General features: G+C 60.9%; 51 protein-coding genes, 1 pseudogene and 1 riboswitch (2 of these 53 running past the window's edge). Of the genes and pseudogenes, 19 read left to right on the top strand and 33 right to left on the bottom strand.

Annotated elements, in window-relative coordinates; translation table 11 throughout:
* The 5 genes from ACEN84_RS08085 to ACEN84_RS08105 form a co-directional block, all read left to right on the top strand.
* Positions 1-56, top strand: partial view of an MDR family MFS transporter gene (locus ACEN84_RS08085; protein WP_413710519.1) — the end only. 1,480 nt of this gene lie to the left of the window's left edge; only the last 56 of its 1,536 coding nucleotides appear in the window; its start codon lies beyond the left edge, outside the window; its stop codon occupies positions 54-56.
* Positions 57-112: 56 nt separating this feature from the next.
* Positions 113-225: riboswitch (TPP riboswitch) on the top strand.
* Positions 226-277: 52 nt separating this feature from the next.
* Positions 278-1,300 (top strand): thiamine ABC transporter substrate binding subunit, encoded by a 1,023-nt coding sequence (gene thiB / locus ACEN84_RS08090; RefSeq protein ID WP_413710520.1) that lies wholly within the window; start codon positions 278-280, stop codon positions 1,298-1,300.
* The gene (gene thiP / locus ACEN84_RS08095; RefSeq protein WP_413711276.1) at positions 1,300-2,934 is read left to right on the top strand and encodes a thiamine/thiamine pyrophosphate ABC transporter permease ThiP; all 1,635 of its coding nucleotides are present in this window, start codon (positions 1,300-1,302) and stop codon (positions 2,932-2,934) included. Before thiB ends, thiP begins: the two co-directional genes overlap by 1 nt.
* Positions 2,921-3,631, top strand: coding sequence for an ATP-binding cassette domain-containing protein (locus ACEN84_RS08100; protein ID WP_413710521.1), 711 nt, complete (start codon positions 2,921-2,923; stop codon positions 3,629-3,631). The genes thiP and ACEN84_RS08100 overlap by 14 nt, the downstream gene beginning before the upstream one ends.
* Before the next feature lie 252 nt (positions 3,632-3,883).
* Entirely contained in the window at positions 3,884-5,428 is a 1,545-nt protein-coding gene (locus tag ACEN84_RS08105) for a M48 family metalloprotease (RefSeq protein ID WP_112718257.1), read from the top strand.
* A 50-nt stretch (positions 5,429-5,478) separates the two neighbouring features.
* Here ACEN84_RS08105 and ACEN84_RS08110 read toward each other — a convergent pair whose 3' ends face one another.
* The 5 genes from ACEN84_RS08110 to ACEN84_RS08130 form a co-directional block, all read right to left on the bottom strand.
* A complete protein-coding gene (locus tag ACEN84_RS08110) occupies positions 5,479-6,342 on the bottom strand; it encodes an RNA polymerase factor sigma-32 (RefSeq protein WP_413710522.1) in 864 nt (287 codons plus the stop codon).
* A gap of 373 nt (positions 6,343-6,715) precedes the next feature.
* Entirely contained in the window at positions 6,716-7,288 is a 573-nt protein-coding gene (locus tag ACEN84_RS08115; protein ID WP_112718253.1) for a CarD family transcriptional regulator, read from the bottom strand.
* Between the two features lie 397 nt (positions 7,289-7,685).
* Positions 7,686-8,024 (bottom strand): ferredoxin FdxA, encoded by a 339-nt coding sequence (gene fdxA / locus ACEN84_RS08120; protein WP_112718251.1) that lies wholly within the window; start codon positions 8,022-8,024, stop codon positions 7,686-7,688.
* A 193-nt stretch (positions 8,025-8,217) separates the two neighbouring features.
* Complete coding sequence (locus tag ACEN84_RS08125) at positions 8,218-8,622, bottom strand: RNA-binding S4 domain-containing protein (protein WP_112718249.1); 405 nt, start codon at positions 8,620-8,622, stop codon at positions 8,218-8,220.
* A 3-nt stretch (positions 8,623-8,625) separates the two neighbouring features.
* Positions 8,626-11,709, bottom strand: coding sequence for a helicase-related protein (locus tag ACEN84_RS08130; protein WP_413710523.1), 3,084 nt, complete (start codon positions 11,707-11,709; stop codon positions 8,626-8,628).
* A 732-nt stretch (positions 11,710-12,441) separates the two neighbouring features.
* Between ACEN84_RS08130 and ACEN84_RS08135 the strand changes: the two genes are divergently transcribed.
* The 4 genes from ACEN84_RS08135 to ACEN84_RS08150 all read left to right on the top strand — a co-directional run bounded on the left by ACEN84_RS08135 (position 12,442) and on the right by ACEN84_RS08150 (position 13,426).
* The gene (locus ACEN84_RS08135) at positions 12,442-12,597 is read left to right on the top strand and encodes a DUF3309 family protein (protein ID WP_112718243.1); all 156 of its coding nucleotides are present in this window, start codon (positions 12,442-12,444) and stop codon (positions 12,595-12,597) included.
* A gap of 28 nt (positions 12,598-12,625) precedes the next feature.
* Entirely contained in the window at positions 12,626-12,913 is a 288-nt protein-coding gene (locus tag ACEN84_RS08140) for a YMGG-like glycine zipper-containing protein (RefSeq protein WP_130283108.1), read from the top strand.
* A 168-nt stretch (positions 12,914-13,081) separates the two neighbouring features.
* On the top strand, positions 13,082-13,225 hold the full coding sequence (locus ACEN84_RS08145; RefSeq protein ID WP_413710524.1) for a hypothetical protein: 144 nt from the start codon (positions 13,082-13,084) through the stop codon (positions 13,223-13,225).
* 69 nt (positions 13,226-13,294) lie between these two features.
* Positions 13,295-13,426, top strand: coding sequence for a hypothetical protein (locus ACEN84_RS08150; RefSeq protein WP_413710525.1), 132 nt, complete (start codon positions 13,295-13,297; stop codon positions 13,424-13,426).
* Positions 13,427-13,429: 3 nt separating this feature from the next.
* On the opposite strand, the gene ACEN84_RS08155 is transcribed toward ACEN84_RS08150, so the two are convergent.
* Positions 13,430-14,155 (bottom strand): beta-ketoacyl-ACP reductase, encoded by a 726-nt coding sequence (locus tag ACEN84_RS08155; protein WP_112718239.1) that lies wholly within the window; start codon positions 14,153-14,155, stop codon positions 13,430-13,432.
* 62 nt (positions 14,156-14,217) lie between these two features.
* Entirely contained in the window at positions 14,218-15,399 is a 1,182-nt protein-coding gene (locus ACEN84_RS08160; protein ID WP_130283106.1) for an acetyl-CoA C-acetyltransferase, read from the bottom strand.
* Positions 15,400-15,639: 240 nt separating this feature from the next.
* Here ACEN84_RS08160 and phaR point away from each other — a divergent pair, with 240 nt between their 5' ends.
* Positions 15,640-16,212: a polyhydroxyalkanoate synthesis repressor PhaR gene (phaR, locus tag ACEN84_RS08165; protein WP_112718235.1), complete on the top strand. Its 573-nt coding sequence runs from the start codon at positions 15,640-15,642 to the stop codon at positions 16,210-16,212.
* A 24-nt stretch (positions 16,213-16,236) separates the two neighbouring features.
* Here phaR and ACEN84_RS08170 read toward each other — a convergent pair whose 3' ends face one another.
* From ACEN84_RS08170 to mtgA, 4 genes and pseudogenes are all read right to left on the bottom strand, one after another.
* Positions 16,237-16,644: a hypothetical protein gene (locus ACEN84_RS08170; protein WP_112718233.1), complete on the bottom strand. Its 408-nt coding sequence runs from the start codon at positions 16,642-16,644 to the stop codon at positions 16,237-16,239.
* 146 nt (positions 16,645-16,790) lie between these two features.
* Positions 16,791-16,976 (bottom strand): 50S ribosomal protein L32, encoded by a 186-nt coding sequence (gene rpmF, locus ACEN84_RS08175; RefSeq protein WP_003543812.1) that lies wholly within the window; start codon positions 16,974-16,976, stop codon positions 16,791-16,793.
* 155 nt (positions 16,977-17,131) lie between these two features.
* Positions 17,132-17,778 (bottom strand): annotated as a pseudogene (locus ACEN84_RS08180) (glutathione S-transferase family protein).
* 75 nt (positions 17,779-17,853) lie between these two features.
* On the bottom strand, positions 17,854-18,600 hold the full coding sequence (gene mtgA, locus ACEN84_RS08185) for a monofunctional biosynthetic peptidoglycan transglycosylase (protein ID WP_413710526.1): 747 nt from the start codon (positions 18,598-18,600) through the stop codon (positions 17,854-17,856).
* A gap of 133 nt (positions 18,601-18,733) precedes the next feature.
* Between mtgA and ACEN84_RS08190 the strand changes: the two genes are divergently transcribed.
* On the top strand, positions 18,734-19,648 hold the full coding sequence (locus tag ACEN84_RS08190; RefSeq protein ID WP_413710527.1) for a polyprenyl synthetase family protein: 915 nt from the start codon (positions 18,734-18,736) through the stop codon (positions 19,646-19,648).
* Between the two features lie 31 nt (positions 19,649-19,679).
* On the opposite strand, the gene ACEN84_RS08195 is transcribed toward ACEN84_RS08190, so the two are convergent.
* Entirely contained in the window at positions 19,680-20,102 is a 423-nt protein-coding gene (locus ACEN84_RS08195) for a DoxX family protein (protein WP_413710528.1), read from the bottom strand.
* Positions 20,103-20,112: 10 nt separating this feature from the next.
* Positions 20,113-20,601 carry a cupin domain-containing protein gene (locus tag ACEN84_RS08200; RefSeq protein WP_413710529.1) on the bottom strand — a complete coding sequence of 163 codons (489 nt, stop codon included), beginning with the start codon at positions 20,599-20,601 and terminating at the stop codon, positions 20,113-20,115.
* Positions 20,602-20,672: 71 nt separating this feature from the next.
* Between ACEN84_RS08200 and ACEN84_RS08205 the strand changes: the two genes are divergently transcribed.
* Both ACEN84_RS08205 and ACEN84_RS08210 read left to right on the top strand, forming a co-directional pair.
* On the top strand, positions 20,673-21,287 hold the full coding sequence (locus tag ACEN84_RS08205; protein WP_413710530.1) for a TetR/AcrR family transcriptional regulator: 615 nt from the start codon (positions 20,673-20,675) through the stop codon (positions 21,285-21,287).
* 53 nt (positions 21,288-21,340) lie between these two features.
* The gene (locus ACEN84_RS08210; RefSeq protein ID WP_112718223.1) at positions 21,341-21,979 is read left to right on the top strand and encodes a LysE family translocator; all 639 of its coding nucleotides are present in this window, start codon (positions 21,341-21,343) and stop codon (positions 21,977-21,979) included.
* Positions 21,980-21,982: 3 nt separating this feature from the next.
* Here the strand turns inward: ACEN84_RS08210 and ispG are convergent, their stop codons facing one another.
* The 3 genes from ispG to ACEN84_RS08225 form a co-directional block, all read right to left on the bottom strand.
* Entirely contained in the window at positions 21,983-23,233 is a 1,251-nt protein-coding gene (ispG, locus tag ACEN84_RS08215; protein WP_413710531.1) for a flavodoxin-dependent (E)-4-hydroxy-3-methylbut-2-enyl-diphosphate synthase, read from the bottom strand.
* Positions 23,234-23,330: 97 nt separating this feature from the next.
* Positions 23,331-24,524 carry an MFS transporter gene (locus ACEN84_RS08220; protein WP_413710532.1) on the bottom strand — a complete coding sequence of 398 codons (1,194 nt, stop codon included), beginning with the start codon at positions 24,522-24,524 and terminating at the stop codon, positions 23,331-23,333.
* Between the two features lie 50 nt (positions 24,525-24,574).
* Entirely contained in the window at positions 24,575-25,354 is a 780-nt protein-coding gene (locus ACEN84_RS08225; protein WP_413710533.1) for a DeoR/GlpR family DNA-binding transcription regulator, read from the bottom strand.
* A gap of 242 nt (positions 25,355-25,596) precedes the next feature.
* Here ACEN84_RS08225 and ACEN84_RS08230 point away from each other — a divergent pair, with 242 nt between their 5' ends.
* From ACEN84_RS08230 to ACEN84_RS08240, 3 genes are all read left to right on the top strand, one after another.
* The gene (locus ACEN84_RS08230; protein WP_112718217.1) at positions 25,597-26,367 is read left to right on the top strand and encodes an amino acid ABC transporter substrate-binding protein; all 771 of its coding nucleotides are present in this window, start codon (positions 25,597-25,599) and stop codon (positions 26,365-26,367) included.
* A 210-nt stretch (positions 26,368-26,577) separates the two neighbouring features.
* The gene (locus ACEN84_RS08235) at positions 26,578-27,258 is read left to right on the top strand and encodes an amino acid ABC transporter permease (protein ID WP_130283086.1); all 681 of its coding nucleotides are present in this window, start codon (positions 26,578-26,580) and stop codon (positions 27,256-27,258) included.
* The gene (locus tag ACEN84_RS08240) at positions 27,255-28,016 is read left to right on the top strand and encodes an amino acid ABC transporter ATP-binding protein (protein ID WP_413710534.1); all 762 of its coding nucleotides are present in this window, start codon (positions 27,255-27,257) and stop codon (positions 28,014-28,016) included. The genes ACEN84_RS08235 and ACEN84_RS08240 overlap by 4 nt, the downstream gene beginning before the upstream one ends.
* Positions 28,017-28,070: 54 nt before the next feature.
* On the opposite strand, the gene pyc is transcribed toward ACEN84_RS08240, so the two are convergent.
* A complete protein-coding gene (pyc, locus tag ACEN84_RS08245) occupies positions 28,071-31,535 on the bottom strand; it encodes a pyruvate carboxylase (RefSeq protein ID WP_413710535.1) in 3,465 nt (1,154 codons plus the stop codon).
* 117 nt (positions 31,536-31,652) lie between these two features.
* Positions 31,653-32,393 (bottom strand): LuxR family transcriptional regulator, encoded by a 741-nt coding sequence (locus tag ACEN84_RS08250; protein WP_112718209.1) that lies wholly within the window; start codon positions 32,391-32,393, stop codon positions 31,653-31,655.
* Between the two features lie 315 nt (positions 32,394-32,708).
* On the opposite strand from ACEN84_RS08250, the gene ACEN84_RS08255 reads away from it, so the two are divergent.
* Positions 32,709-34,472: a glucan ABC transporter ATP-binding protein/ permease gene (locus ACEN84_RS08255; RefSeq protein WP_130283081.1), complete on the top strand. Its 1,764-nt coding sequence runs from the start codon at positions 32,709-32,711 to the stop codon at positions 34,470-34,472.
* A gap of 300 nt (positions 34,473-34,772) precedes the next feature.
* Complete coding sequence (locus tag ACEN84_RS08260) at positions 34,773-35,126, top strand: VOC family protein (protein WP_413710536.1); 354 nt, start codon at positions 34,773-34,775, stop codon at positions 35,124-35,126.
* Positions 35,127-35,176: 50 nt separating this feature from the next.
* On the opposite strand, the gene ACEN84_RS08265 is transcribed toward ACEN84_RS08260, so the two are convergent.
* The 15 genes from ACEN84_RS08265 to ACEN84_RS08335 form a co-directional block, all read right to left on the bottom strand.
* On the bottom strand, positions 35,177-36,385 hold the full coding sequence (locus ACEN84_RS08265; protein ID WP_413710537.1) for an OpgC family protein: 1,209 nt from the start codon (positions 36,383-36,385) through the stop codon (positions 35,177-35,179).
* Positions 36,386-36,484: 99 nt separating this feature from the next.
* Positions 36,485-45,007, bottom strand: a complete 8,523-nt coding sequence (locus tag ACEN84_RS08270) for a GH36-type glycosyl hydrolase domain-containing protein (RefSeq protein WP_413710538.1) — start codon at positions 45,005-45,007, stop codon at positions 36,485-36,487.
* 331 nt (positions 45,008-45,338) lie between these two features.
* On the bottom strand, positions 45,339-45,500 hold the full coding sequence (locus ACEN84_RS08275) for a DUF1328 domain-containing protein (protein ID WP_413710539.1): 162 nt from the start codon (positions 45,498-45,500) through the stop codon (positions 45,339-45,341).
* Positions 45,501-45,663: 163 nt separating this feature from the next.
* Positions 45,664-46,173 (bottom strand): Dps family protein, encoded by a 510-nt coding sequence (locus tag ACEN84_RS08280; protein ID WP_413710540.1) that lies wholly within the window; start codon positions 46,171-46,173, stop codon positions 45,664-45,666.
* Between the two features lie 199 nt (positions 46,174-46,372).
* Positions 46,373-46,537 (bottom strand): hypothetical protein, encoded by a 165-nt coding sequence (locus ACEN84_RS08285; protein ID WP_199627972.1) that lies wholly within the window; start codon positions 46,535-46,537, stop codon positions 46,373-46,375.
* A gap of 138 nt (positions 46,538-46,675) precedes the next feature.
* The gene (locus ACEN84_RS08290) at positions 46,676-46,867 is read right to left on the bottom strand and encodes a hypothetical protein (RefSeq protein WP_413710541.1); all 192 of its coding nucleotides are present in this window, start codon (positions 46,865-46,867) and stop codon (positions 46,676-46,678) included.
* Positions 46,868-47,027: 160 nt separating this feature from the next.
* Positions 47,028-47,777 (bottom strand): ABC transporter ATP-binding protein, encoded by a 750-nt coding sequence (locus ACEN84_RS08295; RefSeq protein WP_413710542.1) that lies wholly within the window; start codon positions 47,775-47,777, stop codon positions 47,028-47,030.
* Positions 47,774-48,607 carry an ABC transporter ATP-binding protein gene (locus ACEN84_RS08300; RefSeq protein WP_413710543.1) on the bottom strand — a complete coding sequence of 278 codons (834 nt, stop codon included), beginning with the start codon at positions 48,605-48,607 and terminating at the stop codon, positions 47,774-47,776. The genes ACEN84_RS08295 and ACEN84_RS08300 overlap by 4 nt, the downstream gene beginning before the upstream one ends.
* Positions 48,604-49,539 (bottom strand): ABC transporter permease, encoded by a 936-nt coding sequence (locus tag ACEN84_RS08305; RefSeq protein WP_413710544.1) that lies wholly within the window; start codon positions 49,537-49,539, stop codon positions 48,604-48,606. Before ACEN84_RS08305 ends, ACEN84_RS08300 begins: the two co-directional genes overlap by 4 nt.
* Positions 49,536-50,603, bottom strand: a complete 1,068-nt coding sequence (locus tag ACEN84_RS08310) for an ABC transporter permease (RefSeq protein WP_413710545.1) — start codon at positions 50,601-50,603, stop codon at positions 49,536-49,538. Before ACEN84_RS08310 ends, ACEN84_RS08305 begins: the two co-directional genes overlap by 4 nt.
* An 18-nt stretch (positions 50,604-50,621) precedes the next feature.
* Positions 50,622-52,265, bottom strand: a complete 1,644-nt coding sequence (locus tag ACEN84_RS08315; RefSeq protein WP_112718185.1) for an ABC transporter substrate-binding protein — start codon at positions 52,263-52,265, stop codon at positions 50,622-50,624.
* A gap of 48 nt (positions 52,266-52,313) precedes the next feature.
* Positions 52,314-53,372, bottom strand: a complete 1,059-nt coding sequence (locus ACEN84_RS08320) for a dipeptidase (RefSeq protein ID WP_413710546.1) — start codon at positions 53,370-53,372, stop codon at positions 52,314-52,316.
* A 156-nt stretch (positions 53,373-53,528) separates the two neighbouring features.
* Positions 53,529-54,554, bottom strand: coding sequence for an ABC transporter permease (locus ACEN84_RS08325; protein ID WP_112718181.1), 1,026 nt, complete (start codon positions 54,552-54,554; stop codon positions 53,529-53,531).
* 36 nt (positions 54,555-54,590) lie between these two features.
* Complete coding sequence (locus tag ACEN84_RS08330; RefSeq protein ID WP_112718481.1) at positions 54,591-56,132, bottom strand: sugar ABC transporter ATP-binding protein; 1,542 nt, start codon at positions 56,130-56,132, stop codon at positions 54,591-54,593.
* A 67-nt stretch (positions 56,133-56,199) separates the two neighbouring features.
* A complete protein-coding gene (locus ACEN84_RS08335; RefSeq protein ID WP_112718179.1) occupies positions 56,200-57,129 on the bottom strand; it encodes a sugar ABC transporter substrate-binding protein in 930 nt (309 codons plus the stop codon).
* Between the two features lie 323 nt (positions 57,130-57,452).
* Between ACEN84_RS08335 and ACEN84_RS08340 the strand changes: the two genes are divergently transcribed.
* Positions 57,453-57,671, top strand: the 5' end (the start) of a protein-coding gene (locus ACEN84_RS08340; RefSeq protein WP_199627989.1) for a DUF1993 family protein. It continues 291 nt past the right edge of the window; 219 of the gene's 510 nt are visible here — the first part of the coding sequence; it begins with the start codon at positions 57,453-57,455; the stop codon falls past the right edge of the window.

Below are 57,671 nucleotides of genomic sequence, written 5' to 3' on the forward strand. Positions count from 1 at the left end.
TACCGCGCCACGGCGAAGCGAAGACGTCTGCGGCTGCAGCTGAAGCAGCCGAGTGACCTGACGAGGGCGAGCTTCGCCCTTGTCATAAAGCCGTCACCACTATACATCTGCGAACGCTCTAACGGGGTGCCCGTGTCCGCAAGGACATCTGGCTGAGAGGCTGTAAGCCAACCCGCGGAACCTGATCCGGTTAACACCGGCGGAGGGATTAGATGCGCGCGTGACACCAGGCACCGCCCTTTTCCCGTGAGACAACTTGTATAGGAGGAGGCGCGCCATGCCCGGCCGCAAACCATTGATCGCACTTTTCACCACGGCGCTTCTCGCCGTTACCTCGGCCATCGCTCCGGCCCAGGCCGCAGACAAGACGCTGACGGTCTATACCTACGAAAGCTTCACCTCCGAATGGGGCCCCGGCCCCAAGGTCAAGGAAGCCTTCGAGAAGACCTGCGCCTGCACCGTCAATTTCGTCAGCGTCGCCGATGGCGTCGCCCTTCTCTCACGCCTCAAGCTCGAGGGTGCCTCGACCAAGGCCGACGTCGTTCTCGGCATCGACACCAACCTGATCACCGAGGCCAAGGATACGGGCCTGTTTGACGCCAGCGGCGTCGATACCAGCGCCTTGAAGGTGCCCGGCGATTTCAAGGACGATGTCTTCGTTCCCTATGATTACGGCCACTTCGCCATCATCTACGATACGCAGGCGGTAAAGAACCCGCCGAAGAGCATGCAGGAGCTCGTCGACGGCGACCCGTCGCAGAAGATCGTCATCGAGGATCCGCGCACCTCTACGCCCGGCCTCGGCCTGCTGCTCTGGGTAAAGTCCGTTTACGGCGACAAGGCGCCGGAAGCATGGGCAAAGCTCAAGAACCGCATCCTGACGGTGACCCCCGGCTGGTCGGAGGCCTATGGCCTGTTCACCAAGGGCGAGGCGCCGATGGTGCTCTCCTATACGACGTCCCCGGCCTATCACATGGTCGCTGAAAACACCGATCGCTATCAGGCTGCCGCCTTCTCCGAGGGCCACTATATCCAGATCGAAGTCGCCGGCCTGCTGAAGAACGCTCCAGATAAGGATCTTGCCCGCGACTTCCTGAAATTCATGGTCACCCCGGGCTTCCAGGACACGATCCCGACCAACAACTGGATGATGCCGGTCTCGGCGACCTCGACGCCCCTGCCGGATGCTTTCGGCAAGCTCGTCAATCCCTCCAAGACTTTCCTGATGTCGCCGGATGAAGTCGCCAAGAACCGCAAGGCCTGGATCGACGAGTGGCTTGCGGCGATGAGCATGAACTGATGCTGCAGACGGCGGCGGAACGGCGAAATGCATTGGCGGGCGGCGCAATTGCGCTCGCCGCCATCCTGCTTTTCATCGGTATCGCTGCCGTTTCGCTTGCCGCCTCCGGCGGGGGCGCTGCCTTTGCCGGGATCATTTCCGATCCCTATATCCTCCGCGTCCTGCGCTTCACGCTGCTGCAGGCCGTCCTCTCCACGCTGCTATCGGTTTTCCTGGCGATCCCTGTCGCGCGGTCACTCGCCCGCCAGCCGCAATTTCCCGGCCGCATCTGGATCATCCGGCTGATGGCGGTGCCGATGGGACTGCCCGTCCTGATCGGCGCGCTCGGCTTGATCGGCATCTGGGGCAGGCAGGGCCTGCTCAACAGCGCGCTGACGAAACTCGGCCTCGCCGAACCCGTCAGCATCTACGGCCTGACCGGCATCTTGCTTGCCCATGTCTTCTTCAACCTACCGCTGGCCTGCCGGCTGATGCTTGCCGGTCTGGAACGGCTGCCCTCTGAATACTGGCTGATGGCGAGCAATCTCGGCATGCGTCAGCGCGCCATCTTCCGTTTCATCGAATGGCCCGCCATCCGCGGCCTGATCCCCGGTATCGCGGGGCTGATCTTCATGCTCTGTGCCACCAGCTTCACGCTGGTGCTGACGCTCGGCGGCGGTCCTGCGGCAACGACGGTCGAGGTCGCGATCTACCAGTCGCTTCGCTTCGATTTCGATCCCGACCGCGCCGTCGCACTTTCCTTGCTGCAGATCGCGCTGACCGGCCTCGTCCTCGCCGCCATGTCGCACCTGCCAGCGAGCCCTGACGAGGGGCTGACAGCAGGGCACCGGGCACTGCGCTTCGACGGCAGGAAGCTCACAGCGAGACTGTCGGATAGCCTATTATTGATCGTCGTCACAACCTTTCTCCTGTCACCGCTGCTCTCGGTCGTCGTCGCCGGCCTGAAAGCCGACCTGCAGAAACTGCTCGGCGAGCCCGTCTTCTGGCAGGCCGCGGCGATGAGCTTTGGTATATCCATCTCCGCCGCCACACTGGCGCTGCTGGTATCGGCAGCCCTGATCCGCGCCCGTCAGACCATCGCCACCAGTAAGCCCTCCGGTCGCAGCCGCGCCTTCTTCGCCACGATGGGCGGCGCATCTTCGATGGTTCTATTGGCCCCGCCGGTCGTGCTTGCCACAGGATGGTTTATGGCCCTGCGGCCGTTCGGCGATGCTGCAATTTTCGCGCCTGCTCTCGTGGTGCTGATCAATATGCTGATGGCGCTGCCCTTCGTCATGCGCGTGCTCGAGCCGGCCTATCTCGTCCATCAGCGCCGTACGGCGCGGCTATCGGCAAGCCTCGGGATCGCCGGCATCGCGCGGCTGCGGCTTATCGATTGGCCGGGGCTGCGGAAACCGTTCCTCACCGCCCTGTCTTTCGCTATGGCGCTGTCGCTCGGTGATCTCGGCGCCGTTGCTCTTTTTGGGTCCGATGGTTTCATCACCCTGCCGTGGCTGGTCTATAGCCGCATGGGAAGCTACAGGACTAATGATGCCGATGGCTTTGCGTTGATCCTCGGCGTGATATGCCTGTTGCTGACAATTGCCGGAACATCCGGCCAGGTGCGAGGACATGGTGCCGATGACGGCCGCTGATATCGCTATGCAGAACGTCCGCCTGACCCTCGGCAGCCATGCTTTTCACTTCGATTTCGCACTGCCGGGCGGCCAGATCATCGCCGTGACCGGCCCCTCGGGCGCCGGAAAATCGACCTTCCTCAATCTGCTGGCAGGCTTCGAGACACCGGAGAGTGGCCAGGTGTTGCTTGATGGCAGGGACGTCACCGGCGTCCATCCGTCGGAGCGGCCACTCTCGCTGGTCTTCCAGGACAACAATCTCTTCGCCCATCTCGATATCTTCACCAATATCGGGCTGGGCATCAATCCGGCCCTGAAGCTCACGCAGGCGGACCGCAGCCGCATCTCCGCGGCGCTGGCGCAGGTCGGACTTGCAGGTTTCGAGAAGCGGCTTCCGGCGACACTGTCAGGCGGCGAACGTCAACGCGCCGCCTTCGCCCGCGCCCTCGTCCGCAATCGCCCGATCCTGCTTCTCGACGAACCCTTCGCCGCTCTCGATCCCGGTTTGCGCAGCGGCATGGCGGAGCTTCTGACGACGATGCAGCGCGAAACCGGCAGCACCGTCATCATCGTCTCGCATGACCCGGACGAAGTCCGCCGCATTGCCAGCTACGGGGTCTTCATCGATCATGGCGCGATCGCGCTTGCCGCGCCGATCGATGAATATCTCGCGCGAAAAGATATGCCCGCATTGCGGCAATTTCTGCGCGGTTGACGAATCTGCAGGGCGCGATGGCACTTTCGCCACAATTTCATCCGAGCGAAAGAACTCCTTAACCACGCCAAGCTTGCTAAATTACAACGGCGCCACAATTAAGCAGAGTCTCGCTATGCAACCGATGCGGAAATCAGCTACAGCAATGACCTGTATCCATCCGTTGTGCACTGCGAGAGCCAGGATGGGCGCCTGTTGAACCCCGTTGGAAGTGGCCGGATCGATAAAGCGGCGAACCGGCTGAAAAGCAAGATGACTCGGAGAGCCAGACTGGACAGCATGAAGACGTGGACGAGACCCGCGCCCTCCAGGACTATGCTTTCCGCTTTGCGCCACCGGGGACGGCATGCGCTGCTGCTGACTGCTGCCGCAGTCGCGCTCAACAGCTGCCAGTCGATCATCGAGCAATCCTACCAGCCGACCGTCTCGCCCTCGTCCAATCCGCAGATCGTCGATGAAGTGCAGAAGAACGATCCGCGCGCCGCGATGGGCGCCCGCGAGCACCCACGCATCGTCGCGAGCTATGGCGGTGAATACAAGGACGCCAAGACCGAACGCCTCGTCGCCCGCATTGCCGGCGCGCTGACGGCCGTCTCGGAAAATCCGAGCCAGTCCTACCGCATTACCATCCTGAATTCGCCGGCGATCAACGCCTTCGCGCTGCCGGGCGGCTATCTCTACGTCACACGCGGCCTGCTGGCGCTTGCCAACGACGCCTCCGAGGTTGCCGCCGTGCTCTCGCACGAGATGGGCCATGTGACGGCCAATCACGGCATCGAGCGCCAGAAGCGCGAAGAAGCCGAAGTCATCGCCAGCCGCGTTGTCGCCGAAGTTCTCTCGAGCGATATCGCCGGCAAGCAGGCGCTCGCCCGCGGCAAGCTGCGCCTCGCCGCCTTCTCCCGCCAGCAGGAGCTGCAGGCGGACGTCATCGGCGTACGTATGCTCGGCGAAGCCGGTTACGACCCCTATGCTGCTGGCCGCTTCCTCGACAGCATGGCCGCATACAGCCGCTTCATGTCGGCCGATCCGGATGCCGACCAGAGCCTGGACTTCCTGTCGAGCCACCCGAATTCCGCGCAGCGTATCGAGCTGGCCCGCGACCACGCCCGCGCCTTCGGCCAGGAAGGCAAGGTCGGCGACAAGGGCCGCGATTACTATCTCGATGGCATCGACGGCCTTCTCTACGGCGACAGCCCGGAAGAGGGCTATGTGCGCGGCCAGACCTTCCTGCATGGCGGTCTCGGCATCCGCTTCGACGTACCGCCCGATTTCACCATCGACAACAAGGTCGAAGCCGTCATGGCGACCGGCCCCGGCGATATCGCCATCCGTTTCGATGGCGTGGCCGACAGCAACAACCAGAGCCTGACCAACTATATCTCGAGCGGCTGGGTCACCGGCCTCGATCCCTCGACGATCCAGGCGACGACGATCAACGGCATGGAAGCGGCAACCGCCCGCGCCAGTGCCGACCGCTGGGATTTCGACGTCACGGTCATCCGCAACAATCAGCAGATCTTCCGGTTCCTGACCGCCGTTCCGAAGGGCAGCACGGCCCTGCAGCAGACGGCGGATGTCCTGCGCGCCAGCTTCCGCCGCATGACCCCGGATGAGATGTCGTCGCTGAAGCCGCTGCGCATCCGCGTCGTCACCGTCCGCCCGGGCGACAACATCACGACGCTTGCCGCCCGCATGATGGGCACCGACCGTAAGCTCGATCTCTTCAAGCTCATCAATGCGCTGCCGACAGGCGCCACCGTCGCCCCCGGCGACCGCGTCAAAATCATCGCCGAATAAAAAAGGCCCGGATGAACCGGGCCAGTCTGTGCTGCTGGGAGTAAGAACGTTCAGGCGTAGGCGGCCATGTGCGGGTCGGCGCTCACGAGCGCGCTGCGGAGCTTCTCCATCGCCCGGCTTTCGATCTGGCGCACACGCTCCTTGGAAATTCCGAGATCGGCGCCGAGCTCTTCGAGCGTCGCTCCATCCTCAGCGAGGCGGCGGGCGCTGATGATCTTCATCTCGCGCTCGTTGAGATGCGTCAGCGCAGAGGCGAGCCAGACGCGGCGGCGCTCGCCATCGATCATGTTGGAGACCTGCTCATCGGGCAGAGGATCGTCGCTGACGAGGAAATCCATCTTCTCGGCACTGTCGGCGTCGCCGGAGACAGACGGCGCCTGCAGCGACGCATCGTTGCTGGAAAGCCGCGCATCCATCATCTGAACGTCGGCAAGGCTGACGCCGAGGGCTGCGGCGATTTCCTGATGAATGGATTGCAGGGTCAGCTGCGTATCGCCGCGGGCAAGCTTGGCGCGAAGGCGGCGAAGATTGAAGAAAAGCGCTTTCTGCGCGGAACTCGTACCGCCGCGGACGATCGACCAGTTGCGCAGGATGTAATCCTGGATCGACGCACGGATCCACCAGCTGGCATAAGTGGAGAAACGAACTTCACGCTCCGGCTCGAAACGGGCAGCGGCTTCCAGGAGACCGACATAGCCCTCCTGCACGAGATCGCTCATCGGCAGACCGAAATTGCGGAACTTGCCGGCCATCGAGATGACGAGGCGCATATGGGCCATGGCGATCTGGTTGCGGGCGCCGCGGTCTTCATTGTCCTTCCAGCGGATCGCCAGTTCATGTTCTTCCTCGCGGGCGAGATAGGGAGCCGCCATCGCTATTTTGATCATGCGCCGGTCTGCAGACATGTTCTTCATATCGGTCTCCTAAAATCAGGCCTCGCGCCCAAAACAAAACAATGAAGGTTCGTTTCCGGAACGTCGCCGTCCGGATCAAATTCAGCTCTCGAATGCAAAAGGCCCCGCTCCTGGACTTTTCAGGACGAGGCCCTATCTCTTCATCAAGTACCGGTCAGACGGTAAAGCAGGATCTGTTTCTTCACGTTGCCGCTCTGGCAATATGTGGAAGTCATGACCCACTCCTCATCGAACGTTTACAACAGCGGACGATCGGTGGGTTCACCTGGCTTTTGTCCGCACTTACGAGGTTTAAACGCGTCAGCGCGGAAAAAGTTCCAATAAAAAACCCGGCTCGAAGGCCGGGTTTTTTGCAAGGAAAAACAAAGCGCTATTATGCGGCTTCGTCCTGAGAGTCGTCTTCTTCGATGGCCTTGCCGCGCTTCGGACCCTTGTTCAGGTTGGTCTCGACGAGGCGGACGGCTTCGGTTTCCGACATTTTGTTGACGGCGGCGATTTCGCGGGCCATGCGGTCGAGGGCAGCTTCATAGAGCTGACGCTCGGAATAGGACTGCTCCGGCTGGTTTTCGGCGCGGTACAGGTCGCGTACGACTTCCGCGATCGAAATCAGGTCGCCCGAATTGATCTTGGCATCGTATTCCTGCGCACGGCGCGACCACATGGTGCGCTTGACGCGTGCCTTGCCCTGGACAACCTTGAGCGCGCGCTCAACGAAATCGGTCTCCGACAGCTTGCGCATGCCGATGCTCATCGCTTTTGCGACCGGAACCTTCAGGCGCATCTTGTCCTTTTCGAAATCGATTACGAAAAGTTCAAGCTTCATGCCGGCAACTTCTTGCTCTTCGATAGCGCTAATGGTACCGACCCCATGAGCGGGGTAGACGATCGATTCACCGGTCTTGAAGCCGTGGCGAGCTGCTGAAGGTTTTTTCTGCTGGGTCGTCATTCTAATCAAAAACTCCCTGTTACGCTTCCGGCGGCGGCCGGAGCCGGGTCAGTCAGGCCCGGATGAGACGGTTGATTACCGTCGGGTGACTTCACTCTGGTCCCACCAGACAGAAGCAAAAGAAATTCATGCGCGCGATCAACGATCGGACAGCTCAAGATGTTGATATGTCACGGGAACCGCGTACGGATTTTATTTGCTTTCGTGATGGTTTTGGGCACGCTTCGTGCCTCAAATGGGTCAGTGTTCAGAACCTATCACAAAAATATGAGGAAATCAATAATTTGGTGCGTGTGAGTCATGCGGGCAACACATGGCTCACATATTAGAGAAGCATCACTTGAAACGTTTAAGCGCCATCTGAACCCGATTTCAAGCGGATTTCAGCAGCTTGGCCTCAGTCGCCTGAGCCGGGCTTTTCGGAGAAGTACTTCTCGAATTTGCCGGTCTCGCCATCCATCTCCTTGGCCTCGGGCATCGAGTCCTTCTTGACGGTGATGTTGGGCCAGATGCTGGCATATTCGGCGTTGATCTTGAGCCACTTGTCGAGACCCGGCTCGGTATCCGGCTTGATCGCCTCGGCAGGACATTCCGGCTCGCAAACGCCGCAATCGATGCATTCATCAGGGTGGATGACGAGGAAATTCTCGCCCTCATAGAAGCAATCGACCGGGCAGACTTCCACGCAGTCGGTATATTTGCAGCGAATGCAATTGTCGGTCACGACATAGGTCATGAAGAACTCCAGGATTTCACGCGAGCGGGGCAGACCAACCTGGAACGTCGCGTCTTTCCCTGAGCCGGAGGGGCAGCGTGTACTGGCTTGGGAGGCTAGAACGCTATCCGGCGAGTTGATGTGACGTACCGGCTTTACAGGCCGATTTCAAGGATAATCGATCTTCAAAAGCGGCCGGTTTGGATAGAGTTTTCTAATCCTCGCCCGACTGAAGCTTGTCGATTGCACGGCGCTCTTTCTTCGTGGGCCGCCCTGCGCCCGCTGCGCGGATCGCCTGCTCGTAAGGGGTGAGGCGTTTGGTCTCATCGGCAGGCGGCGTCAGGTCTTCGTAAAGCAGCTTCGCTTCTTCAAACGGGCCACGCCGCTCGCCGGGCTGCTTGACCACCAGGACCACATCACGCCGCTCGAGCTGCAGCTCGATACGGTCGCCGATTTTCACGGTCTGGCTGGGCTGGGAAACACGTTCGCCATTGATGCGAACGTGTCCCGATTGGATATGGCTTTGCGCCAGGGAGCGGGATTTCACCATGCGCGTGAAGAACAGCCATTTATCGAGACGCTGACGCGAACCGCTTGCTGGCTGTGTCTCCCCGCCCATCGGTTACTTCTTCATCTGCTCCTTCAAGGCAGCGAGCTTTGCGAAAGGTGAATCCGGATCCATCGGCTTTTCCTTGCGCGGCGGCTTGGCCTCGAAGCGCAGCGGCTGGGCGCCGCCGCGGTTGTTGTTACGGTCGTTGCGATCCTTGCGGTCACCACGGTCCTGACGATCGCCACGCTGGTCGTTGCGGTCGCCACGGCCCTGATGCGGCTTACCGCCGTCGCGGCCACGCTGCTGGCGATTGCCATCGCGGTTGTCGCGGCCTTCACGGTTCTCGCCGCCTTCGCCACCACCATGACGGCGGTTGCCCTGCGGACGCTCGTTATTGCCACCGCCACGGCGTTCGCCGCCATGATTGCGGGCCTGACGCTGGTTGTCGTTGCGGCCGCCAAGGCGCCACAGGAGAACCGGCTTCGGCTCGGTGGGTTCGCCGTCTGCGGCGGCCGGGGCGGCCTCGGCAGCGACCTCAACCGCGACCGGTGCTGCTTCGGCAGCCGGCGTTTCAGCCGTTGCTTCGTCAGTCTGGTCGGCGTCGTCGTGATCGGCCTTCTCGGACGCATCTTCTGCTGCCGGCTCGGCGGCTGCAGCAGATGCCGCCGAAGCGTCCTGCACAGCCAGGTGAGCAGCCGCTTCCTCAGCCTTTACGGCGTCGGCGCGATAGCCGAGACCCTTGAGGATCTCTTCCATGTCTTCCAACGTCGCGCCGAGGATCGACAGCATCGCAGTCGTCGTCGTGAAACGGCGGCCGTCATAAGCGCCTTCGGGACGGTTTGCCTGACCCGGCTTCCACTGCAGCAGCGGACGGATGATGTCAGCAAGCCGCTCGAGGATGTCGATACGGACGGCGCGCTTTCCGAGGAACCGGAAACCGGCAAGCTTGTAGAAAGTGCGCTCGAAGCTCGGATCGGTGACGACAGACGTGCGTCCGGCGGCAAGCACCGGAATGAGGTCGCCGTAACCCGGCTTGTCGAGGCCGTCGTTCTTGAGTGCCCAGAGCAACGTGATGAGCTCGGCCGGAGCCGGCTTCAAGAGTGCCGGGACGAAGATGTGATAGGCACCGAAACGCACGCCATAGCGGCGCATCGAGGCACGGCCATCCTGATCCAGCGACTTGACGTCGTCGGCAACGTCGCGGCGGAACAGAACACCGAGATTCTCGACGAGCTGGAACGCCAGACCCTTGGCCAGGCCCTGCAGGTCTTCGGCGCGCGACAGATCGTCGAGCGGCTTCAAAACCGTGCTGATGTGATGATTGACGAAGCGCTCGACACGGGCGGCGACGTGATCGCGCGCATTGCCGGTCAGTTGCTCGTCGGCAAGCAGGATCACCCGCGGACGCATCACATGGTCGCTACCGGACAGCCGGGCAACGGGATCGCCGAGCCAACGGATCAGGCCATCGGCGCTGATCGCCAGATCGCCATTGCCGGCGGCATGCATGCGCGCCGCGCGCGCTTCGAATTCCAGAGCAAGCGCCTTCTGTGAAGCAGCCTGTACGGCCTTGGCGTCCGGTCCATCCGTCCCACCGACGGGCGTAAAGCGGAATCCGCTCAACTGACCCACATGATGCCCCTCCACAAAGACATCACCATTCACACTGATTTCAGCTTCCAGCATCGCATTCTCTCTCAGGCGCTTCATGAGCACAGATGTCCTGCGATCAACAAAGCGTTTCGTCAACCTTTCATGTAACGCATCGGACAATCGATCTTCGATTTCCCGCGTCTTTTCCTGCCAGTGTGTCGGATCGGCAAGCCAGCCGGGCCGGTTCGACACATAGGTCCAGGTTCTTATCTGCGCGATTCGCGCCGAAAGCGTGTCGATTTCACCGTCCGTGCGGTCCGCACGGTGCACCTGCTCCGCGAGGAAATCCTCGTTAACCGTGCCATAGCGCACAAGATCGGAAAAGAGCGTCGAGATCAGATCGGCATGCTGGGCCGGTGCAATGCGCCGGTAATCGGGCAGCGCACAAGCCTCCCAGAGCTTTTCAACCCTTTCGGGCTTTGTCGCAAGGTCAATAATTTCCGGATATCGTGAAAGATGCTCCAACGCCTGCTGATCGACAGCCGGCAGCGCCCGTGTCAGACCCTGGACGCTCGGCGGCTTTTCGAGACTTGCCCGCAGCGATTGTATCGATCCGAAATCCAGTTCCTTGGTCCGCCACTGCAGAACCTTGACGTTGTCGAACTCGTGTGACTCGATCCTTTGCACCAGCTCATCGTCAAACGGCGCGACCTGACCGGTGACCCCGAAGGTGCCATCCCGGACATGGCGGCCGGCGCGGCCGGCGATCTGGCCGAGCTCGGCCGGATTGAGATTGCGGAACTGGTAGCCGTCGAATTTCCGGTCCTGCGCAAAGGCGACATGATCGACATCGAGGTTCAGACCCATGCCGATCGCATCGGTCGCCACCAGATATTCGACATCGCCCGCCTGATAGAGCGCCACCTGCGCATTGCGGGTGCGCGGGCTGAGCGCCCCGAGAACGACTGCAGCACCGCCGCGCTGGCGGCGGATCAGTTCGGCGATCGCATAAACCTCATCAGCCGAGAAGGCGACGATGGCCGAGCGCTGCGGCAGCCGGGTAATCTTCTTCTGACCGGCGTAGAGGAGCTGCGACAGGCGCGGCCGCTCGACGACGGTGATCCCCGGCAGCAGCTGCTGCAGGATCGGACGCATCGTCCCGGCGCCGAGAAGCAGGGTTTCGTCGCGGCCGCGCAGATGCAGGATGCGGTCGGTAAAGATATGCCCGCGTTCGAGATCGCCGGCGAGCTGCACTTCGTCGATCGCCACGAAGGCGGCCTTGGTCTCCCGCGGCATGGCCTCGACGGTGCAGACAGAGAAGCGCGCATTCGGCGGCGAGATCTTCTCTTCGCCTGTCACCAGCGCAACATTATGCGCACCGACCTTCTCGACCAGCCGCGTATAGACCTCGCGCGCCAGTAGGCGCAGCGGCAGACCGATCACACCGGTACCGTGCGCGACCATGCGCTCGATGGCATAATGCGTCTTGCCTGTATTGGTCGGTCCGAGCACCGCGGTAACGCCGCGTCCGCTCAGGATCATGGGCTGCGAATTCTGTGTCATGGTCCATGCAAGTGAGGCGGGGGAGCCTCAGGGTCAAGTCGGCAGACAACACATGGACAGGCGGGCCAGCAAACGCAAGAGCCGGGCCGCCGATATGCGCTGCTATTTTGATTCAAGGACCGCCGCTAAGCCTCTGTTTTTAGATTCGGAACAGCTTGAGAACGAATCGGCGACGAATCGCTGACTCGCGCTGATTCAGCTTTTGTTCACGGCTAAGTATTGGTTTTGAATCAGTTTTTCCCACTAGATGCTGAATCCGGCGGTTCAGGAGGCACTTTGACCCGGGCCCACGGCCCATTAGCCGAGAATCGCCTGTCAATTGCCCGACAAAGAAATTTGCAAAATCCGCGAAAATTAACCTTCAGGCCAAAGCCGGAACGAATCACAGACGAATCACCGACCTCCGAAGTTTCGTGCTTTGTTCGCCGCTAGATGTTGATGCCGGGTGCAGCAAGCGACTAAATGCGGAAAGCCTCGCGTAGATATTTTTTCGTAGCGGCCGATCGCATTAACATTTTCCGGCGTAATTTTACCGCCTGTTAAAAAACAGAGCGAGGCACGGAACTTTTTCCTAGCTTCCGCGTTATTATCTTTTCGTCCAATATAAAATCTGCAATCGCAAATAAGGCGAAATCCGTTCACGTACATAAATAAGTTTAGCCGGGAACAAAAACCCGGGACGCGTGTTTATTGTCCATTCGAAACTCGGCGTGAGTTGAAGGACCGGAAAACATGCTTAGCACGATACTTCTCATTATCCTTATTCTGCTTTTGATCGGCGCACTGCCGAATTGGGGTTATAGCCGCGGCTGGGGCTATGGACCTTCTGGCGGTTTAGGGCTAGTTCTCGTTATTATCATTATCCTTGTCCTGATGGGCCGCATCTAAAGGCCATGTAACTGGGGAGTTGTAAGTCATGATGAAGAAAGTTGTTCTCGTTGCAGCACTCGTAGGTGCGCTCGCATCGTGCACGGCAACTGAGCAGGGCACCGCCATCGGCGCTGGCTCTGGCGCCCTTATTGGCGGTGCGGTTTCCAACAGCTGGGGCGGCGCAGCCGTCGGCGCCGTTGCAGGCGGCCTGGTCGGCGCTGCAGTCGGCAACTCGGTCGATCAGCGTAATGGCCGCTACAATCACCGGGTCTACCGCGACCGTTACGGTTGCTACATCATCGTGAATGGCCAAAGACGCGATGTACGTTGCTAATGCAGTGATCACTTGATGAACGGGCGCTTCGGCGCCCGTTTTTATTTGTGCTCCTCGTCAACGCCGCGTTGACGCTCGGTTCCCAAAGCCGATCTGGCGAACCGCCAAGACACTCCCCACATTCCGATCAACAAGCCGGCTTCTTTCCGGCCAGAAAGGAATGTTCCCATGGCTCAGCTCATTCTGTCTTCCGCTGCCGCCACCCTGATCGCAGCACTCTCTTTGGCAACAGCGCTCGCCGCCATCCGTGATCGTGGCGCTGCCATGCAGAAAGTCCCGGTCAAGGCGAAACGTCACCTGTCGTCCCGCTGATCCCAGCTCAACAACTCGCAAGACCTGACACCCCAGCCCAACGAGGCCGGGAACAATAGAGATTTATCCATGCGCAAGATTATCGTCATCGCTGCGGCAATCGTTGCCGTCGCAACCTTCAGCGCCAGCGCCAATCCCTATGACGCCGGCAACTTTCCGAACAACTACGGCAGCCACGGCCATCACCGTAGCGGCAGCTAGCCGTCAGACGAAGAACTGGCCGCCATTCGCGGTCAGGGTCGAGCCGGTGATGAAGCCCGCATCATCAGATGCCAGGAACACGACGCAGCGTGCGATCTCTTCGGGCTCGCCGAGGCGGCCCACCGGGATCTGTGGAATGATCCGCTCGTTCAGAACCTTCTCCGGCACTGCGAGCACCATTTCCGTGCCGATGTAACCGGGGCAAATGGCGTTGACGGTGATGTTCTTCGCAGCACCTTCCTGAGCCAGCGCCTTGGTGAAGCCGAGATCGCCAGCCTTGGCGGCCGAATAATTCGCCTGCCCCATCTGGCCCTTCTGGCCGTTGATCGAGGAAATGTTGACGACGCGGCCGAAACTGCGGTCGCGCATGCCGCCCCAGACATGATGCGTCATGTTGAAGAGGCCGGTGAGGTTGGTGTTGATGACCTCGTGCCACTGCTGCGGGGTCATCTTGTGAAACATCGCGTCGCGGGTAATGCCAGCATTGTTGACGAGAACCTCGACCGGGCCGAGCTCCGCCTCCACCTTGGCAATGCCTTCGCCGCAGGCAACGTAGTCAGAAACATCCCACTTGAAAACGGGAACGCCTGTCACGCCGTGGAAGGCCTGCGCCTTCTCGTCGTTACCGGCATAGTTCGCCGCCACCTTGTAGCCGGCGTTCTTGAGCGCCATCGAAATCGCTGCACCGATGCCACGTGTGCCACCGGTGACCAAAGCCACTCTGCTCATGCTTCGCTCCCCTTTGTTTTCACTTTCAATCGCAAGCTATTAAGGCATGGATCGCATGCTATTTAAAGTGCTTCGAGGCACATCGCGACGCCCATGCCGCCGCCGATGCAGAGTGTTGCCAGACCTTTCTTGGCGCCGCGGCGCTTCATTTCGAAAACCAGCGTGTTGAGAACGCGCGCGCCGGACGCGCCGATCGGATGACCGATGGCGATCGCACCACCATTGACATTGACGATCGCCGGATCCCAGCCGAGATCCTTGTTGACGGCGCAGGCCTGCGCCGCGAAGGCCTCGTTGGCCTCGACGAGATCGAGATCGCCGACCGACCAGCCGGCTTTCTCCAGCGCCTTGCGCGATGCCGGGATCGGGCCTGTGCCCATGACCTGCGGATCGACGCCGGCCGTTGCCCAGGAAACGATACGCACGAGCGGCTGGATGCCGCGGCGCGAAGCCTCCGCTTCGCTCATCAGCACGGCAGCGGCTGCACCATCGTTAAGACCCGAGGCATTGCCTGCGGTTACCGAACCGTCCTTGTCGAAAGCCGGGCGCAGCTTGCCCATCGCCTCCATCGTCGCGCCGTGGCGGATATATTCGTCGGCATCGACGATCGTATCGCCCTTACGGCCCTGAATGGTGAAGGGCACGATCTCATCCTTGAAGCGGCCGGCCTTCTGGGCGGCTTCCGCCTTGTTCTGCGAGGACACGGCAAACTGGTCCTGGTCGTCACGCGAAAGCTGCCACTGGCGAGCGATATTTTCGGCGGTGATACCCATGTGGTAGCCGTAGAAAGCGTCGGTCAGGCCGTCCTTGATCATCGTGTCGATCATCTTCATGTCGCCCATCTTCGTACCACCGCGCAGATGCGCGGCATGCGGCGCCATGGACATCGATTCCTGACCGCCAGCAACGATGATCTTGGCGTCGCCAAGCGCGATCTGCTGCATGCCGAGCGCGACGGCGCGCAGACCGGAGCCACAGAGTTGGTTGACCGCCCAGGCCGTCGCTTCCTTGGGAACGCCTGCCTTCATGGCTGCCTGGCGCGCCGGGTTCTGCCCTTCGCCTGCCTGCAGCACCTGGCCAAGAATGACCTCGTCGACTTCGGCGCCATCGACGCCGGCGCGCTCCAGCGCGCCCTTGATCGCGGTCGCTCCGAGTTCATGCGCGGGGACAGTGGCGAATGCGCCGTTAAACGAGCCGACCGCTGTACGGGCCGCGCTGGCGATGACGATGGATGTGTTGCTCATGGGAAGCCTCCTCGCTTTTTCACCACTTTATATAAGGCGAAACTGGCAAAGCTTTTAGCCCGAGTCAAACGGCAAGACTGTCACAGAGCAATTTTAGGCCGCACTTACGAAGAGCGGAATTATGCCGCTAATAAAAGGGGTTGCCGCATCGCACAAAGAGATTGTCACCGGCGTTCTTTTGCGTCTACATTCGATATTGGAGGAAATTCCACATAATCAGACGGGGTTCAGGAGACTGATATGGCGAAGAATGAGGGTCAGATAGTCATCAAGAAATACGCCAACCGCCGACTCTACAATACAGGCACCAGCACCTATGTGACGCTGGAAGACCTGGCAGAGATGGTGAAGAAGGGCGAGGACTTCACGGTCCAGGATGCCAAGACCGGCGATGACATCACCCACTCGGTATTGACCCAGATTATTTTCGAGCAGGAATCGAAGACCGGCAACACGCTGCTGCCGATCTCTTTCCTCCGCCAGCTGATCACCTACTACGGCGACCAGATGCAGATGGTCGTGCCGAGCTTTCTCGAGCACTCGATGAAGGCCTTCACCGAGCAGCAGTCGCAGATGCGCGAGCAGGTGACACGCGCCTTCGGCGAAACGCCACTCGGCAAGAACCTGCAGCTTCCGATGCAGATGGTCGAGGATCAGGTTCGCCGCAACACCGAGATGTTCCAGCAGGCAATGCAGATGTTCTCGCCCTTCATGACGCCTCCCGCCAAGGAGACGAAGAAGGCCGAAGCCAAGGATATCGATGAGCTGAAGGAACAGCTGCGCGCCCTTCAGAACAAGCTCGACAATCTCTGATCTCCGAGCGTTTCCAGAAACGCTCTAGAGACCGATCGAAACATCGCGGCCCGCCGTCCGGATAGACACGGCGAAGCCGCCGATCACATCGATCAGCGCCACCGTCATCAGAATGAAGAAGACCTGCGTAGCTGCATCCTGGACGAGAAGAAACTCGACCAGGAAGGCAATGAACACCAGCATCGACAGCATGTGATTGACCAGGCTGCCCGAGCCATTGCGGGTCGCCTTCAATATTTCGACGAAGAGAATGACGAGCGCCACGACGATGAAGAGATCGCCGAGCGCCATGCTCCAGATCGCCCCTGAAATCATAGAGAGAACAATAATGTCATGCTGAAGCGCGGGTATGCCGCCGCTTCCCATCAGTCCGAGCATTGCCATATTGTAAAGAATAAATGGAATGATCATCAGCGGCATTGCAGCGAGCATGTCGGTCTATTCTCCCTCGATCGGTAGAATACTGCCGTAGATGACCGTGCCACTTCAAGACATTTGCGAATATAATCATGCGCAAACGCAAAAAGACCGGCACGCGGCCGGTCTCTTCGATCTGGGAAAACCAGAAGCAGGAAAGCTTATGCGCTTTCCTTCGGCGTCAGAACCTGACGGCCGCGATACATACCGGTCTTCAGATCGATATGGTGCGGACGGCGCAGTTCGCCGGAGTTCTTGTCTTCAACGTAGGTCGGAGCCTTCAGTGCGTCTGCAGAACGGCGCATACCGCGCTTGGACGGGCTCGTTTTTCTCTTCGGTACAGCCATTTCTCGTACTCCACTTCACAGGCAACACATTCCCGGCCAGACTGGCGGCCGAAACGGACATGTCGCGATTTCGGAAATTTTGCGCGCTTATACATGCCTTGGATGGCCTTGACCAGTCCCCAAACGCATTTTTTGAGAATCCTTTGATTCCTGTCTCAAACCTCGTCGTGAGGGACGATCCAAGGCTCGCGCGGGCAGCCTCCTCCCACTTCACCCAGGCCGGATGCGCCTTCACCGCGGCCATATAGCTCAGCGTCTCGCTGGATGTCACCAGGTCATAAACATCGAAGCGATTGATGACGGGCGCAAACATCGCATCGGCAGCCGAAAAGCCGCCGAACAGGAAGGGACCGCCGGATTGCTCCCGCAAGTCGCGGAAGATCGTCTCGATGCGCACGACGTCGGCCATGACGCCATCGGCGAGCGCGATCTTGCCCTTCGGGCGGCGGATATTCATCGGGCAGGCATTGCGGATCGCCCGGAAGCCCGAGAGCATCTCCATCGACACCGAGCGGGCAATGGCCCGCCTCGTCCGGTCCTTCGGCCACAGGCCCGCCTCAGGATAAAGCTCCGCGACATATTCGATGATCGACAGCGATTCCCAGACGCGAATATTGCCATGATGCAGCACCGGCACGCGGCCGGTCGGCGAGAATTCCTTGAAGCGCGGATTGCCGGCCTCGAAATCGAAGGGCACGACGACTTCCTCGAAGGGAATGCCGGTCGCCTCCATGGCGATCCATGGCCGCAGCGACCAGGACGAATAGTTCTTGTTGCCGATATAGAGGGTGAGCTTGTCCATGGTCCGATCCATCCGCTGTGTCAGGCCTTCTCTCTACCGGCCGCGGGCTTGGCTCACCAATGAATTGTTCAGGGCTCAATCATAAATGCATTTGATGTAGTCGCCGGCGCCCTGCGCGCGGCGCTCGATCACCGCCGCAAGCCGCCGCAAGCCGCGGCCCGGCTTGCCGGCATTGCGGTCGATCGGGTTCGGCAGCGAAACGGCAAGCAACGCGGCCTGGCGCCGCGACAGCTTGGAGGCCGGAACCTTGAAGTGATAGCGCGCCGCCGCCTCGATGCCGTAAATGCCCGGGCCCCATTCGGCGATGTTGAGATAGATCTCCATCAGCCGCCGTTTGGTCCAGACGAAATCAGAGGCGACAGCAAGAGGAAGCTCCAGCCCCTTGCGCACGAAAGAACGGCTGTTCCATAGAAACAGGTTCTTCGCCGTCTGCATCGGGATCGTGCTGCCGCCGCGTGTCGAGGCACCGTCGAGCGTATCCTCGATCAGCATTCGCATTTCACCCCAGTCGACGCCGCCGTGAAAGCAATATTGCCCGTCTTCCGACATCATCACCGACTGAACCAGCACCGGCGAGATATCGTCGAGCGACACCCATTGCCGATCATAGCCGCGCAACAGCACGAGATCGCGCAGCATCAGCGTCGAGACCGGATGGATGAAAGGGATGAGATAGAGGAAGATCAGCGCATAGGGCAGCACGCAGAGCGCCAGGATGCCAAGCACGATGCGCGCCAGCAAGGAGCGGCCGCGCAGCCACGCATACATCCGCCGATGAGCCGGCATGGCGATGCTTTCCTCTCTCTCCGGCGCGATGTCCAACGTTTGGCCCAGACCTGTTCCCTTGGTTCTCCTTACCGTTTGCGCAGGGCCAAGGCCAGAGCACAAAGGAATCTTGGGCGTGTCATCTACAATTCCGTTGCGCCTCAGGCTTTGCTCATGCCAAACAGCGGCCATGAGCCAGAGCCCCGCTGCATTTGACGAACGGTTGAAGATCAACGCCCGAGAGATCGAAGCGTTGCTCGAGGCGCTGCTTGCGAAGCCGGTTCTGGCCGACGAGATCGCCAGGCCCGAAAGCCTGCGCTCGGCCATGCATTACGCCGTGCTCAACGGCGGCAAGCGCCTGCGGCCTTTTCTGGTCGTCGAGAGTGCATTGCTTCTCGGCGGCGACCGCCAGGCGGCACTGCGCGTCGGCGCCGCACTGGAATGCGTGCACTGCTATTCACTCGTCCATGACGACCTGCCTGCCATGGACGACGATGATCTGCGCCGCGGCAAGCCCACCGTCCATATCGCCTTCGACGAGGCAACGGCGATCCTTGCCGGCGACAGCCTGCTGACCTACGCCTTCGACATCATCGCAGCCCCCGAAACCGCCCTGCCGGACGCGCGAAAGACCGCGCTGATCCTGGCGCTTGCCCGCAGCGCGGGTCTGGGCGGCATGGCCGGCGGCCAGGCGCTTGATCTCGCGGCCGAAAAGGCAGCACCTGATGCCTCAGGCATCATTACATTGCAGACTATGAAAACAGGCGCGCTCATTCGCTTCGCCTGCGAGGCCGGCGCCATCGTTGCCGGCGCGAGCGAGGAAGACCGCAAGCGTCTGCGAGCATTCGGCGAGAAGATCGGCCTGGCGTTCCAGCTTGCCGACGACCTGCTCGACATCACCTCCGATGCCGAGACCATGGGCAAGGCGACAGGCAAGGACGCCGGCCGCGGCAAGGGCACGCTGGTTGCCCTCAACGGCATCGAATGGGCGGAAACGGAACTGCGCCGCCACGTCGAAGACGCGACGGCGCTGCTCGAGCCCTACGGCGACGCCGCAGCAACGCTGTCCTCCACCGCCCGCTTCGTCGCCAACCGCAAGAGCTGAATAGGCGTCGGGCAGGTCCGGCGCCGCTCTCCTATGCGTTTGCCAGACGCCCCGCGGCAGCCGAAGCGGGCCGCCGCAGGATGGCGACCACCATCAGACCGCCGATCACGCTGATATGCTCGATTGCAAACAGCATCTCGAAGAAAGCGGCCTCACCGGTCATCCTCCAGAAGGCATGGGCAACCGGGATGGTCAGTGCAGTGAAGACGCCGAGCGCCCCGGCACCGAGCCAGACGTTCCAGCCTGAGATCACCAGCGCCGAACCGCCGAGCTGAATCATGATGACCAGCGCGGCCATCGGCGCAGCGGGCAGCACGCCATACTTCTCCATCTCGGCAACGGCGCCGCCGAAATTGGCGAGCTTGGCCAGACCGCTGGACCAGAAGACGAATGTCACGAGCACGCGGGCGAACACGCCGAAGATGGGCGACGACAAGAGTTTGTCGATAAACATGATCCGCTCCTCAGGCTGCCGGTGCGAGCGGGATATCGATCCCGAAGCGGGCCGCGGTCGCGACGATCCCCGGAATATCCGGCGGCAGCATTTCCGGAAACTGTGTCGTGCCTGGCGGCAGCGGCTCGCCGACCGCCACGAAGAACTCCTCATGGAGATCACCGGGAAAGTTGATCAGCAGCAGCTTCGATGGCTTGTCGTCGATGTTGCGGAACGCATGCATGGTTCCCGGCGCGACATGCACGAAATCGCCCGGTCCGCAGACCTTCGTCTCGCTGCCGACCATGATCTCATAGCGGCCCTCAAGGATGAGAAACGCTTCCTGGTCGGTCTGCGTGTGCGGCGGAGGGCCGGCATTCGGCGCGGTGAGAACTTCGATCACGGTGAAGCTGCCTTTCGTATCGGCATACCGTGCGCGAAAGGTCAGGATATTGCCGATGAAGTGAACGGTCATCGGCGTGCCCGCCGATTGGTCTGGTTTTGTCGGATTGGAATTCATTGACTTGTGCCCCCAGGCGTTTGTGATACACTCAACTCTTAATGAGATTAATGTCTCATAATGAGGTGAAAATGGACAGTCAAGAAAAAAGATTCGAGCGGGTGAACCAGAAGCGCCGGACGCGTAGTGAATTGCTGCGTGCCGCAAGGCAGATCGTCGAGAAGGGCGGCCACCCTTCGGTCGCCGATGTTGCTGATCTGGCAGGAATTTCACGCGCTACCGCCTATCGCTACTTCTCGACCCCGGATGAGATCATCCGCGAAGCCGTGCTCGATGGCGTTGCCGATATCATCAACATCGATCCGGCAAATGAAGGCGCCGGCATCAAGGACGCGGAAGCACGGATGGACAAGCTGGTCTCAGACATCTTCCGGATGATCCTCGGCAATGAGAGCGTCTTCCGGGCGCTGCTCGGCAATTCCGTCACCGGCCAATCGCAGGTCCGCCGCGGCGGACGGCGCATTCCGTGGCTGAAGGAAGCACTATCGCCACTTCAAGGACGCATTGCCTCAAGGCAACTGGACAAACTCATCCACGCCCTGTCGCTGGTCACAGGCGTCGAATCCCTCGTGGTGATGCGGGATATCTGCGAGCTCGAGCCTGATGAGGCCGAAAAGACCCTGCGCTGGACGGCAAGAGCCATTCTGAAAGCGGCTCTCGATGAAAGTGATCTCGAGTTGGCGTGACAGCAGACGAAAACTCTGACAGGTTCAGGCTTTCCCGCCAAAGAGCAGCCCCCATGCACGATACGCTATCCTATCTCCCGTCCATCATGCCCGCCTATATCGCCTATGTGATCGCGGTCATCAGCCCCGGCCCAGCCATCCTGGCGATTGTCGCGACGTCGATGACGCAGGGCCGTAAGGCCGGCATGACGATCGGCGTGGGGATTTTCGGGGGTTCGTTCACCTGGGCCTGCGCTGCAGCGCTTGGCCTCGCGACGTTGCTGCATACTTACGCGATCGCTCTGGAGATCCTGAAGGTCTTCGGCGGGCTCTATCTGCTCTATCTTGCCTACAAGGCGTTCAAGGCGATGCGTGCAGGCAACGAACTTGCGCAGGCGAAGGATGTGCAGCCGCTTTCGACGCGTGCCCTGCTATTGAAGGGTTACGGTATCCACGTCACCAATCCGAAGGCGATCTTTGCCTGGCTCGCCATCATCGCGCTCGGCATGCCGCAGGGCGCGCCGGGCTCGGTGGCCGTGCTCATCGTCGCCATCTGCCTGACGACCGGCTTTGCGATCTTCATGGGATATGCGGTGCTGTTTTCGACGCCGCACGCGCTCAGGATCTACAACAGCCTTCGCCGCTGGATAGAAGGCGCAATGTCCGCCTTCTATTGCTTCGCGGGCCTGAAGCTGCTGACCAGCCGCATCTAGCGGCTATTCGGCGGCCGTCCTCTGGCCGAAACGCTTCTCAATATAGTCGGTCACCAGCGCCTCGAAATCGGCAGCGATGTTCGGGCCGCGCAGCGTCAGCGCCTTCTGACCGTCGATAAAGACGGGGGCTGCCGGCGTTTCACCGGTGCCTGGAAGCGAGATGCCGATATCGGCATGCTTGCTTTCGCCCGGGCCGTTGACGATGCAGCCCATGACGGCAACGTTCAGCGCCTCGACTCCCGGATATTTCTCACGCCAGACCGGCATGTTCTTGCGGATGTCGTTCTGGATGTTCTGCGCCAGTTCCTGGAACACCGTCGAGGTCGTGCGGCCGCAGCCGGGGCAGGCGGCAACGACGGGAATGAACTGCCGGAAGCCCATGACCTGCAGGAGCTCCTGTGCCACCTGCACTTCGCGCGTCCGGTCGCCATTCGGCTCAGGCGTCAGCGACACACGGATCGTGTCACCGATACCGTGCTGCAGCACATAGCCCATGGCCGCCGACGAGGCGACGATGCCTTTCGAGCCCATGCCCGCCTCGGTGAGGCCGAGATGCAGCGCATGGTCGGAGCGCTCCGACAGCATCGAATAGACGGCGATCAGATCCTGAACCTGGCTGACCTTGGCGGACAGGATGATGCGATTGCGCGGCAGGCCGATTTCTTCGGCGAGATTGGCCGAAATTAGCGCTGACTGAACGATCGCCTCGCGGGTGACCTGTCGGGCAGAAAGCGGCGAACCCGCCTCGGCATTCTGGTCCATCAGCGCCGTCAGCAGATCCTGATCGAGCGAACCCCAGTTGACGCCGATGCGAACCGGCTTGTCGTAGCGGATCGCCATCTCGATGATCTCGGCGAACTGCTTGTCCTTCTTGTCCTTGAAGCCGACATTGCCCGGATTGATGCGGTATTTCGCCAGCGCCTCGGCGCAGGCAGGATGATCGGCAAGCAGCTTGTGACCGATATAATGGAAGTCACCGATCAGCGGCACGTCCATGCCGAGACGCAGCAGGCGTTCGCGGATCTTCGGAACGGCGGCAGCGCTCTCGTCGCGATCGACGGTGATGCGCACCATTTCCGAACCGGCCTTGAAGAGCGCGGCAACCTGGGCAACCGTCGCATCGATATCGGCGGTATCGGTATTGGTCATCGACTGAACGACGACGGGCGCGCCGCCCCCGACAATGACGCCGCCGACATCGACGGCAACCGAGGCGCGGCGCGGTTTCGGATCAAAATCCGTAGCTGAAGACATGGATAGAGCTCTTGAACCCTTTGGAAATCGTGCCTTTCAGGTGGATCATGCCCGCCGCCTTGTCAACCGCCCCACGCTTCACTTTTGCTTGGCGGCCTCAGTGGCCGCCGCCCGAAGCACCGTCGGCATAGCGTGCCAGTTTCGAAAAGATCAGCACCACGACGAGCAGCACCGGCAGGGCCAGGAACACCGTCGAGAAGCCGACATGCTCGGCAACGAAGCCGATCGCCGAGGGCGCCACCAGCATGCCCGAATAGCCCATCGTGGTGACGACGGAGATGCCGATCCCCGGCTTCAGCCCCGGCACGTTGCCGGCCGCCGAGAAGGCGATCGGCACCATGTTTGAGATGCCGATGCCGCAAAAGGCGAAGCCGACAATAGCGAGCTCGGCGCTCGGCGCAAAACCGGCAATCAGCATACCCGTGATCGCAAACAGGGTGCAGACCCGCAGCGTCTTCACACCGCCGAAGCGGTCGCGCACCATATCGCCGGCAAAGCGCATGGCGGCCATGGTCAGCGAGAAGGCGGCAAAGCCGAAGCCGGAGAGCGCGACGGAAGCGCCCATTTCCTGGCGCAGGTAGAGCGCGCCCCAATCGAGAACCGCACCTTCCGGAACCATCGAGAACAGCGCCATCAGGCCGAGCAGCCAGGGCAGCGGCACCATCGGCAGGCGGGCCTTTTCCTTCTTCTCATCCGGATGCGGCGGATCGGAAAGCACCATCGGCCAGGCAATCGCCAGGAAGGCGACAGCGAGGGCAGTCGCAAGACCCGCATGACCGAGCACGCCGATCTTGGAGATCAAGAGACCGCCAAGCCCCGAGCCGATCAGGCCGCCGAGGCTCCAGAAAGCATGGCAGGACGACATGATCGCCCGGCGCATCGACTTCTCGACGGCAACCGCATTGGCATTCATCGCGACGTCCATGGCGCCGACGAAGCCGCCGAACAGGAAGAGCGCGATACCGCCGGTGATGACATTCGGCGCCACGGTCAGGGCAAGCAGGATCGGCAGCAGGCAGACGGCCATGGCCAGCGTCACGACGCGCGAACCATGTTTGGCGATCTTCGCACCGGCGACCGGCATCATCGTCAGCGATCCCAGGCCGAACACCAGGATCATCAGCCCGAGCTCGAACTTGGTGATCGCAAGCCGCTCCGCAAATTCCGGAATCTTCGGCGCCCAGCAGCCGACCAGGAAGCCGTTCATGAGAAACAGCAGCGAAACCGCGATCCGGCTCTTCGGGAAGAAGCCGCGCTGCGCCTGAGCAGCCGCATGTAGTTGATTATCCATTATCCCGTCTCATCCCATTACCACCTGCATGCCAGCAGGCCGTTCCATATTCAGTTCGCCGCCGCCTGCACGGTCCGGCACCCTCGCTCGCGATAAGCGGCAAGCAGGGTCTCGTCGGCATCATGCTCGACGACAAGGCATTCGCAGTGGGCGACCGGCAGCACGCTGTGAGGCGCAGCGGTGCCGAATTTCTCCGATGTCGCGGCCACCAGCACCCGGCGGCTCTTCGAAGCGGCGAACCGCTTGAATTCGGCATCCTCGAACCCGAAGGTCGTGACACCCGCTTCCAGATCGACGCCACAGGCGCCGAGCACGCAGAGATCGGGCGATAGTTGCTCCATGTCGCGCAGCGCCTTGGCGCCCAGCGCCCCGCCGACCTGGCGGTCGATCTGGCCGCCGATCAGGATGACGTTGACACCGGCCTTGTCGAGCAGCGCCGCGGCAATCGCCGGGGCATTGGTCGCAGCCGTCAACGCCATGTCCTGCGAAAGCGCATTGGCGATCGCCAGGTTGGTGCTGCCGGCATCGAAGAACACGGTCGATCCCGCTTTGATCTGCGACACTGCGGCCTGCGCCAGCGATTGCTTGCGCTCGAAAGCGACGCTCATCCGCTGCTTGAGGCTGCCACCTGCGGGCGAAACCGGCAAAGCGCCGCCATAGACGCGCTCGCAGAGCCCGGCCGCGGCCATCTCGCGCAAATCCCGGCGGATCGTATCTTCGGAGACGCCGAATTCGCTCGCAAGTTCTGCCGCCAGCACGCGCCCATGCGTCTCCAGCTTGATGGAAATCAGTCCCTGCCGCTCGCGCAGCAACATTTCGTTCACGTTCATCCTTGCTCCAGACAATAATCGGCACAAACAGATAGAAACGTGCATAAACATATAATCACAGGCGTGCAATAGCCCGGCCGGCACACGTTTATTGACGCTCTGAAACAAGCCGCGCCAAAAACGCGGCAAATGAGAAAAATATTCGCAGTTGCCGATTTTCTTTGCAGTTTTCTACGCTTCGCCACGCCCTATTTTCTGCGATCTATGCAGCATTGAATTTCCTCCCTTTACGGAACAGAAAAATGAAAATCCTGAAGACCATTGCCGCCGCAGCCCTGATCTCCGCAGCCGCTTTCGCCGCTCACGCTGGCGAAAACCTCGCCGCCATCAAGTCGGCTGGCGTCCTGAAGATCGGCACGGAAGGCACCTACGCGCCCTTCACCTACCATGACGACAGCAACAAGCTCGTCGGCTTCGACGTCGAAATCGGCGAAGCCGTCGCCGCCAAGCTCGGCGTCAAGGCCGAGTTCGTCGAAGGCAAGTGGGACGGCCTGATCGCCGGTCTCGATGCCAACCGCTACGACACCGTCATCAATCAGGTCGGCATCACCGACGCCCGCAAGCAGAAGTACGACTTCTCCGAGCCCTACATCGCCTCCAAGGCCGTTCTGATCGCCCGTTCGGACGACGACAGCATCAAGTCCTTCGCCGACCTCAAAGGCAAGAAGTCCGCACAGTCGCTGACCAGCAACTTCGGCAAGCTCGCCGAACAGGCCGGCGCAGAACTCGTCGGCACCGACGGTTTCGACCAGTCGATCCAGCTCGTTCTGACCAAGCGCGCTGACGCGACCGTCAACGACAGCCTTTCTTTCCTCGACTTCAAGAAGCACAAGCCCGACGCTCCGGTGAAGATCGTAGCCCAGCAGGAAAATGCCGACTACTCCGGCATCATCATCCGCAAGGGCGAGCCGGAACTGCTCGAAGCGATCAACAAGGCCCTCGTCGACATCAAGGCCGACGGCACCTACAAGAAGATCGCCGACAAGTATTTCGGTCAGGACGTTTCCAAGTAAGTCTGGCTGTTAAAGCAGACCCTTCCCCAGCCCCTCCCCCACAAGCAGGAGGGGCTTTTTATTGGCCGTTTCACGAAATGAGCAGGAAGGCCAAGGCGGATAGGGTCGATTTATGCCGGAACGGCGCTTCCTCCGAGCTCCTCCCTCTTGTGGGGAGGGGTTGGGGAGGGGTATTCCACGTCAACGCATAATCCGTGAGAGGGAATACCCGTGCCGCACTGGCTCCAATTGATGGTGGAATCGCTGCCGACGCTCCTGTGGGGCGGCATCAAGTTCACCATTCCGCTGACGCTTCTTTCCTTTGTCTTCGGGCTTGCCCTCGGATTGCTGACCGCCGTTGCCCGGCTGTTCGGTCCGGCACCGTTTGCGGCGATCGCTCGCTTCTATGTCTGGATTATCAGAGGCACGCCGCTGCTCGTGCAGCTCTTCGTCATCTTCTACGGCCTTCCGAGCATCGGCATTCTGCTGGATGCCTTCCCGGCAGCGCTGATCGGCTTCACCCTGAATATCGGCGCCTACAGCTCCGAAATCATCCGTGCCGTCATCTCCTCGGTGCCGAAGGGCCAGTGGGAAGCCGCCTATTCGATCGGCATGAACTGGCGCCAGGCAATGACCCGCACCATCCTGCCGCAGGCCGCCCGCGTCGCCGTGCCGCCGCTGTCAAACACCTTCATCTCGCTGGTCAAGGACACCTCGCTCGCAGCGGCGATTACCGTGCCCGAGCTCTTCCAGGCCGCCCAGCGCATCGTCGCCACGACCTATGAACCGCTGATCCTGTATATCGAGGCGGCCCTCATCTATCTCGTCCTGAGCTCCGTGCTTTCGGCCCTGCAGGTCAGGCTTGAACGCCGCTTCGCCCGCTATGGCGGCACGCTGGAGGCAAATTCATGATCGAGCTTTCCAACATCGAAAAACGCTTCGGCGACGCCGTCATCCTCAAGGATATCAGCATCAGCATTCCCGAAGGCAGCGTCACCGCGCTCGTCGGCCCTTCCGGCGGCGGCAAGAGCACGCTGCTGCGCTGCATCAACCTGCTTGAGATCCCGACTGCGGGCGCAATCCGCATCGGCGATGAGCGCCTCGATTTCGCGCCCGGCAAGAAGACCGGCTGGCAATCGATCCAGAAGATCCGCCGCCAGACAGGCATGGTCTTCCAGAATTTCCAGCTCTTTCCGCACCAGACGGCAATCGAGAACGTCATGGAAAGCCTCGTCACCGTGCTGAAATGGCCAAAGGAGAAAGCCCGCGCGCGGGCACTGGAGCTGATGACGAAGGTCGGAATGGCGCACAAAACGGACGCTTGGCCCTCGACGCTATCGGGTGGACAGCAGCAGCGCGTGGCAATCGCCCGTGCCCTTGCGCCATCGCCGCGCGTCCTGCTCTGCGATGAGCCGACATCGGCGCTCGATCCGGAACTGTCTGCCGAAGTCGTCGACGTCCTCGGCAAGCTCGCCAGCGAAGGTACGACCATGGTGATGGCAACGCACGACCTGCGCCTTGCCTCGAAGATCGCCAACAACGTCGTTTTCCTGGAAGCCGGAAGCGTCGTCGAAACCGGCAGCGCCAAGGCGATCTTCACGGCGCCTGAGCGTGAGCGCACCAAGCGCTTCATCTCGACGATCAACGCCGCCCACACCTACGATATCTAGGCGGCCGCACTCTTCAAATGAAAAGGGCGGGCCTGAGGCCCGCCGCTCAAATCTTTAGCCCGCGTAAGTGACCAGCAGGTCCTTGGCGTCGATCTGATCGCCGGCCTTGACGAGAACTTCGGCGATCGTGCCGTCCTTCTCGGCGTGGATCGCCGTTTCCATCTTCATGGCCTCGATCGAGACAAGCACGTCGCCGGCATTGATCGCCTGGCCGGGCGAGACGAAGACGCGGGAGATGACACCCGGCATCGGCGCGCCGACATGGGCGGCATTACCGGGCTCCGCCTTGCGGCGGGCAGCGGCACCCGATGCGCCATGGGCACGATCCGGCACCTTGATGCGGCGTGGCTGGCCGTTGAGCTCGAAGAACACGGTGACCATGCCCTGGCTGTCGGTGCCGCTCATCGCCTGATTGACGATAACCAGCGTTTTGCCCTTCTCGATATCGGCAAACAGCTCCTCGCCATCGGCCAGACCGTAGAAATAGGCAGGCGTCGGCAGAACCGAGACCGGGCCGTAGGTATCCGATGCGAAGGCGAAGTCAGTGAAGACCTTCGGATACATCAGGTAGGACGCGAATTCGAAGTCGGTGACCTCGCGCTCGAGCTTGGTTTCGATCGCCTTGCGCTCGGCATCGAGATCGGCGTCTTCAAGCAGCGAGCCCGGACGCACCGTATAGGGTGCATCGCCCTTCAGCGCCTTCTTCTGCAGCGCTTCCGGCCAGCCGGACGGCGGCTGACCGAGGTCGCCCTTCAGCATCGAGACCACCGATTCCGGGAAGGAGACTTCCTTGTCCGGATTGATGACATCGGCGACCGTCAGGTCCTGGCTCACCATCATCAGCGCCATGTCGCCGACCACCTTGGAGGACGGCGTCACCTTGACGATATCGCCGAACATCTGGTTGGCGTCGGCATAGGCCTGCGCCACCTTGTGCCAGCGGGTCTCGAGACCGAGCGAGCGGGCCTGTTCCTTGAGGTTGGTGAACTGGCCGCCCGGCATTTCGTGCAGGTAGACTTCGGATGCCGGACCCTTGAGATCGCTCTCGAAGGCCGCGTACTGGTGGCGCACCGCTTCCCAATAGAAGGAGATGCGGCGGATCCATTCCGGATCGAGGCCCGGATCGCGCTCGGAGCCGCGCAGCGCTTCGACGATCGAGCCGAGGCAGGGCTGCGAGGTATTGCCCGACAGCGCGTCCATCGCCGCATCGACAGCATCGACACCGGCATCGACAGCCGCAAGAACGGTCGCGGCCGCGATACCCGACGTATCATGCGTGTGGAAGTGGATCGGCAGGCTGGTCGCCTCGCGCAGCGCTTTGAAGAGAACCTTGGCAGCGGCCGGCTTCAGGAGACCCGCCATGTCCTTCAGCGCGATGATATGCGCGCCGGCCTTTTCCAGCTGGACGGCGAGATCCGTGTAATACTTCAGATCGTATTTCGGGCGCGCCGAGTTCAGGATATCGCCGGTGTAGCAGATCGCCGCTTCGCAAAGCTTGTTCTCTTCGGCAACCGCATCCATCGAGACGCGCATGTTCTCGACCCAGTTCAGGCAGTCGAAAACGCGGAAGAGGTCAATGCCGCCGGCAGCCGCCTGACGGACGAAGTATTTGACGACATTGTCGGGGTAATTCTTGTAGCCGACGCCGTTGGCGCCGCGCAGCAGCATCTGCAGAAGCAGGTTCGGCGCGGCCTCGCGCACCTGCGACAGACGCTCCCACGGATCTTCCGTCAGGAAGCGCATGGAGACGTCGAAGGTCGCGCCACCCCAGCATTCCAGCGACAAGAGGTTCGGCAGCGCCTGGGCATAGGTGCTGGCGATCCGGGCAATGTCATAGGTGCGCATGCGCGTTGCCAGCAGCGACTGGTGGCCGTCACGCATCGTCGTGTCGGTCATCAGCACGCGCTTCTCGTTGCGCATCCATTCGCCGAACTTCTTCGGGCCCAGCTTGTCGAGCAGCTGCTTGGTGCCATCCGGCACCTTTCCGCCTTCGATATAGGGAACGACCGGCTCTGCGATATCGGCAGACGGCTTCGGCCGGTCCTTGGCTTCCGGATGACCGTTGACGGTGACATCGGCGAGATAGGTCAGGAGCTTGGTGGCGCGGTCCTGGCGCTTGACCTGCTGGAAGAGCTCCGGCGTCGAGTCGATAAAGCGCGTCGTGTAGCTGTTATCGCGGAACTTCGGATGCGTGATGATCGCTTCCAGAAAGGTCAGGTTGGTGGCGACGCCGCGGATACGGAATTCACGCAGCGCGCGGTCCATGCGCGAGATCGCTTCCGACGGGTTTGGCGCCCAGGCCGTTACCTTGACGAGCAGCGGATCGTAATAGCGGGTGATGATCGCGCCCGAATAGGACGTGCCGCCATCGAGGCGGATGCCGAAGCCCGATGCCGAGCGGTAGGCGGTGATACGTCCATAGTCCGGAATGAAGTTATGCTCCGGATCCTCGGTGGTGATGCGGCACTGCAGCGCATGACCGTTGAGGCGGATATCGGCCTGCTTGGGGACGCCGGACTCAGGCGTACCGATGGCAAAGCCGTCGAGAATATGGATCTGCGCCTTGACGATATCGATGCCGGTGACGACTTCGGTGACGGTGTGCTCGACCTGGATGCGCGGATTGACTTCGATGAAGTAGAATTTGCCGGTATCGGCATCCATCAGATATTCGACGGTGCCGGCGCCGACATAGTTGGTTGCCTCGGCGATCTTCAGCGAGTAGGCGGCGAGTTCCTGGCGCTGCGCTTCGCTGAGATAAGGTGCCGGCGCGCGCTCGACGACCTTCTGGTTACGGCGCTGGATGGAGCAATCGCGCTCGAAGAGATGCACGACATTGCCATGCGTATCGCCGAGGATCTGGCTTTCGACGTGGCGGGCGCGCTCGACGAGCTTTTCGAGATAGACTTCGTCCTTGCCGAAGGCGGCCATCGCTTCGCGCTTGGCTTCGGTCACTTCGCGGGCAAGATCCTTCGGATCGCGGATCGCGCGCATGCCGCGGCCACCACCGCCCCAGGATGCCTTCAGCATCACCGGATAGCCGATCTCTTCGGCCATGCGGGCAACTTCCTTCATGTCGTCAGGAAGCGGCTCGGTTGCCGGAACAACGGGAACGCCGACGGAGATCGCCAGATTGCGCGCTGCAACCTTGTTGCCGAGCTGGCGCATCGTATCGGCCCGCGGACCGATGAAGGTGATGCCGGCCTTGTTGCAGGCGTCGACGAATTCGGGGCTCTCGGACAGCAGACCGTAGCCCGGATGAATAGCATCGGCGCCGGAAAGCTTGGCAACACGGATCACTTCGTCGATCGACAGATAGCTTTCGATCGGACCGAGATCACGCTCAAGATGCGGCCCGCGTCCGACCTGATAGCTTTCGTCCGCTTTGAAGCGGTGCAATGCGAGCTTGTCTTCCTCCGCCCATATCGCGACCGTTTTTATCCCAAGCTCGTTGGCCGCGCGGAATACGCGGATGGCAATTTCGGAACGGTTGGCGACAAGAATCTTGGATATGGGCAATGCACTCTCCTCAAAGCACGGGACGCGGGCAATGCTGCACCCGCGAAGAGAATTCTTAACGTGCTGTTACAGAAAGTTCAATTTCCCTTGCCGCCACGAAATAGAATTTCTCCGCCATCAGGTAATTAAGCCGTATCTAAAGGCCAAAGCGACGGCCTGCTGGCGGTTTTTGGCCTTCAGTTTGTCCTGAATTCCGTTCATATACCAGTCGACAGTGTGGTTGGAGATGCTCAGCAACTTGCTGATCTCGATCGAGGTCATGCCATCGGCGAGATAATGCAGGATCTCCAGTTCGCGCCGTGTCAGCGGCGTTTCCATCAGCGTAGGGCTGTCCAAAGCCTCCGCCTCGCCCCGCAATTCCAATAGCCGCCAGAAGGCCTTGTGCGTCACGGTGCAAAACAGCGAAAGCTCCACCGGAGACAGATCGACGGGCACGCCGCCGATGCTGAGGCTGCCGAGCAGGCCGCTTCGACCATGGACCGGAAGCACATAACCATCGCTCAGTCCATGCTGGGCAGCATCGTTCATCATCTGCTCCATCCGGCGCTGATGCGGGTCTCGACGATAGGCGGCGAGCGCTTCCTGCCAGCGGAATGGGCGGCTCGTCTGTCCGAGATAGCGGACGGTCGGATCGATCAGGAAATATTTCTTGGTTGCATAAACCTGCGTCCATTTCTCCGGCCAGTCGCCGGCGAGCACGGCGCCCCAGGGATCGACGCTGCGCTTCGGGTGACGCAGAAGAACGAAATATTCGAAGCCATAGGAATGCAGAACATTCTCAAGCTCCTCGACCACACGTTCGATCTTCTTGCATTCTTCGATAACGACAAGCAATTGAATCAACGAATGAATATTCACAAATGCCCCCTGCCCGAAAAGGGCGTGCGGTTGAGGGCCGTCGACCGGCAAAAAACGCAGCCGGCATCTCAACGGTCTTCGGTTTAATCATTTTAACCCGTATGCTTTATGGTGTGACGTATGACCTTCCAAATGCAAGCGAAAATTGTCACGACTGTTGTCCATTGAACAGTTTTCAACCGATGTCATCTCGTCGCACCCTGCTGTCACAATGTCGAAAAAGCGGTGCGTGAACGCGGTGTTAATCGCCGGTTCAGGTAGATTTTAGTAGCGTCGCAGCATCCCGTTTTGCAGATGCACAAAAGAGGTACTGCTGTGTCGCTATTCAAGGTCTATGCAAGAGCTTTGCGCTACCTTGGCGCCTACAAGCTCCGCGTATCCCTGGTGGTCGTTGCCAACATTGTTCTGGCGGCCATTACCATCGCGGAACCGATCCTCTTCGGCCGCATTATCGATGCCATCTCCGGCAAGGGCGAAGTGAAGCCGATCCTGTTCATGTGGGCCGGTTTCGCCGTCTTCAACACCATCGCCTTCGTGCTTGTCGCCCGCGAGGCTGACAGGCTGGCGCATGGCCGGCGCGCCACGCTTCTGACTGAAGCCTTCGGCCGCATCATTTCCATGCCGCTCTCCTGGCATCATCAGCGTGGCACGTCCAACGCGCTGCATACGCTGCTGCGCGCCTGCGAGACGCTGTTCGGCCTCTGGCTCGAGTTCATGCGCAACCACCTTGCGACTGCTGTCGCTATCGGCCTGCTGATCCCGACCGCCATCTCGATGGACTATCGCCTGTCGATCGTGCTGCTGGTGCTCGGCGCAGCCTACTGGGCGATCGGCCGTGTGGTCATGAGCCGCACGAAGGATGGTCAGGCTTCGGTCGAAAACCACTACCACACTGTCTTTTCGCATGTCAGCGACTCGATCAGCAACGTTTCGGTGCTGCACAGCTACAACCGTATCGAAGCTGAAACCAAGGCTCTGAAGGGCTTTACTGATCGCCTTCTGCAGGCCCAGTATCCGGTTCTCGACTGGTGGGCTATTGCCGGCGCGCTGAACCGCATGGCTTCCACGATCGCCATGATGGTCATCCTCGTCATCGGCACGCTGCTGGTGCAGGCTGGCGAAATCAAGATCGGTGACGTCATTGCCTTCATCGGCTTTGCCAACCTGCTGATCTCGCGTCTCGACCAGATGCGCCAGTTCGCCACGCAGATCTTTGAAGCCCGCTCGAAGCTCGAGGACTTCTATGTCCTCGAAGACTCCGTTCGTGACCGTGAAGAGCCTGCCGGCAATGCCGACATCAAGGACGTCAAGGGCGAAGTCGAATTCCGCGACGTCTCCTTCGGCTTCGGCAACTCGTCGCAGGGTCTGCACAACGTCAACTTCAAGGCCAAGGCCGGCCAGACGATCGCGATCGTCGGCCCGACCGGCGCCGGCAAGACGACACTCGTCAACCTGCTGCAGCGCGTCTACGACCCCGACAGCGGCCAGATCTTGGTCGATGGCCATGACATCACCAAGGTGACCCGCAAGTCGCTGCGCCGCTTCATCGCAACCGTGTTCCAGGATGCCGGTCTGCTGAACCGTTCGATCAGCGACAACATCCGCCTCGGCCGCGAGGGCGCCAGCGAAGAAGAAATGCGCCAGGCAGCGGAAGCTGCTGCAGCTGCCGACTTCATCGAGACGCGCGAAGACCAGTACGACACGCATGTCGGCGAGCGCGGCAACCGTCTCTCCGGTGGTGAGCGTCAGCGTATCGCGATCGCCCGCGCCATCCTGAAAGACGCGCCGATCCTCGTGCTCGACGAGGCGACCAGCGCGCTCGACGTCGAAACCGAAAACCGCGTGAAGGCCGCCATCGACAACCTGCGCCAGAACCGCACCACCTTCATTATCGCCCACCGTCTCTCGACGGTCCGCGAGGCCGACAAGGTGCTGTTCCTCGACAATGGCCGGATCGTCGAGCAGGGTAGCTTCGACGAACTCAGCCAGAGCAACGGCCGCTTCGCCGCCCTGCTCCGCGCCAGCGGCATCCTGACGGACGACGAAGTCCGCAAGGCACACGCCACCGAAGCCGCATAAGGCGACAGCCGCAACGAAATGCCAAAGGCCGGAAGGATCACCTTCCGGCCTTTTTCTTTTGCGCTCTGGTTTGTGTGCTCCTTAGCCTAAGGCTCACTTCCGATACCGCTGCTTCGCGGTCGCCGGATTGATCGCGCGATCTAATGCTTTGCGACGTGCACAAGAGCGAGCTCGGTGCTTCACATGACCGGCCGGTGATCACAGGGATCACTCAAGCGATACCAAGCACTCCAATGCTTCAATCCAGTAGTGAAAGCCGCTAGCATCGGCTCCGCGCATTTGGCGCCGGAGGAAGCAGCTTTGGCCGTTCGCCGCATCATCACCAACATCGCCGCCGGCGACCTGTCGCTGGCGCAGCGTTTCTACGGCGACATCCTGGGGCTCGATCTGCTGATGGATCACGGCTGGATCGTAACCTATGGCAATGCCACTGCCATGCAGGTGCAAGTCAGCATCGCCAGCGAGGGCGGGTCCGGTACGGATGTGCCCGATCTCTCCATCGAGATGGATGATGTCGATGCCGTGCTTGAGGATATGCGGAAGGCAGACTTCGAGATCGTCTATGGCCCCGCCGACGAGCCGTGGGGAGTCCGCCGCTTTTATGTCCGCGATCCCTTTGGCCGCCTCATCAACATTCTCGCGCATAAAAAATAGCCGGTGGAGAGAACCCCACCGGCCATTGGCATCAAATCGATCCCTACAGCTTATTTCCGGCGGTCGCCGACCCGTATGGCGACCGGCACCGCGGTGCGCGCTATCACCGGCTTCACCTTCGCATCCAGGCGCTTGCGCTCCAGATGGTAGGCATAGGCAAACTGGGCCGAGAGACCGGCGATCACGAACATCGGGCCGATGAACTGGTCGCGATTGGTGACGTAGAGCAGAACCTGACCCGCCATGGCGAGAATCGTGCCAGCAACGAAGATGTTCAGCGAATGACGGCCAAGGATCGTTAGCGGATGATCAGCCGGACGGCGCAGGAGGCGCGACAGAGCCGGAATGTTGATGACCAGATAGGTCAGCGCCAGCACATGCAGCAGACGCGGCAGCGACAGGAAGGTCTTGTCGAAGCCGGTGATGACTGCAGGCAGACCAAGTGCCGCCAGCGCATTGCCGAGATCCCAGAGATGACCTACGACCCAGGCAAAGGATAGCGCTACATAGCCCGACGCCAGCATGAACAGGACGGGATGGCGCGGCAACCTGCCGCCACGCTTCACATGCATCATGCCGACGATGCCGATCGTGAAGATGAACTGCCACGACAGCGGGTTCAGGAACCAGTAGTCGGCAATGATCATGTTATGCGGCGCGATCTGGTAGATGCCCGAGACGAACCATACGGTGCCCGAGACAGTGAGCGCCAGCAGGGGGTGCCAGGAGTTCAACAGCAGGATGATCGGCACCATCAGCATCAGCGCGCCATACATCGGCAGGATGTTGTTGTAGCCGATCTGATGGCCGAGCAGCAGCAGCGCCGGAATACCTTCCTTGAGGTTGGTCAGCACCGCCAGGATATTGATCTCCACCAGCAGCCCCGGCCTATGGAACAGCCAGGCGCCGCAGATGAACAGCGCCAGCGTGATGAAGGTGGTGATCATATGGGCGAGATAGAGCGTAAAGGCACGCTTCACGGCCTTCTTCGCCATCTCCAGCCTGCGGCCGAACTTGAAGCCCGATCCATAGGCAAGGCCGACTGCAATACCCGAGATGAGCACGAAGGCTTCGGCAGCGTCGGAGAAGCCGAAATTCTTCGTCGTCACATATTCGAAAATCTGCCCGGGGACGTGATTGATGAAGATCGTGATCAGGGCCAGCCCGCGCAATACATCCAGTCTTGTATCGCGTTGCGGCCGGGCCGCGGACGGTGACACGCGCTCAGCGCCGATCGTCTTTTCCGGCGTAGTCGCCATGAATGTCTCTCCTGGTTCCGATTTGCAAACGCAGTTGCGGCCAAAAGGTTTCCCTTTTGGCCGCAACGAATCGCCGGAGTGTGAGCTCGAAGAATGCTGCTATCCGACCGGATATCCCTCAGAGGGATTGGCGATGTCGTTGCCGTTGATAGCCAGACTGTAGCCGCCGGGTTGGGACGATTTTGAGACCGAAATGCGGTATTTCACACCCGAATGTTCGACCTCTGCAGAGAAGCCATCCCAGCTGCTTGGAAACGCCGGACGAACGAACAGTCGCCCGTCCTTCAACCGGATTCCGAGGATGCCTTCGACGGCGGCGCGATAGAGCCAGCCGGCCGATCCCGTATACCAGGTCCAGCCGCCGCGTCCCTTGAGAGCGCCTTCGCCGTAGACGTCAGCCGCGATCGTGTAAGGCTCGACGCGATAGTGCTCGGCAGAACTCTTGTCGCGCGAATGCGTGATCGGGTTGAGCAGATCGAAGCAGGCCAGCGCATCGTCGCCGCGGTTCATCTCCGCCAGCGCCATGACCACCCAGGTCGCAGCATGCGTGTACTGGCCGCCGTTCTCGCGAACGCCCGGAGGATAGGCCTTGATATAGCCCGGATCCTTGGCCGAGGTCGCGAAAGGCGGAGTGAACAGCCGGATGATGCGCGTGTCGCGATCGACGAGACGGCTCAGAACCGCATCCATCGCCGTCTTGGCATGGTCAGGATTGCCTTCGCCCGAGAGCACGCTCCACGACTGCGCGATCGAATCGATCTGGCATTCCAGGCTTTCCTTCGAGCCCAGCAGGCTGCCGTCGTCGAACGTGCCCCGACGATAGTAGCCGCCATCCCAGCCAGCGCTTTCGAGAGCCGTCTTGAGTTCGCCGAGATGCTTGGTCCAGCGCTCAACGCGTGCCTTGTCGCCGCGTTCTTCGGCGTAAGGCGTGAAGGAGCGAAGCGCACCGGCGAGGAACCAGCCGAGCCAGACGCTCGTGCCCTGTCCATGGATGCCGACGCGGTTCATGCCGTCGTTCCAGTCGCCGCCGAGGATCAGCGGCATGCCGTTCGAGCCGGTCCGCTTGATCGCGAGATCGAGGGCGAGAGCGGCATGCTCGTAAATGCTAGCCTTGTCCTCGGAAATCTCGGGCTTGTAGAACGAGTCATGCTGTCCTTCGAGCAGCGCCGGACCCTCGAGGAATGGCAGTTGCTCGTCGAGCACGGTCTTGTCGCCCGTGACGCTGCAATAATGGTGGATACCGTAGGCAAGCCAGACGACGTCATCCGAGATCAGCGTGCGGACGCCCGCACCGGTTCCCGGCAGCCACCAATGCTGGACATCACCTTCACGGAACTGCCGCGAGGCGGCGTTGACGATCTGGTTACGGGCCAGCGAAGGCTCTTGCAGCACGAATGCCAGGGTATCCTGCAGCTGGTCGCGGAAGCCGAAGGCACCGCTTGCCTGATAGAAGGCCGAACGCGCCATGATACGGCAGCCGAGGCTCTGATAGGGCAGCCAGGCATTGATGAGATTGTTCATGCCCTGGTCGGGAGTCGTAATCTGCACCTTGCCGGTAAAGCCCTGCCAGAAGTCGCGGTTTGCCTGAACGGCATCCTCGATGCTGGCCGAACGGATCTCCTTGGCAAGCGCTGCCGCCTCATCCCTGGATGCAGTATCGCCCATGAAGAAGGTGACGTCGCGTGCTTCACCCGGTGCCAGCGTGATGTCGATTGCCAGCACAGCGGCCGGATCACCATCGAGCTCGGTCGAACCGGAGAGCGGCATGGAAGGCTTCAGCGCCTGCGGTGCCTGGATCGTACCGGCCTTGCCGATGAATTCACGGCGGCTGGTGCCGAAGCTCGACGGCTTCTCGCTGGCGGCGAAGAAGGCCACCCGGTTAGAGAAGTCGATGCTGTACTGGTTGCCGGCAAACAGCGTTCCGGTTTCCTCATCCGCCGAAGACAGGATGAAGGGAACGGTGCGTTGCGGATTGTTGCCGAGCACCCACTCGACATAGCCGTAGAGCCTGAGCTTGCGGGCGCCGGTGCCGTTATTGCGCAGGCGAACGCGCTGCATCTTGACCGGCTTTTCGCGATGGACGGTCTGGGTGACCTCCATGGCGATATCGTTCTGCTCGCTGGAGAAGACCGAATAGCCGAGACCGTGGCGGGTTTCGAAACGCGCATCGGCGCGCTGCGACAGGCCCGCATAGGGCGTCAGGATGTCATTGTTGTCGAGATCGGCGACATAGATCGCTTCGCCCGAGCGGTTGACGACGGCATCGTTCGACCAGCTGGTCAGCTGATAGTCGCGCGAGTTGACCGACCAGGTGAAGCCTGCGCCTTCGGCCGAAACGTGGAAGCCGAACTTGTCGTTCGAAATCACGTTGATCCACGGCTGCGGCGTTGCCGTGCCGCCGGCGAGGCGAACGACATATTCGCGGCCGTCGCGGGCAAAGCCGCCAAAGCCGTTCCAGAAGTCGAGGTCGCCCTGCTCTTCGATTTCAGCAGGCACGGGCCGCGGCTTGATGACCGGCGCGATACGCTTCGTTGCCGTCATTTTGCTGCGCTCGGCAGCCTTCTGCATCTCTTCCTGCTCTTCCTTGGAGGGCGAGCGGAGCGCGATGGCGCGGTTGATCTGGTCGAGCACCTTGCCGTTCTTCGCATGGAAGGTGACGCGGGCAGCGGCCATCAGCGCGTGATAGGTCGTTTCCTCCATCAGGTCCTTGCGCACGGCAAAGATATGCTGGCGCAGACCATCGGCCTGGCCCATGCGGCGGACGTTTTCACACATCTGGTCGACAGCGTGCTGCATGTCCTGAGCATAGGAGGAGGCGCGCTCGTTCATGATCACGAGATCGGCGGTGACGCCGCGCGAGCGCAGATATTCCTGCGCCAGCAGCGCTTCGCGAACGATATCGAGATCCATGTCGTCGTTGATGCGCAGCATGAAGATCGGGAAGTCGCCCGAAATCGCCAGCGGCCAGAGCGACGACTGCGAGGCCATGCCGGCCTGAACCGAGGCGTCGGAGCGCATATCCATATCCGGATAGACGAGATGACGGCCGAGATGCTGGAAGGCGGCAGCCTGCTGCGAGGTGACGCCGACATGGCGCATCTGTACCTGCGTGCGCGTCCATGCCTGAACCAGCTCGTGCTGGAAGGCATCGGCGTGACGGTAGCGCTCGACGGCCTTGTCCACTTCGTCGCGGCTCGGCGCGGCGATGGTCCAGAAGATCACGATGACCTTCTTGCCGGCCGGCACACGAACCGTACGGCGCAGCGACAGGATCGGATCGAGCGTGAAGCCTTCGCTGCCCGACAGCGTCGCACCCGGATCGAATGCAGCCGCATCGGCAAGGCTGCGGCCACGGCCGAGGAACTTGCGGCGATCGGTTTCGAACTCGGTCTGACGCTGTGGACCGGCGCTGTCGACGATCAGATGCGCGATGCTCATGTTCGCTTCGTTCGGATCGCGCTTGTTGCGCTCGGCGCGGATGACGTCGCCGCGCTTGCCGAAGTCGGTCTTGACGAACATGCGCGCAAAGGCCGGGTGAGCATTGTCCGTATCATCGGTGGTGATCACCGGCTCCATATAGGAGGTGACTTCGATGTACCGATCTTCCGTGCCCATGTTGAGCAGCGTCAGGCGGCGGCCTTCGGCATCGTGCTCAGTGGCGACGATGCATTCAACTTCGCTCGTCAGATCGCCGACGATCTTGGTGAACTCCGCCTTTTCATCGGCGAAGAGCACGTTGACCTTTTCGCCTTCGACGCTCTTCGGCTCCGCGGTCGCCGACCACCATTCGTTGGTGGCGGTGTCGCGCAGGAAGATGAAGCTGCCCCAGCGGTCTTCGGTCGGATCGGGCTTCCAGCGGGTCACGGACTGGCCGTTCCAGCGGGCATAGCCGGCGCCGGTCGCCGTCAGCATCATCGAATAGTGGCCGTTCGACAGGAACACGAGCTCGCGGTCACGCGACAGCGGATCGGCGATCTTGCGCAGTTCCGGACGCAGCAGGTCGTCCTGGATGCTGGCAGGCGTATCCGACTCGTGCTTGCCGCTCATCACCGGGATGTCGCGCGGCGCCTTTTCCTGCAGCAGCAGTTCGGCGGCTTCGATCACCGGATCCGAGTGGAAGAGCTCGCGCAGGTGGCCGTTGAAGGCGACGTTGGCGACAGCCGCAATCGACATGCCATGGTGGTGGGCATAGTAGTTATAGACCACCGCGCATTTCTTGCCTTCCGGAACGCGGGTCGGCGTGAAGTCGACAGCGTCATGGAAGCCGTACTTGCCGAGCGCGCCGAGACCGCGCAGGCGCTCGAGGTTTTCGAGGGCTGCCTTCGGATCGTACTGGCTGGCAAGGATCGATGCGTAGGGCGCGATGACGGCGTTGTGGCCGAGACCACGCTTCAGGCCGAGCGTCGGCACACCGAAGTTGGTGTACTGGTAGTTCATGTTATGGTCGCGGGCATTGAAGGCCGCTTCCGAAATACCCCACGGAACGCCCAGCTTGCGGCCGTAATTCATCTGCTCGACGATGACGAGATTGTTGGTCTGGTTGAGAATACCACCACCGCGCTCCTGCATGACGAGCGGCGGCATCAGATATTCGAACATCGAGCCGGACCAGGAGACCAGCGCGCCGCGCGAACCCACGGGAACGACCTGGCGTCCCAGGCGGTACCAGTGCTCCGTCGGCAGGTCGCCCTTGGCGATACCGAAGAGCGAAGTCAGGCGGCATTCCGACGCCAGAAGGTCGTAGCAGGCCTGGTCGAGCTCGCCGCTTTCGACGCGGTAGCCGATCGACAGAAGACGGCGCTCCGGACGGAACAGGAACGAGAAGTCCATAGAGAAGGCCAGGTCACGGGCCTTGTCGCGGAGAGCGATCAGGCGCGGACGCAGCGGATCGATATTCGACAGATCGTAGGTGCTGTCGGAAATATGCGCTTCGCAGACCTTCACCAGCTGCTCGGCCCAGCGGGTCAGCTCGCCGCTGAGCGACGACTTGACTTCGTGGTCGAGGTTGGCGGCGAGCTTCTGGATATCGCGCGCGAGAACCGCAAGGTTGATGACGCGGATCGAGGCGAACTCGTGCTCGCGCTTGACGGCAGCAAGGGCGTTCTGGAAGCCGATGATGCGCTCTTCCAGGCGGCGGCGCAGCGGGCGGACGGTCTTGCGGTCGTCAGGCAGGTCGGCCAGCACTTCGCCGAGGATGCCGGCAGTATCGCCGACGCCATCGAGATTGCCCTGCATATGTGCCGACGGTGCTTCCGCCCAGTTGCGGCAGGCGGACGAGACCGCAATCAGGTGACCGGCAAGGTTGCCGCTGTCGACGGCCGAGACGTAGCGCGGGCCAAGCGTCTGAAGTGTGTCGGTGTGGTACCAGTTGTAGAGATGACCGCGATACTTCTCCATCTTGTCGATGGTGGCGATCGTCTTCTCCAGCCGGTCGATCGTTTCCTCAAAGGAGAACCAGCCGAACTGGCGGCCTGAGACGACGGAGAGAAGATAGACGCCGATATTGGTCGGCGACGTACGGGTCGCAACGATCACATGCGGCGTTTCCTGCACGTTGTCGGGCGGCAGGTGGTTCTGCTCGGCCGTCGTGAACGTGTCGAAATAGCGCCAGGTGCGGCGTGCGATCTTACGGAGCTCGATCGAGTCCTTCTCGGCCACTTCGAGCCGGTCTTCGGTCTCGGCCGACTGGCTCACATAATAGGCAACGAGCGGCGAGAGGATCCAGAGAGCAGCAAAGGGAATGCCGACGAGGAAAGCCTTGTCGCCAGACAGCGCGGCGAAGGCGAGGGCGAGCACGGCCAGAACCGGAGCATGCCACATCGCCTTGTAATAGGAGCTGATCGTGCCCTGCTTGCCGGCCTGAACGCTGGCGGCGGTGCGCCACTGCAGCATCAACTTGTGGCTGAAGAACAGACGGTAAAGCGAACGGCCGATCGCATCGGCCATCATGCAGGCGGTATCGGCGATGAAGACGATGCGCAGCGCCACTTGCGCGTTGGCAGCACGGATATCCGACCAGACCGTATAGAGATGAGCGCGCGCGACGATATCGCTGGTGCGCGGAATGATGCCGTTGATGAGCGACAGGGTCGGCGCAACGAACAGGCAGAAGATCAGCAGGATCTGCCAGACGAGCGCGCCGAGCGGGCCCATGAAATACCAGCCGAGAACCGACGCAAAGAACCAGGCAATCGGCGTCAGCGAACGGCGCAGGTTGTCGAACATCTTCCAGCGGCCGAGCGCGGTGACGCCGTATTTCGGATTGAACATGTAAGGCAGCAGCTGCCAGTCGCCACGCGCCCAGCGATGCTGGCGCGAGGTTTCGACTTCGTAGCGGATCGGGAAGTCTTCGACGAGTTCCAGATCGGTGACGAGCGCACAGCGCGCCATGGAACCTTCGAGAAGGTCGTGGCTGAGAACCGAGTTCTCGTCGATACGGCCCTTCAGCGACGCCTCGAAGGCATCGACGTGATAGAGGCCCTTACCCGTAAACGTGCCTTCGCCGGCGAGGTCCTGATAGACGTCGGAAACCGTGAACACATAGGGGTCGAGACCGCGGTTGATCGAGAAGACGCGCTGGAAGACCGAGGCATCCTTGCCCGTCGTCAGCGACGGCGTGACGCGCGGCTGCAGAACGCCGTAACCGCTTTCGACGCGGCCGGTCTTCGGGTTGAGAACTGGACGGTTGATCGGATGGTAGAGCTTGCCGACGAGCTTGGTGACCGCATCGCGCATCAGGCGCGTGTCGGCATCGAGCGTCATGACATACTGGACGTTTTCAGGAACGATGTTGGCGCCCGGCAGATAGGTCGTATCGCTGTCGCCGCGCAGCAGCATGTTCAGCTCATGCAGCTTGCCGCGCTTGCGCTCCCAGCCCATCCATGCGCCTTCGGCCGGATTGTAGAGTCGGCGGCGGTGCAGCAGGTAGAAGCGTGTCTTGCCATCGAAGGCGTAGCGGGCCGAGAGATTCGCAATCTCGCGGCGGGCATAATCCAGCACTTCGAGATCGTTGGCTGTTTCCTCGACCTGGCTGTCCGGCCAGTCGCTGAGCAGCGAATAATAGATCTCACCGCGCGGGTTCGCGAGATAGTGGACCTCGAGGTTGCGGACGAGCTCATCGACGCTGTCGCGGTTGGAAATCAGGCAGGGAACGACGACGAGCGTGCGCGCGTCTTCCGGGATGCCTTCCTTGAACTCGTAGCCGACGAGACGCGACGGCGTCACGAAGAAGGATAGCACGGTATTGAAAAGACCGGTCGCGCCTTCCGAAGCCGGCAGCGAGAACATGATCAGGAGAACGATGATCTCCGCCGGGCTCATGCCGGCATTGGCCATGAACTTGCCGACGATGACCATCGCCAGGATCGTCAGCAGCGCCACGGGCACGGCGATCGACAGCCAGTTGAACTTGCGGACCGTGCGGACGAAATGCTGGACGAGCGTCGGGCGGTAATTGGCCCGCGCCTCGAACTTCGGCCGGTGCATGCCGGCCAGGAACCCGCCGACATTCGGCTCATGCGGCTGCGGCTCGTCGGAAGCCTTGGCCTCCTCCGTCATGTCGAGAGCCAGCTGCGCCACTTCCATTTCGGTCAGCGGCGAGCGCTTGGCGAGCTTTTCGATCTGCTTGCGATACTTGTTGCGCGAGCCGGAATCGAGAATGCCGTAATCCGACTTGTCCCAGAGCAGCTTGTCGACATGGCTGACCTGCTCGACCCAGACGGACCATTCGGTATCGTCGATCTCGCGCAGGCTGCGGATGATGTTGCCCATCGTCACGTTGCCGGAGGACAGGCGGCTGTGCTCCGCCATCGTCGCTTCTTCGGTATCGCGGCCGAGCGAGGCAAGGCGGTCGTCCAGCCAGGCGATCGCCAGGCTTGAGGATTGCGAGCCATCGCGCATGCGGTAGAGGAACTGCGTCGAGAACGTATTGTCCTCGGCGAGCGTCTCCAGCGACTTCAGATATTCGGCAGCCTTGGCCGGATCGGCGAGACGCACGAGCTCGTCGGCAGCCTCGTTGGCGCGGCGGCGCATGCGCCGGCTGCGCTCGACGCGGCTCGAGATGCGGCGGAGGTTTTCGACCAGCACGTAGCGCACCAGCGACGGCACGGCCCAGAGCTCGCCGATCTTCAGCGTCTCGACCTGCTGGAACCCATCGACCAGCGCCGTCAGGCTTTCCTGCGAGACCGTGCTGTGGGTGTGAGCGACGTAGAGCCAGGCGAGCACGAGCGTGCGCGGCACCTGCGTGCCGCCGACATTGACGGTCGGCAGTTCGCGGTAGAAACGGCGCGGAAAGTCGCGGCGGACTTCCTGGATCGCCTCTTCGACGATGTAGTGGTTATCAAGCAGCCATTCGGCGGCGGGCGTGATGGTCTCGCCCGATTCCACATCCGCGGCCGTCGTCCGGTAGACCCGCAGGATCTCCTTCTCGTTTTCCTTATGCCGCGCGAAGAAGTCGAAAGGCGCGAAGGCAGGAAGCGAATCCGCCCCGCTGCGGGCGACTGCTTCGCCCATCGCCTTGATGTCTTCGATGGAGAGGTAGGTCGAACGGATCGAGTCGTTATGATCGATCTGCTTCACTTCGGAATCGCGCGACGGGCTCGGAGACGGATTGGAAATTGACATGGGTTCGGTTCTGGATCCAAACGAAGTTATGGTAATTTTGGCTAGCCTTTTGCACCGGCAAATATGACTGCCGCATGAACGGCAATGCAGTGTTGTCGAAAGAAGTTATTGCGGCCGATTTTTCGATGCGAAACGGTTTAAGCCCTATCTCAAGGCATGGCTTCGCACGATCTGGCCGTCCTTCTCTGCCCCTCCCGCAAAGCCATCTCGGGAAAGTTGGACACCAACCCGATAATTCAAGTCAAGAGCTAAGAAATGGCACGTATCGCATGAAAAATCCGGCGCCGCGAAGGCACCGGATTTTCACGATCGGGAGGGGAGATCCCGGCCGTCAGCGCCTGACCAGACGCATGACCAGCGAGACGACGAAAAGCACCAGGAACAGGAAGAACAAGACCTGCGCAAAGGAGGCCGAAGCGCCTGCAATACCGCCGAAACCAAGCAGGCCGGCGATCAGGGCGACGACGAGAAATACGAGAGCGTAATAAAGCATGCCCATCTCCTTTGGTTTGCTTGCAAATGAAACGGCCAGTAAGCACCAAGGTTCCCTGCCGCTGTCGAAAATCTTTTGGGATCAATGCGTTGCAAAAGAAAAGGCGCATGGTTTTCATCCATGCGCCCTTGCAGCGGCGGTAAGGCGCAACCCGCGCCCGCGCCTACTTTGCGATGATCGCCTTGAGCATCCAGAGAGCTTTCTCATGGAAGGTCAGGCGATCGGTCAGCATATCCGTCGTCACCAGGTCGCCATTCTCGTCGGCAGAGGTGCCTGCTTCGCGCATGGCGCGGCAGGCCGCTTCGTGATCGGCAATCAGATCGAGCACCATGTCTTCGGCCGTCAGCTGGCTGAAATCGCGGTTCGACGGAGCAAACTTGGCGGCATCGCCGATATGGGCGGGCGCCAGATGACCGAGCGCGCGAATGCGTTCCGCCACGATATCAGTCGCCTCGAAGAGCGTGCTGTAGTGCTCCTCGGTCAACTCGTGCAGCGGCTTGAACAGCGGGCCGACGACATTCCAGTGATAGATGTGGCTCTTGATGACCAGATGATAGGTGCTGGCCAGGATCGCCGACAGGCTCTTGGCCATGTCAGCGCAATATTTGTCGGACAGTCCGGTCTTGACCGAGACGTCGCGTGATTTCGGCTTTAGTACGGATGTATTTGCCATCGTCCTCTACTCCTGACTGGGAACGCTAGACCGCGTGGCACAGGTAGAGAAGGATGATGACTGGGATCGGAATTGCCGATGAGCCAGAGCAACACGCCCTTCACGCCCAGTCTCCTTGCGCTGAATGCGTTACTGGAGAATGCCGCGAATGGCACATTGTTCCGAAGGAAAAGGCACCGGCCAGCGCCGGTGCGCCAGATCAGCCGATCAGGCCGAATACGAGTGCAGCAACGAATGCGAAAGCTGCCGTCAGCAATGCCGCGTTGATGCCCAGCTGCAGTTTGCCGCGCATGGAGAGCGGCTTCTTTGCCGGCACGGAACCATAATGGTTCGCGTGAGTATGCGATATACCCAGGTCTGCCATGTGTTGCCTCCGTCTGTTCTCTTTGATGCAGGCGTCATGCCTCGCATCTTTATTCTTATATTCTCTATCAGGTAGGTAGAGATAAAATTCCTTCCAGAGGCAGCCGGGTAGAAAATCTCACCGGTGCCGGAAGAAAGCTCAGCAGAGAGTGCGCCAGGCCCAGATCAACGACCGTTCGATCGCGTTTTCCTCGCGCTGTGCAGCAGCGGAGATATCGATGAGGCGGCGGTTCTTTTCGGCGGGAATGCTAACGACTGGTGGTTCGGCGCGCTCGGCTTTTGCGGCCGGCGGCTCGAGATATCCCATGGTCATGCCACCGAGAAAGAACATCCCTTACCTCCATGATCACGAAAACTAACAATCGTTAACGGGATCATGACAGATGGGACGGGCCTGTCAATAGTCTAGTCGAGTGGTCGTCTTTTAACGCTACGTTAACCTTAATAGGGATGTCGAGGCAGCCTTTTCAAATATTTGAAAAGGCTGCGCTTCAGGCTTTAACGAAACCCTTGCTCGCAACCATCAGATTGCGGGTGTATTCTTCCTGGACATCGGCCCGGGCGAGCTCAGCCGAGCTCAACCGCTCGACAACGGCACCGCCGCGCATCACGGCGAGGCGCTCGCACATGTGAGTGACGACGCCGAGATCGTGGCTCACCATCACGAATGTCAGCTTGCGGTCGCGGCGGATCTGCTCCAGCAGATTGAGCACTTCGGCCTGCACCGAGGCATCGAGCGCCGAGGTCGGCTCGTCTAGCAGCAGCACCGAAGGTTCGACGATAAGCGCCCGGGCGATCGCCACGCGCTGTCGCTGGCCGCCTGAAAGCTGATGCGGATAGCGGAAGCGGAAACCGTTTCCGAGGCCGACCTCGTCGAGCGCCCGCTCGATACGCCTCTCGCTGTCGCCGATGCCGTGGATGGCGAGCGGCTCGAGCAGCAGTCGGTCGATCGTCTGGCGCGGGTGAAGCGAGCCGTAGGGGTCCTGAAACACCATCTGAACGCTGCGATAGAAAGCCTTGCTGCGTTTTGCGCCCTGCAGCGCCTCGCCGTGAATGCGGATGGTACCGGAACTGACGGGCGCGAGCCCGGCAACGGCGCGCAACAGCGTCGACTTGCCGGATCCGGATTCACCGACCAGCCCGAAGGATTCGCCGGTGGCCACCTCGATGCTGACGTCCTTCAGAGCATGGAAATCGTCATAGACGACGCCGAGCTTTTCGACGGAAAGTGCAGCATTCATGCGGCCCACTCCGGCTTGCGGTCGAGAACCGGCAGCGGGTGGCGATCCTCACCGATCTGCGGCATGCAGCTCAACAGGCCCTGCGTGTAGGGATGCTGCGCATTCTTCAATTCCGATGCCTTCAGCTCCTCGACGATCTTGCCCGCATACATGACGATGACCCGGTCGCAGAAAGACGAGACGAGGCGCAGGTCATGCGACACGAAGATCAGTCCCATGCCACGCTCGGAGACGAGCTTGTCCATGATCTTCAGCACGTCCAGCTGGACGGTGACGTCGAGCGCCGAGGTCGGCTCGTCGGCGATCAACAGTTCGGGTCCGGCGATCAGCATCATGGCGATCATCGCGCGCTGCCCCATGCCACCCGAGACCTCGTGCGGATAGAGATCGAAGACGCGTTTGGGATCTCGGATCTGCACAGCCTCCAGCATGGCAAGTGCCCGCTCCTTGGCTTCCGAGCGCCCGACCTTCTCATGTGTCTGCAGCGTCTCGCAGATCTGCCTTCCGATCGACATGACCGGGTCGAGCGAATACTTTGGATCCTGCAAAACCATGGCAATACGCTTGCCGCGCAGCAGGCGCCGCTGCTTGGCAGAAGCGGTCAGCAGATCGATGCCGTTGAAATTGAGCGTATCGGCGCTGACAATGGCATGTTTCGGTGTCAGCCCCATAATGGCCCGGCCCGTCTGCGACTTGCCGGAACCGGATTCGCCGACGATGCCGAGACGCTCCTTGCCGAGCGTGAAGGAGACGCCGCGCACGGCCTCGATCACCCCCGTGCGGGTCGGATAACTGACCCGCAGATTCTTGACGTCGAGAAGGTCGGTCATTGGCCGCTCCCCTTCGGATCGAGCGCATCGCGCAGGCCATCGCCGAGCAGATTGAAGCCGAGGCTGACGATCAGGATGGCGATACCCGGCATGGCGGCAACCCACCACTGGTCGAGAATGAAGCGGCGGCCCGAGGCGATCATCGCACCCCATTCCGGCAGCGGCGGCTGGGCACCGAGCCCGAGGAAGCCGAGACCGGCAGCCGTCAGGATGATGCCGGCCATATCAAGCGTTACGCGCACGATCAGCGACGAAATGCAGAGCGGCATGACATGGCGGATGATGATGCGGATGGGCGAGGCGCCCATCAGCTTCACCGCCGAGATATAGTCCGACCGCCGCACCGTCAGCGTTTCAGCGCGGGCGATACGCGCATAGGGCGGCCAGGAGGTGATGGCGATCGCGATGACGGCGTTCTGAATACCCGGACCGAGTGCGGCGACGAAAGCGAGCGCCAGAACCAGTTTCGGGAAGGCCAGAAAGATGTCGGTAATGCGCATCAGCGTCGCGTCCACCCAGCCGCCGGCATAGCCGGAAACCGTACCGACGATCAGCCCGATCGGCGCGGAGATGATGGCGACGAGAACGACGACGAAGAGCGTGAGCCGCGAGCCATAGATCAGACGCGAATAGATATCGCGTCCCTGATCGTCGGTGCCGAGCAGATAGCCCTCGCTGCCGGGCGGCAGCAGCCGCGCATTCTTGAGATCGCCAATGACAGGCGAATGCGTTGCCAGCAGATCGGCGAAGGCAGCGACGAACAGCAGGGCGATGATGATCGCCAGGCCGACGACGGCGAGCCTGTTTGCCGTAAACTGCCGCCAGGTGACATAGGCGCGCCCGAGACGCGCCTGCATGCGCGATTGCGGACGATCGGACAGCAGCCATTCGCGGCGGCTCAGGGGACGTGTCTGGTTGACCGGAACCGTCATCGGCTTCGCGTCCTTGGATCGAGTGTCCGGTAGAGAAGATCGGACAGAAGGTTGATGCCGATGAAGACCGTGCCGATGACGATCGTGCCGCCAAGCACGGCGTTCATATCGGCGCTTTGCAGCGAATTGGTGATGTAGAGGCCGATGCCGGGCCAGGAGAACACCGTCTCCGTCAGCACCGAGCCCTCCAGCAGGCCGGCATAGGAAAGCGCGATCACGGTCACCAGCGGCACAGCGGCATTTCGCAGCGCATGGCCCCATATCACCCGCGTTTCCGACAGGCCCTTGGCGCGCGCTGCGACGATATATTCCTGGCTGAGCTCGTTCAGCATGAAGCTGCGCGTCATGCGGCTGATGTAGGCGAGCGAGAAATATCCGAGCAGCGATGCCGGCAGGATGATGTGGCGGAAGACATCATAGAAGACGTCCCACTGCCCCTGCCAGGCGCTATCGAGCAGATAGAAGCCAGTGATCGGCGTGAACGTATATTCGAAGACGATATCGATGCGGCCCGGGAAGGCCACCCAGCGCAGCTTCGCATAGAAGATGACCAGCGAAATCAGCGCCAGCCAGAAGATCGGCACCGAATAGCCGACGAGACCGATGACACGCACCACCTGATCGGCGAGGCTGCCGCGGCGGACGGCGGCGAGAACGCCGAGCGGAATACCGATGACGGCGCCGATGATCGTGCCGCAGGTCGCAAGCTCGATCGTCGCCGGGAAGGCGCGACGGATATCAGTCATCACGGGGTTCGTGGTCAGGACCGAGTTGCCGAAATCGCCTGACAGGATACCCTTGAGATAGATGTAGAACTGCTCGTAGAGCGGCAGATCGAAGCCCATTTCGCGGCGCACGCGCTCGACGACATGGGTTGGCGCCCGGTCGCCGAGAATGGCGAGAACCGGATCGATCGGCACCACGCGGCCGATGAAGAAGGTGACGGCCAGCAGGCCGAGATAGGTGGTGACCGCGGCGATCAGGAAACGCCCGATCGCCTTGGCAAGCGGCATGGCACGGCCCTTCGCGGGCCGCGCCTCCGTCTTGGTTTCGGTAATGCTCAACGAACCAATCCTACCGGACTATTCCTTGGCAATCGGACCGACATAGTTGGTGTCGAAGCTCGGGCCGAGCTTGAAGTCCTTCAGGCTCTTGCGATAGCCGGCCACTTCGATCTGCTGGAAGATGAAGACGAAGGGGCTGTTTTCCAGGTACTTCTTCTGAATGTCCTGGTACATGGCAGCGCGCTTGGCGCCGTCACGCTCAAGCAGGGCGGCCTTGGCTTCCTTGTCGAGCTCGGGCGCCTCGAACGTGTTGCGCCAGGCGAGCGTCTTGTTGGTGCCGGCGTCGGAATTATCCGGGTTCGCCGTGAAGGTATCGGCATTGGAGTTCGGGTCGAAATAGTCCGAGCCCCACTGGCCGATATACATATCGTGCGTGCGGGCTCGATATTTGGTCAGCGTCTGCTTGCCGTCGCCTGGGATGATCTCCAGCTTCACGCCGGCCTGCGCCAGCGTCTGCTGCATGGATTCGGCGATACCGGTGACCGGCTGCGTGTTGCGCACATCCATAGTGACCGAGAAGCCGTCCTTGAGACCTGCCTTGGCGAGCAGTTCCTTCGCCTTGGCGACGTCGAGCTTGAAGGGGTTCTCGTCGAGAGCGCCGAGCTGGCCCTTCGGCAGGAAGGTCTGATGGACTTCGCCGATGCCCTTGATCAGCGTCGCGCCGATCGCGTCGTAATCGACGAGATATTTGAAGGCCTGCTGAACTTCAGGCTTCTTCAGGTTCTCGTTCTTCAGATTGAGGCTGACGTAATAGATCGTGCTCTTCGGCGCGTCGGTCGTTGCCAGATCGGCATTTTTCGAGACGGCATCGAGATCACCCGGCTCGAGGTTGCGGGCGATATCGATATCGCCGGCCTCAAGCGCCAGACGCTGCGCCGAGCTTTCCTTCATGTAGCGGTAGATGACGCGGTTCAGCTTCGGCTTGTCGCCGTAATAATTGTCGTTGCGCTCCATGACGACGACTTCGTTGGCGCGCCATTCGCGCAGCTTGAAGGCACCCGAGCCGGCGTAGCCGGTCTTCAGCCATTCATTACCAAAGTCGTTGTCATACTTGTGGTCCGCATCGACGGTCACCGGCTTCACATGGTCCATGACCAGCTTCTTGTCGACCACCGAGGCGACGGTCGCCGTCAGGCAGTTCAGCACGAAGCTCGGCGCGTAGGGCTTGTCGACCGTGAAGACGAAGGTGTTCGGATCGGCGGCCTTTGCCTTTTCGGTGACGTTGTCGCCGGTCAGGCCGAACTGGGTGAGAATGAAGGCCGGGCTCTTGTCCAGCTTGACGGCGCGTTCGAAGGACCAGGCAACGTCTTCGGCGGTGACAGGATTGCCGGAAGCGAACTTCAGGCCCGGCTTCAGCTTGAACGTATAGGTCAGGCCATCGTCGGAAACGGTCCAGCTTTCGGCGAGATCGCCCTTCACCTTCGAGGTGTCGGCCATGTCGAGGCGAACCAGCAGGCTGTAGGTGTTGCTGGTCACTTCAGCGGTCGAGAGCTCGAATGCTTCGCCCGGATCCATGGTGATGATGTCGTCGATGGCGAAGCCTTCGACCAGCGTATCCTTCGGCGTTTCAGCGAAGGCTGCGGGTGCGGCCATCATGAGAAGCGAGAGTGCGGCACCGGCGGAAAGTGCGCGGAAGCTACGGTTGATTTTGGTAATCATCATTGGTTCTGTTCCCCTGTTTTTGATTGATTACAAAGCAGTTTTCAGGCCTTAGACGTCCTTCTCCCTCCACGCCGAAGCCAGGATTCTCAGCCAGTTCTCGCTGGCAAGTTTTTTGAGATCGCTTTCACCATATCCACTGTCCCGGAGAGCGGCAATCAGCTTCTGGTTGCCTGCAGCATCGCCGATTTCGTCGGGAATCGTCGCCCCGTCGAAGTCGGATCCGAGCGCGACGCAATCGATGCCGACGCGATCGACGAGGTGGTTGACGTGGCGGATCATGTCGGAAAGCGGCGTCTCGCCATCCGAGCGGGCGTCGGCGCGCAGCATCGCCGTCGCATAGTTCAGGCCGACCAGCCCGTTGCATTCCCTGATCGCATCGAGCTGCTTGTCCGTGAGGTTTCGGGCCACCGGCGTCAGCGCATGGGCGTTGGAATGGGTGGCGACCAGAGGCTTATCGCTGGTCTTGGCGACATCCCAGAAGCCTTTTTCGGTGATGTGCGACAGGTCGATCATGATGCCGAGGCGATTGCATTCGCGCACCAGCTCGAAACCGGCATCCGTGAGGCCGGGAGCGGTATCCGGATTTTTCGGGAATGCGAAGGGGACGCCATGCCCGAAGACATTGTGGCGGCTCCAGACGGGACCGAGCGAGCGAAGACCCGCAGCATGGAAAACCTCGAGCGCCGCCAGATCGGCGCCAATCGCCTCGCAGCCTTCCATATGCATGACGGCGGCAAAGATGCCCTCGGCCATCGCGTTGCGGATATCCTTGACGCTGCGGCACAGCCGCCATGCGCCGGCCGTATCGAGACGAAGCGCGATCGCCGCCATCTCGGTGGCGATGCCAAGCGAGGGAAGACGGTCGAGCGGTGCGGCAAGCGGCGTCTCGTAATGGCCGTTCTCGTCAGGGTCGGCGAAGACGAGATCGCCGGAGGGAATGTAGATGGCGCAGAGACCGCCGGCGAGGCCGCCCTGACGCGCGCGCGGCGCATCGATATGACCTTGCGTCGTTCCGTTCAGAAATTCGGCAACCGGATCGGCGCCATCCCTTTCATGTGTCCAAAGCCTGAGGAGAACGTCGTTGTGGCCATCGAATACGAGCTGCATCTGTCTTCCTGCTCTACCCTTCCGGGCAAATATCAAGCGACAACAATAGAAAGGCTGGAAAAATAGACCAGCCCCTTTTTTAGAAATTTGCGGCAGTGCCGAAAGAAGCCGCAAACATGAAAACGGGGCCCTGAGGCCCCGTCATTTTTTCATGTTTCAGTGCTTGGCGCGTTTCTTCTGCCTGTAGACGTCGACGACGACGGCAGCGACGATGATCACGCCTTTCACGATCTCCTGATAGTAGGCGTCCACCCTGAGGAAGGTAAAGCCCGAGGTCATGACGCCAAGGATGATCGTGCCGATGACAGTACCGGTGATCCGTCCGACGCCGCCCGTCAGCGACGTGCCGCCGATAACGGCCGCCGCGATCGCATCAAGTTCATACATCACACCCATGCCTGCCTGCGCCGTCTGTGCGCGGGCTGCGGTGACGACACCGGCGAGACCGGCGAGCAGACCCGCAATCGCGTAAACCTTGATGAGGTGCGCCTCGATATTGATACCCGAGACGCGCGCCGCCTGCATGTTGGCGCCGATCGCATAGGTGAACTTGCCATAGCGGGTGTAGCGCAGGGCGATATGGAAGATCAGCGCGACGACGAGGAAGACGATGACAGGCCAGATACCGGTGCCGATGAAATTGAACTGGTCGGTCAGGCCGGAAACCGGCTGACCCTTGGTGTACCACTTCGAAATACCGCGCGCCGAGACCATCATGCCGAGCGTGGCGATGAAGGGCGGGATCTTCGTCTTGGCGATCAGCTGGCCGTTGATATAGCCGGCCAGAAGGCCGATCAGCAGGCCGATGCCAATCGGCACGAAGAACGGCATGTCGGTCAGACCAGGATAAAGCGCGCGCGGCCAGGTGGAGGCCTGGGCAAAACTCGCCGCAATCATCGCCGTCATGCCGACCACCGAACCCGACGAGAGGTCGATGCCGCCGGTGATGATGACCTGCGTCACGCCCACCGAGATGATGCCGATGACCGACACCTGCAGGATCATGATGGTCAGACGCTGCGGGTTCATCAGGAAGCTCTGTCCGATGAAGATCCAGCCGAGGATTTCATAGACGAGCGCGATGCCGATCAGCACCAGGAAGATGCTGAGTTCCGGCGGTATCCGGCGGCGGCGCGCCCGTGTCACGAGCGGGGCCTGGCCCTCGGCTGCCTCTGTGTTCATGTCAAACCTCCCTTGATGGTTGGAGCGGCGGCGCGATCACTGCGCGGCAAGCTCCATCACCTTCACCTGTGTTGCTTCGTCGCGATTGAGGAATCCGGTCACACGGCCTTCATGCATGACCATGACGCGATCGCTCATGCCGAGCACCTCAGGCATTTCCGATGATATCATGATCACCGCCACGCCGGTGCGCGCCATTTCCGTGACCAGCCGGTGGATTTCCGCCTTGGCGCCGACGTCGATACCGCGCGTCGGTTCGTCCAGAATGAGGATCTTCGGGTTGGTCAGCAGCCAGCGGCCGATCAGCACCTTCTGCTGATTGCCGCCCGAAAGGTTTTCGACCCGCTCATTGAGATTGGGCGTCTTCACGCGCAGCTTGCGCGCCATCTCCTCACAGGTCGCCTCGATCGCGCGTTCCTGGACGAAACCGCCCTTGACGAACTGGTCGTGCAGCACGGCGATCTGCATGTTCTCGAGCACGTCGAGAATGAGCAGACAGCCCGTATCCTTGCGGTCTTCCGTCAGGAATGCCATGCCGTTCTGGATCGCCACGGCCGGGGAACTGATATCCACCTTCTTGCCGAATAGCTCGATCGTGCCTGAGCTCGCCGGCGTAACACCGAAGAGCGTTTCGGCGACGTTCGAACGGCCCGAGCCGACAAGACCGGCAACACCGAGAATTTCGCCTGCGCGCACGTCGAAGGAGACGTCGTGGAAGACGCGCTTCAAAGTGAGATTCTTGACCGAAAGCACGACGTCGCCGATCGGGACTTCTTCCTTCGGGAACATCTGGGTAATCTCGCGACCAACCATCATGCGGATGATGTCGTCGCGCGTCACATCGGTCGATGCATGCGTGCCAATATACTTGCCGTCGCGGAACACCGAGAATTCGTCGGCGATCTCGAAGAGCTCGTTCATCTTGTGGGTGATGTAGACGATACCGATGCCCTGGGCGCGCAGATCGCGAATGATCTGGAAGAGATGTGCAACCTCACGCTCGGTCAGCGCCGATGTCGGCTCGTCCATGATCAGGACATCTGAATTGTAGGAAACCGCCTTGGCGATCTCGACCATCTGCCGGCTGGCGACCGAGAGGTGGCGAACTTCGATCTCGGGATCGAGGTCGATATTCAGCCGCTTGAAAAGATCTTCGGTCAGCCGGTACATTTCGCGATGATCGACGAAACCGAGCCGGTTCTTCGGCTCGCGGCGGATCCAGATATTTTCGGCAACTGTCATGAACGGCATCAGGTTCAGTTCCTGATGGATCATGGCGATACCGTTTTCCAGCGCGTCGAGCGGCGACTTGAGCTGGATCTCGATACCCTTCAGCCGCACCTCGCCCTTATCGGGCGTGTAGATGCCGGCGAGGATCTTCATAAGGGTGGATTTGCCGGCGCCGTTCTCGCCCATCAGCGCATGGACGGAGCCGCGCTTCAGACGGAACTGGACATCATCAAGCGCCACGACGCCTGGAAATTCCTTGCGCACACCTTCGGCGCTCAGCAGGTATTCCGCATTCGGAACGGCCCCGCTGGCGCGCACGGCAGCCATGGTGGACGGGCTCACAGCCATCTTCATTTCTCCGGATACGGCAGAGGAGTTGGATGCGGGCAAGCCGCCCGCATCCGCGACAGTCACCTTAGTTCTTGGTGACGAAGTCCTTGACGTTTTCAGGAGTTACGAGCTGGAAGGGGATGTAGACCTTCTTGTCGATCTTTTCGCCCTTGGCGAGCTTCAGAGCCGCGTCGAGCGAGCCCTTGCCCTGACCGGCGGCGTCCTGGAAGACGGTCACGTCGAGATCGCCTGCCTGCATTGCAGCCAATGCGTCCTGCGTGGCATCAACGCCACCGATCACGTAGTCCTTCATGTCCTTGCCGGCGGCCTTGAGAGCCTGGATCGCGCCGATCGCCATTTCGTCGTTGTTGGAGATGACGGCGTTGAACTCGAGACCGCTGGACAGCCAGTTGCTGACGAGGTCGGAGCCCTGGGTACGATCCCAGTTTGCCGTCTGCTCTTCGACGATTTCAATGCCCTTGCATTCATCGGTCTTCACGACGTCATGAACGTCCTGGGTGCGCATGCGGGCAGCCTGGTTCGAAAGCTCGCCCATGATGACCACAGCCTTGCCCTTGCCACCGAGGAGACGGCAGACTTCCTTGGTTTCCAGCGTGCCGGATTCCTGTTCGTTGGAAGCGACGAAGGCCTGGTTGTCAGGCAGCGTATCGATGTTCACCGGCTGGCGGTTGACGTAAACAAGCGGGATACCAGCATCGGCAGCGAGCTTCGACATGGCAGCCGTCGCATCGGTATCGACAGGGTTGACGATGATCGCATCGACCTTGGAAGCGATAAAGTTCTGGATCTGGCTCTGCTGCTTGGCGACGTCGTTCTGCGCGTCTTCGACCTGCAGCGTCACGCCGCTCAGCGTCTTCGAGTAGTCAACCATGCCGTTGCGAAGAACGGTCAGGAAGTTGTCGTCGAACTTTGCCATCGACACGCCGACATTTGCAGCGTGAGCGGCCGTCGACATGACAAGCGCCATAGCGGTGCCCAGGATAAACTTTTTCATTTTATTTCCTCCACAAAGCGGTGTCCGGCAGCACCCTCCTCACGCCGGAACTTCGGGCCCAGCCCAAAAGCCGTAATTCCAATGTACCGCCACTCCCGTGAGGCGGCTCCGTCAAAACGGAACAAACAAACCGTAAAATTTGCCTGACGGAATATTCATTCCATTTTCCGGGCGGGACGTCAACTCTTTTTAAAGCAATGGCGAAAGGACCCTCGCCAAAAAAAGTCTGGCAGCCGCAGCGTGCGACGATGCAATCGTCATGCGGCGCGCCTAGATAAGCGCCTTCAGCGGCCTGCTGAACTCATTGCCCAAAGGAGATTTCAATGTCTGTTTCCATGTACCGGCTGACCGTTCCGGTCTTTCAGCGCGGATTGAAAACGCTTGCCGCCTATCTCGACAAGGCGGAGGCTTACGCGAAGGAAAAAGGGATCGATTCCAGCATCTTGGTGAACGCAAGACTGGCGCCTGACATGCTTTCGCTCGCCGGCCAGTTTCAGCGCGCTACCGATACCGCGAAGTTCGGTATCACCCGCCTGACCTCG

Source organism: Rhizobium sp. Rhizsp82, assembly GCF_047325115.1.
In the GTDB taxonomy this organism is placed as follows: domain Bacteria; phylum Pseudomonadota; class Alphaproteobacteria; order Rhizobiales; family Rhizobiaceae; genus Rhizobium.

Bases quoted from the DNA above. Each gene is read 5' to 3' on its own strand.
- ACEN84_RS08130 (WP_413710523.1), bottom strand. From the start codon at position 11,709: ATGACACAGAATTCGCAGCCCATGATCCTGAGCGGACGCGGCGTTACC.
- ACEN84_RS08305 (WP_413710544.1), bottom strand. From the start codon at position 49,539: ATGACGGTTCCGGTCAACCAGACACGTCCCCTGAGCCGCCGCGAATGG.
- ACEN84_RS08190 (WP_413710527.1), top strand. From the start codon at position 18,734: ATGAGCCAGAGCCCCGCTGCATTTGACGAACGGTTGAAGATCAACGCC.
- ACEN84_RS08115 (WP_112718253.1), bottom strand. From the start codon at position 7,288: ATGACGACCCAGCAGAAAAAACCTTCAGCAGCTCGCCACGGCTTCAAG.
- ACEN84_RS08230 (WP_112718217.1), top strand. From the start codon at position 25,597: ATGAAAATCCTGAAGACCATTGCCGCCGCAGCCCTGATCTCCGCAGCC.
- ACEN84_RS08125 (WP_112718249.1), bottom strand. From the start codon at position 8,622: ATGGGCGGGGAGACACAGCCAGCAAGCGGTTCGCGTCAGCGTCTCGAT.
- thiB (WP_413710520.1), top strand. From the start codon at position 278: ATGCCCGGCCGCAAACCATTGATCGCACTTTTCACCACGGCGCTTCTC.
- ACEN84_RS08210 (WP_112718223.1), top strand. From the start codon at position 21,341: ATGCACGATACGCTATCCTATCTCCCGTCCATCATGCCCGCCTATATC.
- ACEN84_RS08100 (WP_413710521.1), top strand. From the start codon at position 2,921: ATGACGGCCGCTGATATCGCTATGCAGAACGTCCGCCTGACCCTCGGC.
- ACEN84_RS08290 (WP_413710541.1), bottom strand. From the start codon at position 46,867: ATGTTCTTTCTCGGTGGCATGACCATGGGATATCTCGAGCCGCCGGCC.
- ACEN84_RS08265 (WP_413710537.1), bottom strand. From the start codon at position 36,385: ATGGCGACTACGCCGGAAAAGACGATCGGCGCTGAGCGCGTGTCACCG.
- ACEN84_RS08330 (WP_112718481.1), bottom strand. From the start codon at position 56,132: ATGGCTGTGAGCCCGTCCACCATGGCTGCCGTGCGCGCCAGCGGGGCC.
- ACEN84_RS08135 (WP_112718243.1), top strand. From the start codon at position 12,442: ATGCTTAGCACGATACTTCTCATTATCCTTATTCTGCTTTTGATCGGC.
- ACEN84_RS08195 (WP_413710528.1), bottom strand. From the start codon at position 20,102: ATGTTTATCGACAAACTCTTGTCGTCGCCCATCTTCGGCGTGTTCGCC.
- ispG (WP_413710531.1), bottom strand. From the start codon at position 23,233: ATGTCTTCAGCTACGGATTTTGATCCGAAACCGCGCCGCGCCTCGGTT.
- ACEN84_RS08145 (WP_413710524.1), top strand. From the start codon at position 13,082: ATGGCTCAGCTCATTCTGTCTTCCGCTGCCGCCACCCTGATCGCAGCA.
- ACEN84_RS08315 (WP_112718185.1), bottom strand. From the start codon at position 52,265: ATGATGATTACCAAAATCAACCGTAGCTTCCGCGCACTTTCCGCCGGT.
- ACEN84_RS08160 (WP_130283106.1), bottom strand. From the start codon at position 15,399: ATGAGCAACACATCCATCGTCATCGCCAGCGCGGCCCGTACAGCGGTC.
- ACEN84_RS08200 (WP_413710529.1), bottom strand. From the start codon at position 20,601: ATGAATTCCAATCCGACAAAACCAGACCAATCGGCGGGCACGCCGATG.
- thiP (WP_413711276.1), top strand. From the start codon at position 1,300: ATGCTGCAGACGGCGGCGGAACGGCGAAATGCATTGGCGGGCGGCGCA.
- phaR (WP_112718235.1), top strand. From the start codon at position 15,640: ATGGCGAAGAATGAGGGTCAGATAGTCATCAAGAAATACGCCAACCGC.
- ACEN84_RS08170 (WP_112718233.1), bottom strand. From the start codon at position 16,644: ATGCTCGCTGCAATGCCGCTGATGATCATTCCATTTATTCTTTACAAT.
- ACEN84_RS08270 (WP_413710538.1), bottom strand. From the start codon at position 45,007: ATGTCAATTTCCAATCCGTCTCCGAGCCCGTCGCGCGATTCCGAAGTG.
- rpmF (WP_003543812.1), bottom strand. From the start codon at position 16,976: ATGGCTGTACCGAAGAGAAAAACGAGCCCGTCCAAGCGCGGTATGCGC.
- ACEN84_RS08300 (WP_413710543.1), bottom strand. From the start codon at position 48,607: ATGACCGACCTTCTCGACGTCAAGAATCTGCGGGTCAGTTATCCGACC.
- ACEN84_RS08240 (WP_413710534.1), top strand. From the start codon at position 27,255: ATGATCGAGCTTTCCAACATCGAAAAACGCTTCGGCGACGCCGTCATC.
- fdxA (WP_112718251.1), bottom strand. From the start codon at position 8,024: ATGACCTATGTCGTGACCGACAATTGCATTCGCTGCAAATATACCGAC.
- ACEN84_RS08225 (WP_413710533.1), bottom strand. From the start codon at position 25,354: ATGAACGTGAACGAAATGTTGCTGCGCGAGCGGCAGGGACTGATTTCC.
- ACEN84_RS08275 (WP_413710539.1), bottom strand. From the start codon at position 45,500: ATGCTTTATTACGCTCTCGTATTTCTCGTCGTCGCCCTGATCGCCGGC.
- ACEN84_RS08150 (WP_413710525.1), top strand. From the start codon at position 13,295: ATGCGCAAGATTATCGTCATCGCTGCGGCAATCGTTGCCGTCGCAACC.
- ACEN84_RS08220 (WP_413710532.1), bottom strand. From the start codon at position 24,524: ATGGATAATCAACTACATGCGGCTGCTCAGGCGCAGCGCGGCTTCTTC.
- ACEN84_RS08155 (WP_112718239.1), bottom strand. From the start codon at position 14,155: ATGAGCAGAGTGGCTTTGGTCACCGGTGGCACACGTGGCATCGGTGCA.
- ACEN84_RS08320 (WP_413710546.1), bottom strand. From the start codon at position 53,372: ATGCAGCTCGTATTCGATGGCCACAACGACGTTCTCCTCAGGCTTTGG.
- ACEN84_RS08205 (WP_413710530.1), top strand. From the start codon at position 20,673: ATGGACAGTCAAGAAAAAAGATTCGAGCGGGTGAACCAGAAGCGCCGG.
- ACEN84_RS08285 (WP_199627972.1), bottom strand. From the start codon at position 46,537: ATGGCAGACCTGGGTATATCGCATACTCACGCGAACCATTATGGTTCC.
- ACEN84_RS08325 (WP_112718181.1), bottom strand. From the start codon at position 54,554: ATGAACACAGAGGCAGCCGAGGGCCAGGCCCCGCTCGTGACACGGGCG.
- ACEN84_RS08280 (WP_413710540.1), bottom strand. From the start codon at position 46,173: ATGGCAAATACATCCGTACTAAAGCCGAAATCACGCGACGTCTCGGTC.
- ACEN84_RS08105 (WP_112718257.1), top strand. From the start codon at position 3,884: ATGACTCGGAGAGCCAGACTGGACAGCATGAAGACGTGGACGAGACCC.
- ACEN84_RS08110 (WP_413710522.1), bottom strand. From the start codon at position 6,342: ATGAAGAACATGTCTGCAGACCGGCGCATGATCAAAATAGCGATGGCG.
- ACEN84_RS08295 (WP_413710542.1), bottom strand. From the start codon at position 47,777: ATGAATGCTGCACTTTCCGTCGAAAAGCTCGGCGTCGTCTATGACGAT.
- ACEN84_RS08335 (WP_112718179.1), bottom strand. From the start codon at position 57,129: ATGAAAAAGTTTATCCTGGGCACCGCTATGGCGCTTGTCATGTCGACG.
- ACEN84_RS08140 (WP_130283108.1), top strand. From the start codon at position 12,626: ATGATGAAGAAAGTTGTTCTCGTTGCAGCACTCGTAGGTGCGCTCGCA.